Source organism: Rhodovulum sp. P5, from assembly GCF_002079305.1.
Lineage (GTDB): Bacteria > Pseudomonadota > Alphaproteobacteria > Rhodobacterales > Rhodobacteraceae > Rhodovulum.
Genome location: NZ_CP015039.1, coordinates 1106290 through 1162756 on the forward strand (window position 1 = coordinate 1106290; position 56467 = coordinate 1162756).

The window sequence follows — 56467 nt, forward strand, 5'->3', positions numbered from 1 at the left end:
TGGCTTGGCGGCAAGGCCACGCGCGAGGATCTCTTGCACGCTTTCGGCGAACTGCTGAGACGCGGAATATTCCGCAAGGTCCGACGTGGCGAATTTGAAATGACCGACGCCTGTCAGCACGAAGCACCGTCTGCCCGTCGCAAGGCCTGATCCGGGCGGGCCAAGGGCACAATCGCCCCGGCCCGCATCACTCGCCCTTCTTGTTCCCTTGAGACCCGCCTTTCGGTGCGGCATCGGGGTCGGGCTGTCCGATGCCCTGAAACACGAACTTGAACGGCAGGGCCCAGACGATCCCAAGCACCATGTAGATCAGAAGCTCCACCAGGAATGGCGGGCGCGGGAACAGGTTCACGACCGTGATCGCGACCACGATATAGAGTGGCAGTCCGATCAGAAGGATGACCAGAGACCAGCGGCGGCGGGCTTTGTAGGAAAGTGCCATCAGTCAGAGAAGGGATCGGTTACAAGGATCGTGTCGTCGCGTTCGGGTGAGGTCGAGAGTAGCGCGACAGGACAGTCGATCAACTCCTCCACCCGGCGGACATATTTGATCGCGTTGGCCGGCAGATCGGCCCAGCTGCGCGCACCTTCCGTCGATTCAGACCAGCCGGGCATATCCTCGTAGATCGGCACGCAGCGCGCCTGCTGATCAGCCGCGGTCGGCAGGTAGTCGAGCCGCTGGCCGTCAAGGTCATAGCCCACGCACACCCGAAGTGTCTCGAACCCGTCCAGAACGTCCAGCTTGGTCAGGGCAATCCCCTTTACGCCGCTGGTCGCGCAGGTCTGGCGCACCAGTACCGCATCGAACCAGCCACACCGCCGCTTGCGTCCCGTCGTGGTGCCAAACTCGTGGCCCCGTTCGCCAAGGCGCTGACCGTCGTCGTCGTGCAGTTCGGTCGGAAACGGCCCTTCGCCCACGCGGGTGGTGTAGGCCTTGACGATGCCCAGCACGAAGTCGATTGAATCCGGCCCGATACCGGTTCCCGTCGCCGCCTGCCCCGAAATCGTGTTCGACGACGTTACGTAAGGATAGGTCCCGAAGTCGATATCCAGAAGCGCGCCTTGCGCCCCTTCGAAGAGGATACGTTTGCCGGCCTTGCGCTTTTCGTTCAGCACCTTCCAGACCGGCGCGGCATATTCGAGGATCGCAGGTGCAATGGCGCGCAGTTTGGCCAGCAACGCCTCCCGGTCGATTTCCTCCAGCCCAAGCCCGGCACGCAGGGCGTTGTGATGCACAAGCGCACGGTCGACCCGCAATTCCAGCGTCGCATCGTCGGCCAGATCGGCAACGCGAATGACCCGCCGGCCCACCTTGTCTTCATAGCAGGGGCCGATACCCCGGCCGGTGGTGCCGATCTTGGCAACGGCATTCTGGTTTTCGCGGGCGCGATCCAGTTCGCCGTGGAAGGGCAGGATCAGCGGCGTGTTCTCGGCGATCATCAGCGTCTCGGGCGTGATTTCCACCCCCTGCCCGCGCAGCGTCCCGATTTCCTCCACAAGGTGCCACGGGTCCAGCACCACGCCATTGCCGATCACAGAGAGCTTGCCGCCGCGCACGACGCCCGAGGGCAGGGCGTGCAGCTTGTAGACGGTTCCGTCGATCACCAGCGTATGCCCGGCATTGTGCCCGCCCTGGAACCGGGCGACAACATCGGCCCGTTCCGACAGCCAGTCGACGATCTTGCCCTTTCCTTCGTCGCCCCACTGGGCACCCACGACGACGACATTGGCCATGGCCTAACCTCCTGCACGAAACCAGTCGTGGGTATACACAAGCCGAACGGGGGCCAAAACCCGAAAACCGACCGACGCGTTGTTTCTTTACTTGCAACAGGATGTCGGGCACTTTGACGCAGGGAAAGCGATTTTCCCACAGGGAGATACAAGATGAAGTCGTCTTTTTTCGCCGCCACGTTGGCGGCCTCTATAGTTGTGCCCAGCCTGTCGTACGCAGCGACCGTAAGCTCCGTCCTGAACTATTCCCGCGACAACGTCGGGCTGGACGGCGGCAACTCTCTCAGTTTCAACAAGTTCACATCGGTCGATCTGGGCATTGCGACCCTGCGTTTCGGTGCCGCAGCCTCTGGCGGCGACGTCGACGCGGCGGCCAATATCGGGTTTTCCACCAGCTTCAGCGATAGCGTCGATCTTGCCGATGCGGATCAGGTTGCGCTGTCGATGAGCCTCAACAACCTCAACTTCGATTATAGCACCTATATGGGCGCCGAGGCTGGTGCCTTCGTCAATTTCAAGTCCTTCCTCGGGATCAACCTGCCCGAATTCACGGTGATCGGCGACGACTACTCGCTTTCCACCTCCGACAGCCGGAGCGGGTTCGGAAGCACCGGCACCGAACGCGCGACCCGGAAGATCACAGGGGTCGGCCCCGATGCATCGCTTGGCCTTGCGGTCCGCGCCGAAGTCACCCTCGACGCCTCGCAAGAGACGTCCTTTTCCGTCAGCGCCCTTCAGGGAACGATCGTCGCCACGCATGAAGGCGGCACGATCGTCACGAACGCCTTTTCGATGGTCAACGGTGTGGACAGCCTGCTCGACCTGTCGCTTGAAGGGAACTGGACGCTTGAGTTGATCGACGTGGCGCTGCGCAATTCCTTCGACAGTGCAACAGGTCTCTCGGCCGGCTACGAACTGGGCCTTGCCCTTGAAGCGCCCTTTTTCGGTGGCTCCTGCGGTGATTTCTCTCGGGATGACGACAACGAATTCGGATGTGGTGGCGATACCGGCGTCTCGGGCGACACCAGCCAGCTTAGCCTGATAAACCCGTCGCCCTTCGAAATCGCCTGGGGCACGAAGTCGGTCAGCCTGGGCACCATTTCCGTCGTCGCCCCGATTGCGCCGGTTCCGCTTCCCGCGGGGGCACCGCTGTTGTTGGGCGGCGTTCTTGTCATGGCCGGGTTCCGGGCTGCGCGGCCACGTCCCTTGACATAAGCCCTCGTCCCAAGCTTGCATCGGGTCGGCGCCCGGCTTCCCGAAAAGGGAGCCGGGCTTCTTGTTTGCGACTGCAACCTGACACGACCCGAGGAAGGAACGCATATGCTTGGGCTTCTGCTGCGCTGTCTCATCGCCTTTGTGCTGTTGGCGGCAACCTACAACCCCACAGAGTGGAACTATGCCCGAAAGGCCCCGGCCCTGTGGGGCGAACAGACCCCGCTGGTGGTACTGGCCGGGCTGGTGCTTCTGACCGGCTATATCATTTACCTGCGGGCGACGCTGCGGTCGATCGGCGCCTTCGGCATGGCGCTGGTCACGGCATTGGTGGCAGCGCTGATCTGGGTTCTGGTCGACTACGACATCATCCAGTTGAACGACCCCGGCCGGAACACCTGGCTCGCTCTCGTCGCGCTGTCCTTCGTCCTTGGTATCGGCTTGTCGTGGAGTATCGTGCGCCGCCGTCTGACGGGTCAGGCCGACATCGACGATGTGGATGATTGACGCGGCCGGAGGACATCATCTTGGGTGCGCCATGCTGACGCAAGCCGGTAGACATAGTGTCCTGCGACGATGCGACAAGGCAAAATTCGGCGCATTCGCGCCAAGCAGCGTTACACTCACTGACGAGTCGGCAACATTATAATCACGGAGGATCAAGAATGTCCGGATTTCTGCTACGCTGGCTGGTCGCGTTCGCCGCACTGGCCGCTCTCTACAATCCGACTGACTACAACTACTACACATGGGTTCAGGCAAACTACGAAGCCCAACAACCTCTGGCCATCGGCATCGGCGTGATGCTGGGGCTGATTTTCCTCATCTACCTGATCACCATGCTGCGTACGCTGCGCGTTATCGGCATCGTCCTGCTGGCGATCATCATCGGCCTTCTGGGCTACATCCTGCTTGAAAAGGGCATGATCACGCTCGATGCGACCGACACAAACGTCTGGGGTCTGCTGGTTCTGGCTTCGCTGCTTCTTGGTGGCGCGATGAGCTGGCGCGTCCCGTCCAAGAAGAAGTCGCGCAAGACCAAAACCGCCAAAGCCTGACGGGGGTTGCGGGGGCGGCCCGATGGGCTTAGGTACACCGCCAAATTAAGCCGGGGCCGCTCCATATGCAGAACGTCATCCTCATCGTCCATCTCATCCTCGCTCTTTGCCTGATCGGCATCGTTTTGCTGCAGCGCAACGAAGGGGGCGGGCTCGGAATGGGCGGTGGCGGGACCGCAGCGGGCCGCGCGCCGGCGTCGCCGCTGGGCAAGCTGACATGGTTCTTCGCCATCTGCTTTATCTGCACATCCTTGGCCCTGACGATCCTTGCGGCACGCAACGCGGCGGGCACATCGGTCATCGACCGCATCGTCGATACGCCCACCCCGGCCCCGGTCGAAAGCATGGATGAGCCCGCAACCGGCCTGCCCGACTCCGATGGCCTGTTGCCGCCGCCGCCGGTGGCCCCGGGCGACGCGCCGTTGATGCCGCCGCGGGCCGACTGAGACCAACCAACAACATATTGATTTACCGGGGTTAACGTCCCGACTGATTGCGCCGCCTTGTTGCGGCCCCAGTGCGAATCCGTTATTCTGGAATCCCGTGATGTAGCGGCTTTTCAGGCCGGATCGAGCAGATAACAGGCAGGACACACGGGAGACGCCGGCCAGATGGCACGTTTCATTTTCATTACAGGCGGCGTGGTTTCGTCGCTGGGCAAAGGACTTGCATCAGCCGCACTCGGGGCGCTGTTGCAGGCACGCGGCTTCACCGTCAGGCTGCGCAAGCTTGACCCTTACCTCAATGTCGACCCCGGCACGATGAGCCCGTTCGAACATGGCGAGGTGTTCGTCACCGATGACGGGGCGGAAACCGATCTCGACCTTGGGCACTACGAACGCTTCACGGGCGTGGCCGCCCGCCGGACCGACTCGGTCAGTTCGGGGCGCATCTATTCCAACGTGCTCGAGAAGGAACGCCGGGGCGACTATCTCGGCAAGACCATTCAGGTCATTCCCCACGTCACCGACGAGATCAAGGACTTCATCCGGATCGGCGAGGACGAGGTCGATTTCATGCTGTGCGAAATCGGCGGCACGGTCGGCGACATCGAGGGCTTGCCCTTCTTCGAAGCGATCCGCCAGTTCAGCCAGGACAAGCCGCGGGGCCAATGCATGTTCATGCATCTCACGCTGCTGCCCTATATCCAGGCGTCGGGCGAGTTGAAGACCAAGCCCACCCAGCACTCGGTCAAGGAACTCCGCTCCATCGGGATTGCGCCTGACGTTCTGGTCTGCCGTTCCGAAGGGCCGATCCCGCAAAAGGAACGGGACAAGCTGGCGCTGTTCTGCAACGTGCGTCCCGATGCCGTGATTGCCGCGCAGGATCTGAAATCGATCTACGAGGCACCCTTGGCCTATCACCGCGAGGGGCTGGACCAGGCCGTGCTGGATGCGTTCCAGATCAGCCCCGCCCCGCGGCCCGACCTGTCGAAGTGGGAAGACGTCTCTGACCGGATCTTCAATGCCGAGGGCGAGGTCCGCGTGGCCATCGTCGGCAAGTACACGCAACTTGAAGACGCGTACAAATCGATTGCCGAGGCGCTGACCCATGGCGGCATGGCCAACCGCGTCAAGGTCAAGGCGGAATGGATCGACGCCGAGATCTTCGAACGCGAGGACCCGTCCCCCTGGCTTGAGGGGTTCCACGCGATCCTCGTCCCCGGCGGGTTCGGAGAGCGTGGCACCGAGGGCAAGATCAAGGCCGCGCAATTCGCCCGCGAACGCGACATCCCCTATCTGGGCATCTGCCTTGGCATGCAGATGGCCGTGATCGAGGCGGCGCGCAATATCGCCCACCTGACCGATGCGGGGTCGGAGGAATTCGACCACGAAGCAGGCCAAAAGCGCTTCACGCCGGTGGTCTATCATCTCAAGGAATGGGTGCAGGGGAATGCGAAGGTCCAGCGGAAGGCCGATGACGACAAGGGCGGCACGATGCGGCTGGGCAGCTACAACGCCCATCTGGCCGAAGGATCGAAGGTGGCCAAGATCTATGGCAAGACGCTGATCGAAGAACGCCACCGCCACCGCTATGAAGTGGACATCAAGTACCGCGAGAAGCTGGAGGAAAAGGGCCTGATCTTTTCCGGCATGTCGCCCGACGGCCGCCTGCCCGAGATCGTGGAATGGAAGGACCACCACTGGTTCATCGGCGTTCAGTTCCACCCCGAACTGAAGTCGAAACCCTTCGCCCCGCATCCGCTGTTCGCAGATTTTGTGCGCGCGGCGGTGGAAACCTCGCGGCTGGTGTAACACCGGCCGCGGCGCTCTGATGCTGTCCTACCAGCATATCTATCACGCGGGGAACCTTGCCGATGTGCACAAGCATGCGCTTTTGTGCTGCATGCTTGCGCATCTCACCCGCAAGGACAAACCGCTCAGCTATATCGAAACCCATGCGGGCCGTGGCCTGTACGATCTGTCCGCGCCCGAGGCCATCAAGACCGGAGAGGCCGCGCAGGGCGTCGGCGCGATGGAGGCGCGGCTGCCCCCCGACCACCCGTATCGCGGCAGGCTGGAGGACGTCCGGGCCCGGTTCGGGCCGTCGGCCTATCCGGGCTCGCCTCTGCTCGCGGCGCTGTCCCTGCGCCCCAAGGATGTCATGCATCTGGCAGAGTTGCATCCGCAGGAACACAAGGCCCTGGCCGAGGCCATGGCGTCCTTCGGCGTCCATCTGCGGCAGGAGGACGGCTTCCGGGCGGCCCGGGCGCTTGTGCCGCCGATGCCCCGGCGCGGGATGATGCTGATCGACCCGAGCTTCGAGGTGAAGGCGGATTACGATGCCATTCCCCGCCACATGGCTGACATTCACCGCAAGTGGAACGTCGGTGTGCTGGCGCTCTGGTATCCGATCATGGCGGCGGGCCTGCACGCCCCGATGATTGCCGCGCTCAAAGACCGCTTCGCCGATGCCCTGTGTCACGAGGTCGGCTTTCCCCCGGCGCGACCGGGACACGGTCTGATCGGGTCGGGCATGTTCGTCGTGAACGCGCCCTGGGGGACGGCGGAGGAAGCCGCCCGCCTGTCTGCGCTATTCGAGGGGCTCACCGCGTAGCATACGCCGCATTTCCCAACCGCCCCGGCGCCCCTTGGCCAGATCGCCCCCCACGGCTATATCCAGATCATGTTTGCGGATTTCCTGACTCGGCTGATCCAGCCCGAACCCGACCAGCTTCCCGATCGTGACGCCCGGCTTGCCTTGGCAGCGCTTCTGGTGCGCATCGCCCGGTCCGACGGCGAATATGCCCATGAGGAGGCCGAGCGGATCGATCGCATTCTCGCATCCCGCTACGCTCTGGCGCCCGCGGAGGCCGAGACCCTGCGTCACGATGCCGAAAAGCTTGAGGCCGAGGCGCCCGATACCGTCCGGTTTACCCGCGCGATAAAGGACGCCGTCCCCTATGAAGAGCGCGAAGGCGTGGTGGAAGCGTTGTGGGACGTCGTGCTGGCCGATGGAATCCGGGACGAGGAAGAAGACGGCCTGCTGCGCCTTGTCGCAAACCTGCTGGGCGTGAACGACCGTGACAGCGCCCTTGCCCGACAAAGGGCGGAACGGCGTCAGGACGGTTGAACGCCGCGTAAGTGCCGACCCCGAGATACACATTCGCGCGTTGCGCGAGGCGACCTTCGCGACCTGCCAAAACTGCCTAAATCACGGGCATCTGCATCGATTGACGCCGGTTCCCCGTTGCAATTGCGGTGAAGTTGCGCCCTACTTCCGGCCAGTCATTAACGAATGCCGAAGGCCGCGTGACCCAGCAAGACCCGCCCGTGATCGAAATCCGCGACCTCCACAAGAGCTACGGCGCGCTGGAGGTTCTCAAGGGCGTCAGCATCGCCGCGCAAAAGGGCGATGTCGTGTCGCTGATCGGCTCGTCCGGTTCTGGCAAATCGACGCTTCTGCGCTGTGCAAACCTTCTGGAGGACAGCCAGCAGGGCGAGATCCTGTTCGAAGGCGATCCGGTCAAATGGCGCGGCAAGGGACCGGCGCGCAGCCCGGCCAACCGCAAACAGGTCATCCGCATCCGCACGAACCTGTCGATGGTGTTCCAGCAGTTCAACCTGTGGACCCATATGACCATCCTCCAGAACGTGATGGAGGCCCCGGTGACCGTTCTGAAGGAAGACCGGGAGACGGTAGAGGCGCGCGCCCGCGACCTGCTGGCCAAGGTCGGCATCGGCGACAAGTGCGACGTCTTCCCGGCGCAGCTATCGGGTGGCCAGCAGCAGCGCGCCGCCATTGCGCGTGCCCTCGCGATGCAGCCGCGCGCGCTGTTGTTCGATGAACCGACCTCCGCGCTCGACCCCGAATTGCAGCAGGAGGTCGTGCGCGTGATCAAGGTGCTGGCCGAGGAAGGCCGGACCATGCTTCTTGTCACCCACGACATGCGGCTGGCCGCCGACGTATCCGACCATGTGGTGTTCCTGCATCAGGGCCGGATCGAGGAGCAGGGCCCGCCCGACGCCGTGTTCGGTGCCCCGAAATCCGAACGACTGCAAAAGTTTCTAAGCGCAACCGCGGCCTGAGACCGCGAACGACAATGACGGGAGTTTCCATCATGAAAAAGCTGATCCTTGGCACCGCCGCCCTTGCCCTTTCGGCAGGCATGGCGCTGGCGCAGGATGTGGTCCGCATGGGGACCGAGGGCGCCTATCCTCCGTACAACTTCATCAATGACAACGGCGACGTGGACGGGTTCGAACGTGAACTCGGCGATGAACTCTGCGCCCGGGCCAAGCTGACCTGCGAATGGGTCACCAACGAATGGGACTCGATCATTCCCAACCTCGTGTCGGGCAACTACGACACGATCATCGCCGGCATGAGCATCACCGACGAGCGGGACGAGGTGATCGACTTCACCCAGAACTATTTTCCGCCGGATCCGTCGGTCTATGTCGCCATGTCCGACGACGTGGATGTGAATTCTGCCGTCGTCGCCGCACAGACCGGCACGATTCAGGCCAGCCACGTGGCGGAGACCGGCGCGATGCTGGTGGAATTCCCGACACCCGATGAAACCATTGCCGCCGTGCGGAATGGCGAGGCCGACGCGGTCCTGGCCGACAAGGGCTTCCTTGAGCCCATCGTGAACGAATCCGGCGGTGAACTGATGATCCTTGGCGACGACGTCATGCTGGGCGGCGGCATCGGGATGGGCATCCGCGAATCCGACGCCGAGTTGAAGGCGACCTTCGACGCCGCGATCCAGTCGATGAAGGATGACGGGTCGCTGAACGAGCTGATCGCCAAGTGGTTCGGCGGCATGAATGGCGGCTTCTGAGCCAGAAGAATGGCGCGCGGCGGTGTCGCCGCGCGCGCACCTGAATGTTTGCATCCTGCGCCGATCCCTCCTCGCTTGAAGGCCTGCACTGGCTGGCTTGCTACCTGACCAGCGGCAAGCATATGGCGTTCTATGCCTCCTTCGGGACGGTGATGGTCCTGCTTGCGATCACCGCACCGGCGGCTCTCACCTTCGGATTCGCCGGGGCGGTCGCGGCGCGATCGCGGATCTTCCCGCTGCGCTGGATCGGGCGGCTTTACACCGCGATGGTGCGCGGTGTGCCCGACATCATCTTCTTCCTCTTTGTGCCCATCGCGTTGGACCAGTTGTTCGAATGGCTGCGGCACAAGGCGAAATGCCCCGACTGGACCGAACCGGTTCGGCAGGGCAACGATTTCGTCGTCTGCGCGCAGGCCAAGCTGCCGATGTCGACCAGCCCGCAATGGGTGCACGAAACCTACGGCTTCTTTCTGGCGGTGCTGGCCTTTGCCATCGTCTTCGGGGCCTTTGCGGCGAATGTTCTGTACGGCGCGATGCGGGCGGTGCCGCGGGCGCAAATGGAAACGGCCGAAGCCTACGGGATGACCGAACGACAAAGCTTCTGGCGGGTTCTCGTGCCGCAGATGTGGGTCTATGCCCTGCCGGGGCTTTCAAATCTGTGGATGATCCTGATCAAGGCGACGCCGCTGCTGTTCCTGCTGGGGGTGGAGGATATCGTCTATTGGGCGCGGGAACTGGGGGGATCAAAGACTTCGATCTACGCCTATCCGCATCCCGACTGGCGGCTTTACTACTTCCTTGGTCTTCTGGTCTTTTACCTGACCCTGACCCGTGTGTCCGAGGTCGTGCTGGGCCGGGTAACCACGCGTCTGTCCCACGGACAGGCCACCATGGGCGGTGAGGCCCAGCGAAAGGCCGCGGCATGAGTTGCGTGCAGACCATTCAGGATTACGCGCTGCGCTCTGTCGGGATTGGTGAGCGGCTGTTGCCCCGGTCCGATTTCACCCTGTGCGAGCAATTCACGCTGATCGGGTCCGGCCTGATCTGGAACATCTATTTCGGCGCCTTTGCGCTTCTCTTCGGTTTCTTCCTCGCCACCGGCATCGCGCTGGCCAAGAACAGCGGCACATGGGTCATCCGCAAACCGGCGGAATGGTTCATTTTCGTCTTTCGCGGATCGCCGCTCTTCATCCAGTTCTTCCTGGCCTACGAGGCCTTCGTGATGCTGCCGAAGTCGGGGATCGAACTGAACCTGATCTTCACCGAGATCACGGCAGAGACCCGCTGGCTGACCCGGGCCTGGGCCGGGGCGCTGGTCGTGCTGTTCCTGAACACCGCCGCCTATTCGGCCGAGATCTTCTATGGCGCGCTGCGCAGCGTGCCGAAGGGCGATCTGGAGGCCGCCGATGCCTATGGCCTGTCGGGCTGGTCGAAATTCCGGCGCGTCGTCTGGCCCACCATGCTGCGCCTGGCCTGGCCCGCCTATACGAATGAGGCGATCTTCCTGTTTCACGCCACGACGCTGGTCTACTTCTCGGGCTTCCCGGCATGGCAGCAAAAGGGCGATGCCCTCTATTACGCCAACTACTTCGCCGACAAGACCTTCAACCCGTTCATCCCCTATCCCATCGTGGCGGGGTATTTCATCGGGCTGACGCTGATCATCATCCTTGTCTTCGGCGCGCTGAATCGGCGACTGAACCGCCATCTGGCCCCCGACGCCCGGCCACGGCTGCGAATCCGCCCGCAGGTGATCCGATGAGCGAATGGCTGCGCGCGCACCCTCAGGTGCGGACGATCCGCGTGGCCGCCTGTGACCTGAACGGACAGGCCCGCGGCAAGCGGTTGCCGTCGCGCTTTTCCGACCGGGTGGAGGAGGAAGGCACACGCTTTCCGCTGTCGGTTCTGAACCTCGACATCTGGGGGGAGGATATCGAGGGCAGCCCGCTGGTCTTCGACTCCGGCGATGCCGACGGCGTGCTGCACCCCACGGGCCGCGGCTTCGTGCCGATGCCGTGGCTGGATGCGCCCACGGCGCTGTTGCCCCTCTGGATGTTCGACGAGGCGGGCCAACCCTTTGACGGCTGCCCGCGCCACGCGCTCAACCGCGTGCTGCAAGCCTATACTGCCCGCGGCTGGACCCCGCAGGTCGCGACGGAACTGGAATTCTACCTGATCGACGACAGCGAGGATGGCATTCATGCCCCCCGCTCCCCCCGGTCGGGCAAGCGGCGCGAGGCAGCCGAGATCCTCAGCCTCCGCACGCTTGATGCGTTCGACGCCTTCTTCACCGATCTCTATGACGCGTGCGAGGCGATGGACCTGCCCGCCGACGCCGCGATTTCCGAAGGCGGCATGGGCCAGTTCGAGGTCAACCTGCTGCACGGCCCCGCGATGAAGGCCGCCGACGATACCTGGCTGTTCAAGATGCTGGTCAAGGGGCTGGCGCGCAAGCATGGGCTGGCGGGCAGTTTCATGGCCAAGCCCTATCCCGATCAGGCCGGCAACGGGCTGCACATGCATTTCTCGGTGCTCGATGCCAACGGCAACAACATCTTCGACGACGACAGCCCGGACGGGTCGGGTTTGTTGCGGCAGGCCGTGGCGGGTTGTCTTGCCGCGCTGCCCGACATGACGCTGATCCTCGCGCCGCATGCCAACAGCTATGACCGGCTGGTGCCGGGCGCCCATGCCCCCACGGGAATCTGCTGGGCCAAGGAAAACCGTACCTCGGCCATCCGCATTCCCGGCGGTTCCCCCCGCGCCCGCCGGATCGAACATCGCGTGGCCGGAGGCGACATCAACCCCTATCTGATGATCGCCGCGGTTCTGGGCGCGGCTCTTCAGGGGATCGAGGAACAGCTTGCCCCCCCGCCGCCGATCACCGGCAACGCCTATGATCAGGACCTGCCGCAGATCCCGACCTGTTGGCATGCGGCCATCGACGCGTTCGAGCAAAGCCCCAGAATCGCGCGCATCTTTCCTCGCGGTCTGATCCGCAACCTGACCATGACCAAGCGACAAGAGGCCCGCCGCATCGCCGACCTGAACGACGAGGACAGGCTGGCACTGTATCTCGATACGGTGTGACCCGAAGTTCCCCGGCCCGATCATGGGCGGGGCATGTGCTTAACCCCTAAAATAACGACAAAAAACCGATGATTTTTCGACCCGGAATTGACCGGTGAAAAGTCATCTTTAAGCCCCTTTCCCGCGATACTGCGCTCCAGACCACTACTCAAGGATGTGGGGAACGGAGTAACGATGTTTCGAAAATTCACCCAGATGCCGATCAGCCGCCGCCTTCCGGTGATGCTGGTCCTGATCCTCGCCTTCACGACGACGGCGATGGGCGTGACGCTGTACCAACTGGCCCAAAGCATGCGGATCGAGGCCGCGCAGACGATGATCAAGGGCCTTGCCGAGGATCAGGCCGCCCGAGTCGAGGAATGGGTGCATTCCAAAGCGACCCATCTTGCCGGAAAGGCCGCAACGCCACTGGCATCCAAGGCCGTCACCACCCTTGACGCGGCCATTGCCGTCGACGGCGGGGATCTGAAAGCGGTGCAAAAGGCCTATGTCACCGACAACCCCCACCCCCTTGGTCAGCGTCAGGCACTGGAAGACGCCGGCGACGGGTCGGCCTATTCCGCCGCGCATGCGCCGGTGCAGCGGCAGTTGCGCAGCATGCTGGACAACTTCGGCTACTACGACATCTTCCTGTTCAACCTGAAAGGCGACCTGATCTACACCGTCGTGAAAGAGGCCGATTTCGGCGAGAACTTCGCCACCGGCAAATACGCCGATACCGGTCTGGGTCAGGTCTACCGAGAGGCCGCGAAGGCCGCCAAGGGCAGCGTCGCGATTTCCGATTTCGCCCCCTACGCCCCCAGCGCCGACGCACCGGCAGGGTTCATGGCCAGCCCGATTTTCGATTCCAACGGCACCCGGGTTGGCGTCATGGCGTTCCAGCTTCCCATCGACATGCTGGCCGATCACATCAATGCCACCGCCGCGCTGGGCGAAAAGGGCGACATCTACATCGCCGCCGTGGACGGCACCGCGCGGACCGCATCGCATTTCCAGGGACGATTCAAGATTTTCGACGATCTGGGCTTTGTGCCGTATGTCGCGGCGCACGATGCGGGAAAGACCGGATTCTTCAGTGGTGATGTAGGGGCCAGCGGCGACAAGACGCTCGCCTATACGCGCGAGATCGAATTCGACTGGGCCGACTGGATGATCGTCGTTGAACTCGATCAGGCAGAGACGCTGGCCGACCTCGCCGCCTTCCGCCACAGCGTAATCGGGTTGGTGGCCGGCAGTCTTGTTCTGGCACTCGTCATCAGCATCTTTGCGTCGCGCGGCATCACCCGCCCCCTGCAAAGCTTTCTGAACTCGATGCAGAAGGTCGCCTCGGGCGACTATCGTGCCGACATCTCCGTGGCCGAGCGTGGCGACGAGATCGGCAGCCTGGGGCGCATGCTTGTGGAATATCGCGACCGTCTGGCCGAGACCGAAGAGCTTCAGGCCAAGCGCACGCGCGACATGCAGGCCCAGGAATCGGTGACCGACAAGCTGGCCGCCGCAATGGCCGCACTGTCCGAGGGCGATCTAAGCCGCACGCTGGACGATCGCTTCCCCTACGGCTTCGAACCGATCCGGGAGAACTTCAACAAGTCGGTGCTGAACCTGCGTGAAATCCTGGCCTCCGTGGTGGACAACGCCAACGAGATCCATGTGCGCGCCGAGGAAATCGCGGATTCCTCCGACGACCTTTCGCGGCGCACCGAAAATCAGGCGGCGACGCTGGAAGAAACCGCCGCCGCCCTTGACGAACTCACCTCCAGCGTCCGGGCCAGTGCCGATGGCGCCTCACAGGTGGAAAGCGTGGCGCGCGAGGCCCGCCACAACGCCGAGAAGAGCGGCGAGGTCGTGGACAAGGCAGTCGAGGCGATGTCGGAAATCAAGCGTTCCTCTGACGGGATCGTGCAGATCATCGGCGTGATCGACGACATCGCCTTCCAGACCAACCTTCTGGCGCTGAACGCCGGCGTCGAGGCTGCCCGCGCGGGCGAGGCCGGCCGGGGTTTCGCGGTCGTGGCCTCGGAAGTGCGTGCACTGGCCCAGCGTTCCTCCGAAGCGGCGCGGGAAATCAAGCAGCTGATCTCTGGCAGCACCGATCATGTCGAATCCGGCGTCGAACTGGTCAATCGCACCGGCGAGGCCCTGACCGACATCGTCAAGAGCGTCAGCAATATCTCGGATCTGATCAGCGGGATCACCTCTGGCGCGCAGGAACAGTCGATCGGCCTGGGCGAGATCAATGTGGGCGTCACCGAACTGGACAAGGTGACCCAGCAGAACGCCGCGATGGTCGAAGAGGCCACCGCCGCGGCCAACACGCTGAAACAGGAAGCGACCAACATGAAGGGCCTTGTGTCGCAGTTCCGCCTGGCAGGCGGCGCGGCCCGGGCCGGAACGATCGCCACCCACAGGGCGACCAGCGGCCCCGCGTCACCCCGGGCCCTGCCCCAACCGCAGGCCCGTGCTGCAAACGGCGACGGCTGGCGTGACTTCTGAGGTCAACCCGGCCCCCGAAGGGTTGTGCAGGCGATAGCCGTTTCCCGGTCACCCGATCCCCGCCCGTTCCAGCGCCGCCTGCATCCTGGGGTCTGGAACGGTATTGGGAGGGGATGACAGACGACCGGCGCCCTTCCAGCCGGTCGTGACTGCGCGACAATGCCAAAAGCCCGCCTCTTGCGTCACGAAGACGCGGGACAAGGGCAAAGGGTCAAGCTTGTGCGCGCGCCATTGCAGCCGACCGAACGGGCCGCCGGGGACGAGGCACCATTTCGGCGGGCACGGCTCGCAAGCGGGGTCGCCGAAAACATGCGCCGCATGGCAGGCCCGCCCCTGAAAGCCCGGAGACGGGAAACGCCACACGCCGGCGAACCGGACAAAGCCAAACCGGGATCGCCGTGCGAGGTCGAACACCGTCCCGCCCTTGGAATGGACCAATTCATCGACATCGCAGTTCAACACGCCCCTGGCCGAAGACAGATAGCGCAGCCGGGCAATGTTCAGCATGTGGAACGGCATGCAAAATTGACCCCCATCTTGGGGTGATCGGCATCCAAAAGTGACCCCCCTGATAATTCTGATCAGAAGCTTCCTCAAAAGCATGAGGGAGCAGTCAGGTGATGTTGGTTGTGGAGAGCAAGCCGGTGGGCGCCACTGGTTCGAGCCCACCCGGCGCGCGCGAAGATCAGGCGGGCGCATTTCGTTGAAGGCAAGTCGATCAAGCAGATCTGCCGTGAGTTGCGGGTGTCTCGGAACACGGTGCGCAAAGTCATCAGATCGGGGGCAACCGGGTTTACCTATGATCGCACGACGCAGCCCCGACCGAAGATCGACCCCTGGCGATCGGATCTGGACGAACTTCTGGCCGAGAATGCGCGCCGACCGAAGCGCGAACGGCTGACGCTGATCCGGATCTACGAGGAACTGCGCAACCGAGGCTATGACGGCAGCTATGACGCCGTGCGCCGATATGCGTCCAGTTGGACGAAGGCGACACAGGAGGCGTCGGCAAGCGCTTATGTGCCGCTGAGCTTCGATCCGGGCGAGGCCTACCAGTTCGACTGGAGCCATGAGATCGTGATCCTTGATGGCGTGACCGTAACGGTCAAGGTGGCCCATGTCCGCCTGTGTCACAGCCGGATGCCGTTCGTGCGGGCCTATCCCAGAGAGACCCAGGAGATGGTGTTCGACGCGCATGACAGCGCGTTCGCCTTCTTCGGCGGCGCCTGCGCGCGGGGCATCTACGACAGCGAGACCTTGTTCGCCATTGGTTCAAGAACAATGGTCGAGCGAAGACAGCCGTGGACACGATCTTTGTCGGCAAGGATCGGGCCTATAATCGCCGTTTCCAGCAGATGTGCGGGCATTACCTCGTCGAGCCGCCGTCCACTGGGCTTGAACCAATGGCGCCTCAATGAACGGCCCTGCACCCCGGCGTCGGGTTGGGAGAAGGGCCAGGTCGAGAACCAGGTGGGTGTGCTCCGGCGGCGGTTCTTCGTGCCGCGGCCGAAGTTCAAATCCTTTGCCGAGTTGAACGCCTGGCTTGAGAACCGATGCATCGCCTATGCCAAGGCGAACCGACACCCCGACAATCCGGACAAGACGATCTGGGAAGTGTTCGAAGAGGAACGGTCGAGCCTGGTGCCCTATGTCGGTGCGTTCGATGGATTCCACGCCGTCCCGGCCGCGGTATCCAAGTCCGGGGCTCCGCCCGTTCAGGGCTGAATTGGTCCACCGGACCAATTCCGAGACACCCTTCACCCTGCCTCGTGCGGTTCGACAAGAACCGCTACTCGGTCGATGCCCGCGCGGTCGGGCGGCCCGTCGAGATCCGCGCCTATGCCGATCGCCTGGAATGCTGGCAGGACGGTCAGGTCGTGGGGCGGCATGAACGGACTTTCGGTCGCGGCAAGACGATCTACGATCCACTCCATTACATCCCGGTTCTGGCGCGCAAGCCAGGCGCCTTGCGCAGTGAGCCATTGTGTCGCCATGTGTTCGAGACCAATGGCGAACGCGCCCTTCAAGGACTGGGACCTGCCGCCAGCCCTGCGCCGTGTGCAGCGCAAGCTCGAACGTCAGCCCGGCGGCGACCGGCAAATGGTCGATATCCTCGGTGCCGTGCTCACCGATGGGCTGGAAGCTGTCGAAGCCGCCTGCGCCGAGGCCCTGTCTCACAATGTCCACTCCGCAGGGGTGGTGCTGAACAGCCTGGCCCGTCACCGCGAACCGCCACCGCCGCTGACAATCACGACGCCGGATGCGCTGAAGCTGGCCTGCGAGCCTGCCGCCAATTGCGATCGCTATGACAGTCTCAGGAGAACAACGAATGGAACGATCACAGGTGCTGGCCGCCATGGGCCAACTGAAGCTTTACGGCATGAGGACAGCCTACGACGAGATCATCGCCGTCGCGCCGGAGGCACGCTTCCAGCGTGACGGTCAAGCGACAGCACGAGCCGCATCAGATCATTGGCGACCTCCTGACCGCCGAGATCAGTGAGAGCGAGCCATTGAGCGCCATTGGTTCAAGAACAATGGCGAGCGCGCGCTCGATCAAATACCAGATGACCATCGCCAAGCTGCCGCTGGCCAAGGAAATCGACGAGTTCGACTTCGAGACCGCCGAGGTCAACGAGACCCTGATCCGTGATCTCGCCGCCGGAGACTTCCTCGATCATCAACGCAACCTCGTGCTGATCGGCGGCACCGGCACAGGAAAGACCCATCTCGCGGTCGGCATTGCACGCGCCTGTATCCGACGCGGCCGCCGGGGCCGGTTCTTCAACGTCGTCGATCTGGTGAACAAGCTCGACGCCGAAGCCCGGGCCGAACGACAGGGCCGGACAGCGGACCTGATCTCTCGTCTGGACTTGTTCGCCATCGGTCTCGAACGCATGGCGACGCGATGGCTCACTCCTGGACGAACTCGGCTATCTCCCCTTCGCCCAGACCGGCGGCCAGCTCCTGTTCCACCTGATCAGCAAGCTCTACGAGCGGACCTCGATCATCGTGACAACCAACCTCGCGTTCGGCGAATGGCCCACCGTCTTCGGCGACGCGAAGATGACCACCGCTCTGCTCGACCGCCTGACCCACCACTGCGAGATCGTCGAGACCGGAAACGAAAGCTGGCGCTTCAAGAACCGAGCATAGCGAAATGGCCCACCACGCTGGCCCGCCGCCGCTGCGTTACATGGGGACTACGCAGCGCCGGGCCAGCTCAGCTCCAAGGGGGTCAATTTTCGGCGCCGATAGGGGGTCACGATCCAATGCCGATTGACAAACTGGGCGCTGTCGGTCGTGCGCTTGTACTTCTTTGTTCTCACGGCGTGAATCCCGTTGGCTCTCATAAGCCTGCCAACCCGGCGCTCGCCGACGGACAGCCCCAGCTCCTTCAGCTCGGCCGTCATGCGCGGGCGACCATAGCTGCCCAGGCTCAGCCGCCGCTGCTCGCAAATATGGGCGAGAAGCACCATGTCCTCGCGCTGCCGCCGGCTGGGCGGGCGCCGCCGCCAGGCGCGCAAGCCGCGATCGGAAACATCGAACAGGGCGCACAGGCGCGGCCGGGACAGCGGGCCGCGATAGGCATCGATGAATGCGAACCTCATCGCTTTTGGCCCGCAAAGAAGGCGCTCGCCATTGTGCTTGTACCGATGGCGCACAAGGCTCGCCCTTTTTTAACGTTTCCCTCTCCTCCGTCACGAGACGCAGCTCGCGGCGTAGGCGTTCGATCTCCTTCACCAGTTCCGCTTCCTTCTGCGGCACCGTGCCCGCGTCCCCATGGGCCTTGATCCACTTGTTCAGCGTCGACAGCCCGACACCAAGATCCGCCGCCACCTGCCGACGCGGCAACCCGTCCTCGGGGATTTGATCCCCCAGATCAAATCCTGATCCTCGAACTCAGCGCGATCCGCACCGCCTCACGCTTGAATTATCCTGTCCGCTTCTCTGCCATCGTCCGTCTCCTCGATCACATGTCATGCTCTCAAGAACCCGGCACTTTTCCGATGCAAGTCCAGACCGCCTCGGCCACGGTTTCCTGCCCGTGGTCGGAGCCGAGCACGAACAGGATGTCGTCACCCTCCGCCCGAAGCTTCGCCACCGTCTCGGCCACACGCCCGACGCAGGCATCCGCCGCCGCGATCCCGGCAAGGTGAGTGTCAGAGCCCAGCATATCCGCATGCATCGACAGATCAGGCTCCGACAACCAGAGTACACCAAGGGCCGGGCGGTGCTCTGTCAGGATCTCGGTGCAGAAGCGTTCCGTCAGGGCCCGGTCCCCGGCAGCGTCATGGCTGACCGTGCGCATCGCGTCGTTGGGCAGATGTATGCCGCCCGGACCGAACGAGGCCTCACGGTGATAGACATGGCCGTGCCCGTCAGGGTCGTTGAAATAGGTCGCACCGGGGGAGACGTTCGCCATCACCACCACGCCGCCGTGATCCTTCAACCGCTCGGCGAGCGTCGGAACCTTCAGCGTGCGGCCGGTGGCGCGGCGCATATGGTCGCGAAACTCCGGCTTTCCGGCGTCATATACAACAGGCCCCTCACCTTCGTCGAACGCCATCGCATTGCCGTGCAGACCATGGGTGGCCGGCCAGCATCCGGTGGCAATCGACGCCGCCGAGGCGCGCGTGGCCGAGGGGAAGATCGCCCGGTGATTGCGAAAGCGGCGCCCCTCGGCGACCACGTCACATATCCTGGGGCAATAGTCCCGAACGACGAAATCATCGCGATGCCCGTCGCAGATCATCAGAACGGCACGCTTGCCCATTTCACCCCCTCACTCCACCAAACCACAGCGCCATAGGGCTCAAAAGGATGTGACGCAGCCGTCGCGCCCAAGAGAAACTTTCAACAAGCTTTCACGATGGTTTGGTGACGGATCACATGCAGGACCGAAAGCGCGGACATGTCCGCGGCACCTGACGGCGGCTTGGCGGGCTATACGACTCAAGCGGTCGAGGCTAGCCTGTCCGTGGTTTTCCGAAACCCCTTGGGAAAGAGAGCACCGGGATGAGAAACCGTGCACTTGCCGCCCTGCTTGTCGGCGCAATGACGGTTGGCGGTCTGATCCTGGCCGACCACGTCACCCGCCGCCTGGTCGATTTCAAGATCTCGGCGGAGACGGAGGTGTTTGCGGGCACACTCCAATCCTCGGACGCCACCGCGACCACGATATACCTGAACACGGTCTTGCTGTGCCATGGCCTGAACCTTTCGGGGCCGGACGGCCGGTCCGGCCCCTGCAGCAGCTATGCCCATGGCGGTGCCCCAATAACCGGGCGGATACAGATCTTCGACGGTGTCCGGCTGCGCCTTGTCCGGCGTGGGTCGGACGCAGCGGTATTGCAGCTGACATCCACGGAGGCGCGGCCAACCGAAGCCTGCCCGGGCGGGGAAATTGGCACCTTGGTCGAGGACGGCAGCACAAGTGGCCCCACTGGCCTGTGTGCGCCGGCGCGGGTGGTCTGGCCGCAGGACGCGGGCCAAGCGCCGCGGCTGGTTCTACGGGGGGTCAATCCCCGGATCGGGCAGAGCATCGGGACGACGTCTGGCGACGCGCGCCCCGTGTTATCCTCGGGCAAGCTGGAAATGCGCGCGCGCGGGCTGCTGAGCGAGACGGGGCAGCGGCTGCGCGGCCCCGATCTGGACCCGCTGGGCGACCCGGTATCGATGGGCAAGCATGATCTGAGCTTCGGCGACACGGTCACGGCCTGCTCATCCGACCCCGAGTGCGGCCAGTCCCCTGCCGACAAGGCACCCTTCGTCGCGCTTGTCAGCGCGACAGAGGCCCGCGGGCTGAAGGTGCAGGCCCATGTCCTGGCCCCCGCGCTGGTGGTCGAGGGGTTCGGCGCCCGGGCCGAGGTCGTCAAACCGACGCTCTTCGCCCGCATCCGAAAAGACCCGAACGTGGCCGTGCTCTACATGCTCTTCGGGATTCTGATGGGCTTCGTGCTAAAGGTCGACAAATGGATTTTCGGCAAGGAGAAGAAGGCGTGACCCAAGGCAGCGTGGTCCGGGATAGACGCAGCGTCGGTACTACCCCGCGGAATGCCGGGGGCATGCGTCGGCCCGCCGGCGTGCTGTCACGGCTCGCCGGACCATGGGCGCGGCTGGGCATGGCGACCTTGGCGGTCGCCCTTTGGGGTGGAAGTCCGGCTTTGGCACAGACGGTCCGGGCGGTCACGGAACTGAACGAACGCCTTGATCCGCAGGCCTATGTTTCCGGCAGCTTCCGCATCCATGGCGTGGTGGAAACACGCGGCTTCGACACCGGCCTTGGCAGCCAAACCGGCGGGTTTGCCCTGCGCGCAGAGCCCGGCCAGATTTGCCTTCGATATCGCAGCCGGAATGGCCTTTACGCCGCGACACAGGTGTTCGAGACGGAGGTGAGCGGCTGGGTCACGGTCCCGTTCTCCACAGCCCATGCCGACCGTCTGGAAAGCCTCCCCGGTACAGGTTTCTCGGTGCAGGCGGAACTGGCCGAGGATTGCAGCGACGCGACGGCCGACAGACGTCTGGCCCCGGTCGCGCTCCCCGCATTTGTCCCGGCGGGCACCGAAGATCCGGCCGGTGAATACTATCTTGTCGTTCAGAGTGACCGGAACCCGGCCTGGATCGTAGTCGAAGATGGGTCCGGCGCAGCACCGCAATCGGTGCAATGTCTGCCCATCGACGGGGCGGGGCTGATCGCCTTCGACACGAAATGCCCCTTGCCCGGCGCGGCCTTTTCCCCCGGCGCCAAGGTCACACTGATCCTGCTGACACCCGATGACAGACAGCTTCGCGAACCGATTGCCCTGTCGCCGCGCTGAGACATCCGGTGGGCCGGGACAGGCCATAGGCCTGCGGCGCGCCCTGATATCCGCGCTTGGGTTCGCGATGGGGCTGGCGGTCCACGCCGTCATGGCAGACACGACGCTAGCCGACGCGCCGATCACCGAGGTTCGGGTCTTCGCGGCGGGGGAGCCCGGAGGCCGGGGCTGGGCCCTGACCACACGGCTGGCCGACCATGAGATCTGCCATATCGTGACAGCCTTCCACGTGGTCGGCGACCGGGCAACGCGGCTGCAAAAGCCCGACATACGGGTTGCCGGTGCGGGTGTTGACACCCCCCTGCCGGCCGAGCTTCTCGAAAGCGAACGGGACCTTGCGCTGCTGCGACTGCGGGACCGGGGCCCCTGCCCCTTCCGGCCGGGGAAAAGCGCACGGCGGCACCTGCAGGGCCTCTGGCTCGTCCGCCTCAGCGACGGACATGTGATCGAGGAATTGCGCGCGGACCGCGCGGCACCGATCCAGCCCCTGGGCAGCGATGGCGACATCGCCCGCCTGCGCCTGACACGAGAAAGCCGCCAGACCGTGGCGGAGGGTTGGAGCGGTGCATCCGTGTTTCAGGACGGGCAGCGCATCGGGCTTGTCTCAAGCGTTTCGGACGACGGTGCGGCGGTTCGGTTCTACACGACGGGCGCGATCGCGAAAGCCTTTGGCCAACGGCTGAGGCGCGGCTGCGACCGATCTGATGAACCGTGCCTTTCAACCACCGACACCGCCCCACCGGTCTGCCCGCCCCTGTTCGGGGTCAGGGTGCGGCTGGTCCATGCCCGCGATAACGCAAGCGAAGCGGCGGCATTCGCGGCCGCCCTGCAAAAGGCTGGCGCGTTCGTGATGGAAGACCCCCGACTGCGCGCACAACTGCCGCCCGAAACGACCGCCGGACTCACCGACGACCTGTCGGACATTACCGGAGACATCCGGTTCTGCGTGGGCGGCTGGGTGACGATCTTGCCTCAAGATGTTATCGTTCAACCGATCAGCGATCCAATGCCCACCAGCGACAACTTCCGAAGCCTCGTCATATCGGTGGGCGCAGACGCAAGCATTCGGGGGGACCAACAATGAAACGCCTTCTTGTTGTACTGGCCCTGTTGCCACTGTTGGCAGCGGTCCTACCCACCCCCGCCCGGACCGAGCCGCAAATCCGTTTGCACGTTCCCAGCGACCAGATGGGCGAGCGTCGGGTCGGGGATGTCGTCACCCTGCCCGTGTCGATTGCATATCAGGACCTGCCGCGGAACAGCAGGATATATGCGCATCTGATCGCCGTCGCAGGCGACGCCTGGGTGACGGAGGGTGGGGGTACGATGCGGGCCGATGCACCGGCGGTGACCTTCGGCGGGAACCTCGCCAGCGGGACGCGCGGATTGTGGCAATTCCCCGATATCAACTTCCCGGCGTCTGTTCTGATCAAGCGCGAGACATTGGCCCAAGCATTTGCCAAGGCCCTCGGCTCGGCGGAGGCGGGCGACTCCTTTGCCGATACGCTCAGCAACGAGGAAGACGGGTTGAGACTGGTATTTGCCTATCTTGCCAACGGGTCTGTCCAGCCCGGCCAAAGCGATGCGCGGCTGGAATTCACCATTCCCGACTATCCGCATTACTTCGATGCCGTCGTGATCTCCCCCTTCCTGATGATCTTCAAGGAAGACGGCTCGCAAACCGTGTCGTTCAATGGCAAGACAATGACGTCGCTGCGCATCCCCGTCCGGCCTCACCGCCCTGCCCCGGCACAGAAACCGGATCAGGGGACCAGACATCCCGTCATTCCGGGCACGATTGCCATTCTGGACGATGCCTCGCTGAACACGCAAGTCCGGGTCGGCCAGTCGAAAACGCTGGAATTGAGCGTTCGCTACCGGGACGTGATGCCGGGAACGGCGATCTATGTGGTTCCCGTGGCGATGTCGGGCGGCAAGATGGTCGGGACCAAGGACGGCTGGACGACGAGCTTCGACGCCGGGGGGCTCAGCCTGACCTCAAAGGTCGCCTTTATCGAGGGCCCCTCGCCGATCTATGCCATTCCCGACGATGACAAACCGATTGCGCTGTCGGCGGTCGGCGGCGTTCAGATGGAAGGCGCCCTTGTCAGCGTGGTTCAGGACAGCACCGGCGTTGCCACCGGCGTGGTCAGCTTTCGCCCCCCACCGTTTCTGGTGGACTACGACTGGGTCCGCCTGATCCCCGTGCTTGTGGCACCGACAGACAAGGGCACACGCGTCGCGCTCGACACCAAGCGGTTCACGGGCATCGATGTGGCGGTCTCACGCTGACCTGCAGTTTCGCCATTGCACACCGTCCTGAAAAAGCCACGCCGGTGCGGCCCACGAAATTGCCGTCAACAAATTGGTCAGAATCGTGTACTCTGAAACCTCATTGGCATTCAAAATGGGGGATATGCAAAATGACAGCCAAGACGAGTATTCTTGCAATCGCGATGGCATTTACGGCTGCGGGCGCGGGCGCAGCGACCCTTGTAAACGGGTCCCTGACCGGCCCGATCGCAAACAACGGCGTGCCGACCGGGTGGACCACTTTGCTCGGCTCGCCGGACACGATGGATGAGACTAACAACGTGGGGGCCAACACACCGTTTACGGTGACGCCGATCGGCCCGTCGCCGGACGGGGGAACCTGGGTCGGTTTCGCTGGCGGCTTTGTGGAGTCGTTCGGCCAGACGATTTCCGATTTCACCGTGGGCACCACCTACGAACTGTCGTGGTATGCGGGCAACTTCGGTGCGGAAACCGGGCCGGGCTATAACGGTCCGAATGCAATCGAGGTGCTGCTGGATGGCGTCAGCATCGGCTCCGGATCGGTCTATTCCACCGGTCGGCTCTGGTTCGAGGAATCCATCGAATTCACCGCGACGGCGACCAGTTCTGAACTGGCCTTCCGCCTTCTGAACAGCATCGACTCCTACATGTCGATCGATGGCATCGAATTGACGGAGGTCGATGCGGACGTTCCGCTTCCGGCATCGGTCCTGCTCCTGCTAGGCGCGATGGGTGGACTTGGGATGGCCCGCCGCTTCGGCTGACCCGTTCAAAAGACTGAACAAGAAGGGCCGCCTGAAATCCGGGCGGCCCTTTTCTTTTCCGGTTCAGACAGACGCACATCGCCCCGGTCTGGCGGTCAAAGCGCCCCCAGCAACGTTTGCGTCGGCCAAGAATCCGCCGGCAGGCCCAGCCGTATCTGTTCTTTCTGCACCGCCGCCCGGGTCATCTGGCCCAGGATGCCGTCTATCCCGCCCACGTCATGCCCGCGCCGGACAAGCTTTTGTTGCAGCGCCTTCATCTCCGCCCCCGAAAGACCGGGATCGGGCCTGCCCGGATCATAGGGCGGCGCCCCTTCCAGACGCGTGGCCAGATAGGCGGCGGTGGTGACGTAGACGAGGCTCTTGTTCCATTCGAAATAGACGCGGAAATTCGGGTAGACGAGGAAAGCCGGCCCCTTGCGCCCCATCGGCAACAGGACCGAGGCTTTCAGGTTGCCCGGCCCCAGCGCCCCGTTCCGCGCCCGCACGCCCAGCCGCGCCCAGTCCGACACGCGCTTGGTGTGGTCCAGCCCGGTATCGGCCCAGTCCAGCGTCTGGGGCACGACGATCTCTGTCATCCACGGCTCATTCGCGCGCCATCCAAGGCTGCGCAGCATCTTCGCCCCTGACATCAGCGCATCGGCCGACGAGGTCTTCAGCCGCACATGCCCGTCACCGTCGCCGTCTACCCCGTTTTCAAGGATGTCGTCGGGCAGCATCTGCACCTGCCCGATCTCGCCCGCCCAGGCGCCGGTGGTACGGGCCGGGTCGAAATCGCCCTTCTCGTACAACTCCAGCGCGGCAAAGACCTGCGGGCGGAAAAGCCCCGGCCTGCGGCAATCATGGGACAGCGTCACCAACGCGTTGAGCGTGTTGAAATCCCCCTGCACCGCGCCGTAGTCGGTTTCCAACGCCCAGAACGCCAGAAGCACCCCGCGCGACACCCCGAACGACCGCTCGATCGACTTGAACACCGCGTCGTATTTCGCGGAATTGCGGCGACCATTATCCAGCCGGTTCTGACTGATCAGCCGCCGCGAAAAATCGATGAAATCGCGCTGGAACACCCCTTGCGCCCGGTCGGCCCGCAACACCGCCGGGTCCTGCCGGACAGTTCCGAAGAACCGGTCGACTGCCGCACGGTCATGCCCCCGGCGCTGCGCCTCCTGCTTCAGCCCGGCAACGAAGCCGGAGAATGTGCCGCCGCAGGGGGGCGCGGCGTAAACAGGCATGGCACAGCAGGCGAAGACTGCGACAAGGGCGGGCGTGACACGCATGAAGAGAACTCCGCGCAAGGGTTTCGCGAAAAACCTATCAGCCCGCCCGGTTCGCGCAAGTCTTCATGCAGCTTTCAGAGACCCGCGGCCATGTGGTTCGCCCCAGTCGGGACGGGGGTTCACCGGAATGATCCGGTTGGGATTGATGTGGTCGTGGCTGAAATGGTAGTGGCGCACGATATGGTCAAAGTTGACCGTCCCGGCCACGCCCGGCCATTGGTAAAGCTCCCGCGCATAGGCCCAAAGGTTGGGAAAATCGACCAGCCGGTTGCGGTTGCACTTGAAATGCAGGTGATAGACCGCGTCGAACCGCACAAGCGTGGTGAACAGGCGCCAGTCGGCCTCGGTGACCCGGTCGCCCATCAGGTAGCGGTTGCCGCCAAGCCGGTCTTCCAGCCAGTCGAGACTGTCGAACAACGCGCCGACCGCTTCGTCATAAGCCTGTTGCGAGGAGGCGAAACCGGCCCTGTAGCCCCCGTTGTTCACGGTATCATAGATGCGGGCGTTCACGATTTCGATCTGCTCTCGCAAGGCTTCGGGCCAATAGTCGTCGCGATTGCCCGTGATCCAATCGAAGGCCGAATTGAACATGCGGATGATTTCGGCCGACTCGTTGGACACGATGGTGTTGCGGGTCTTGTCCCACAATACGGGCACGGTCACACGGCCCGACACATCCGGCTTTGCCTTGGTATAGACGTCCCGCAGATAGGGCAGCCCGAACAGGTCATCCCCCGTCGCGCCGTCGAAATCGGTACTGAAGGTCCAGCCATCCTCCAGCATGTCGGGATGCACGACCGAGACGGAGATATGCGCCTCCAACCCCTTCAGCTTGCGGAAGATCAGGGTCCGATGCGCCCAAGGACAGGCCAGCGAAACATAAAGGTGATAACGCCCGGACTCCGCCGGAAAGCCCCCCTGCCCGCTTGGCCCCGCGGTGCCATCCGCGGTGATCCAGTTGCGAAAGCGGGAGGTGTCCCGCACAAACCGCCCGCCGTGGTTCTCTGTGTCGTACCAGCCGGCATGCCAGACGCCGTCGATCAGTTGTCCCATGGTATCCTCCTTCTTGGCACAGGGAGGTAGGGCAAAGTCTGGAATGGTTCTACGGAGAGGGCGCGCAGCCCCCCTGCATCAGCGCACTATGGATGTGACGGGCGACCATGCGCTTCGCTGCCCGCAAAGCGCGGGACCATCGCCCAAACAGGGGCCTAACAGGCTGCTGAAAAACCAGAAATACCGCCATCGCAAGAGAAAACCGTTCCTTGTAAGCAACGATGCAGCAAGGCGAGTAGGGCCGCGCCCGACCCTGGGTGGGCGCATTGAAGCGCTCGTACTGATCGGTTAATCTCAAAAGTCCGAACGACTTACGGGATCTGGAGGACATCGCCAATGCGCCCTCCCGCGGGGAGGGTCGGGCGCGGCCCGGGCTGGTCGCCCGGACCAGCTTCGGGACGATGTTCCGAAAGCTCTCGACCGTAGACGCATGTCGTTTGCTTTTTCAGTAGCCTGCGAAGCCGACCAGCCGGGCCAGCACCCTTCCCACGTCGGCCATCCCCCGATCCGATACGCCGAGCGTGAAGGATAAGGGGAACACCTGCCTTTCGATGATGTCCCCAAGGCACCGCCATCAGGCGCGTTATTGCAGGTCCGAAAATGCCCCCTGCAACCGCTCCACCGCCTCGGCCACCCGCGCTCGTGGCGTGGCGAAGTTGAACCGCAGCCAGCTTTCGCCCCCCTTGCCAAAGGTCGGCCCGTGATTGACCGCGATCTTCGCCACGCGCTCCACCCGGTGCAGGACTTCCTCCCGCTCCATCCCCGTACCGGAGACATCGACCCAGGCCAGATAGGTCGCCTCCAGCGGCATCGAGGACAGGCCCGGGATCGCGTTCACGCCTTCGTCGAACAGGCGCCGATTGCCGTCGAGATAGGTCACCAGCGCATCGATCCACTCGGCCCCTTCCTGCGAATAGGCGGCGGCGGACATCTCCATCCCGAAGGAATTGGGCGACAGTCCCATTGCGCCCATCCGGGCCGCGAACCGCGCCCGCAACCCATCGTCGGGGATAATGACATTGCCCACATGGGCGCCCGCGATGTTGAAGCTTTTCGTGGTGGCGGTCATCATCACCAACCGGTCGCGGATGGTTTCATCCACCAGGTCCATCACGATGTGCTTCTGCCCCGGATAGACAAGGTCATGGTGAATCTCGTCCGACACCAGGACCAGGTCGTGGCGCTTGGCGAAATCGGCGACGCCCTGCAATTCCTCCCGCGTCCAGACCCGGCCACCGGGGTTATGGGGCGAGCACAGGATCACCATCTTCTCGGTTCCGGTCATCTGCGCGTCATAGGCGTCGAAATCCATCTCGTACCGGCCGTCCTTCTGGACCAGCGGGCATTCGATCACCTCCCGGTCGGCGGCGCGGATCACGCGGGCGAAGGCGTGATAGACGGGCGTGAACAGAACCACCCCGTCGCCCGGCCCGGTAAAGGCATCGACACAGACGGCGGTGCCGTTCACCAGACCATGGGTGGTGAAGATCCACTCCGGCGCGACATCCCAGTCATGGCGCGTCTGCATCCACCACCCGATTGCGGCCTTGTTGTCGCGGTCGTCCCCGAAATAGCCGAAGACCCCCTGATCGACCATCCGCCGAAGCGTATCGGTCACCACCTGCGGCGGGCGGAAATCCATGTCGGCCACCCACATCGGGATTCCGTCATCGGCCGATACGCCATAGGCCTTTTCCATCATGTCCCATTTCAGCGAATGGGTGCCGCGCCGTTCAATGATCTCGTCGAAATTCATCGGGGTCTCCTGCGTCATTCCGGCCAAGCTACCCTTTGGTACACCAAGTGCAAGAGAACGCCGCATTGCGCGCCACGCAGGATTCGCCTAAATGCTCCGCCCATGAGCATCAAACCGATCCTGATCCACCCCGATCCGCGCCTGAAAACGGCGGCCGACCCCGTCGCAGATATCTCTGACGAGTTGCAGAAACTTGCCGAGGATATGCTGGACACCATGTACCACGCGCCGGGCATCGGCCTTGCTGCGCCACAGATCGGTATATTGCAAAGGCTGATCGTACTGGATTGCGCCAAGGACGAGGGCACGCCGCCCAAACCATACGCGATGTTCAACCCCGAGGTCGTCTGGGAATCGGATGACAAGAACATCCACGAGGAAGGGTGCCTGTCGATCCCCGAAACCTATGCCGAGGTGACCCGCCCGGCCGAGGTCGTGGTGCGCTGGACCGATCCGTCGGGGGAGCCGCAGGAGGACCGGTTCGCAGGCCTCTGGGCCACCTGCGTGCAGCATGAAATCGACCACCTGAACGGCAAGCTTTTCATCGACTATCTGTCGCCGCTGAAGCGTCAGCTCATCACCCGCAAGATGAAGAAGCTGAAGCGCGACCGGGCACGGGACAGCTGGTGAGCGAAAGACCGATCCTGCAATGGCCGGACCCACGGCTGCAGACGCCGGCAGAGCCGGTGGACGCCGTCACCGATGAGATCCGCGCGATCTGGGACGACATGATCGCCACGATGGAGGCGATGCCGGGCTATGGCGTGGGGCTGGCGGCCAACCAGATCGGCGTGCTGAAACGTCTGGCGGTGCTCGACTGCAACGACCGCCGGGGCAACGCGATCCGGCTTGCCAACCCCGAGATCATCGACGCCTCGCCCGAGATGAATGCCCATGACGAGGCCAGCCCCTGCCTGCCCGGCGTGGACGCCACAATCACCCGGCCCGCGCGTGTCACGGTGCGGTTTCTCAACGCCGAGGGTGCCGTGGAGGAACGCGCCTTCGACGGGCTTTGGGCGACCTCGGTCCAGCACCAGATCGACCATCTGAACGGGCGGATGTATTTCGACAACCTCTCGAAACTGAAGCGCGGTTTCCTGCTGCGGAAGGCCGCGAAGAAACGGGGCCGCTGATGCGTATCGTCTTCATGGGAACGCCGGATTTCTCGGTTCCGGTTCTGGATGCGCTGGTCGCGGCGGGGCACGAGGTCGCCGCCGTCTATTGCCAGCCCCCGCGCCCCGCAGGCCGCGGCAAGAAAGACCGGCCAAGCCCCGTGCAGGCCCGGGCCGAGGCGCTGGGGTTGACCGTGCGCCATCCGAAATCGCTTAAAGGGGCCGAGGAACAGGCGGCGTTTGCCGATCTTGGGGCCGAGATCGCGGTTGTGGTCGCCTACGGCCTGATCCTTCCGCAACCCGTGCTCGACGCGCCGGCGCATGGCTGCCTGAACATCCATGCCTCGCTGTTGCCGCGCTGGCGGGGGGCGGCGCCGATCCACCGGGCGATCATGGCGGGGGACGCGGAAACCGGCGTCTGCATCATGCAGATGGAGGCGGGACTGGACACCGGCCCGGTTCTCTTGCGCGAGGCCACCCCGATCGGCGCAGAAGAAACGACCGGCGAGTTGCACGACCGGCTGTCGGCAATGGGCGCGCGCCTGATCGTGGAGGCCTTGGCGCGCCTGTCCGATCTGACACCGAAGTCCCAACCCGAAGAGGGCGTTACCTATGCCGCCAAGATCGACAAGGCCGAGGCACGGGTCGACTGGACCCGTCCCGCAGTCGAGGTCGCCCACCATATCAATGGCCTGTCGCCCTTTCCCGGCGCATGGGCCGAGGCGAATGGGGAACGGGTAAAGCTCTTGCGCGCAGGGGTGGCGGAGGGCAGCGGTGCGCCCGGTACGGTTCTGGGCGGTCTGCGCATCGCTTGTGGCAGCGGCGCGGTTGAGGTGCTTCAGGCCCAGCGGCAGGGCAAACGCCCGATGGACGGCGACGAATTCCTGCGCGGGTTCGAGATGCCCGCGCAACTGGACTGACCCGCGCCGGAACACCGCTACACCCTGCCCCTAGGCGAATCCGCCGCCGCAAGGCATAGTCCGCGCTATGTCGATCCTGACGCTTATCATCGTCGGTGCCGCTGCCGGTTTCCTTGCCACCCGCCTGATGAAGATCGAGGCGGATATCCCGACGACCATCGTGATCGGGATCGTAGGCGCCCTTGTCGGCGGCGTGGTCTTGCGCATCCTGACAGTGATCACCGGTTTCGCCGCAGGCTTCGTCGGCGCGGTCCTGGGCGCGATGGTCCTGATCTGGCTCTACCGGATGTACATCGCGCGGCGCTAGAGGTTCGCCTCCACCCCGAACCCCTCCGGTATCCCGCGACCGTCGCGCTCCAGCACCAGATCGGCCATCACCTGCCCCACCTTCGGGGCCAGGCCGATGCCGATCTTGAAGCCGCCATTGGCGATGAAATGCCCCGGCTGGCCGGGCCACGGCCCCAGCATCGGCGCGATGGTCTTCGCCCGCGGCCGCACCCCGGCCCAGCGTTCGATCACAGGCGCATCCGCCAGCGCCGGGCAGGCGGCGCGGGCGCGGGCGATCACGTCGTCAAGCTGGGTGTCGGTCGACCACGGATTGTCGAACTCGCGTTCCGAGGTGGAGCCGACCGCGACCGTACCGTCATCATGGGGCACGATCAGGATGTTGCCTGCAAAGATCTGCGGTGCCCCGCCAGCGTCGTATTCCAGTATCGCCGCCTGTCCCTTGACCCCGCTGCCGACCTGTCGGCCCAGATCGGCCGACAACGCCGCCAACCCCGGGTAGCCGGTGGCCCAGATGACCTGCCCCTCGATCGGCCCTTCGGCCTCACAGGCGACTTCGCCCCCCATTGCACGGGTCGCCGCGGCCAGTGCGGCGCAGGCCCGGCGCGGGGCGATGCGGGCGCTGAGCGTGTCGTGGATCAGAAAGCCCGTTTCGGATCGCGGGGCAAAGCGGCCCGCCTGATCGACCCGGATCACCTGCCACACCGCCCGCCCCTGCCAGAGCGTCTGCGCCTCCTCCGCCCGTTCATGGGCACGCGCCAAAGCGGCGGCATCGGGGATCGGCTGATAGCGCCCCACGCGGGCATAGCCCGTCGACAGGTCAGAGACCTCCTCCACACCCCGCCAGAAGGCCTCCCCCATCACAAGGCTTTCGAACTGGAACGCCTTCTTGTCGTTCCAGCGTTCGGGCACATGCGGCGACAGCGCCCCCACCGGCGTGCCGCTGGCCCCGGCGCCCGGATGGGACCATTCGACCACGCGCACCCTTGCACCGCGACGGGCGCAGACATAGGCACAGGACAGCCCGAACACCCCCGCCCCCATCACCGTGACATCGACCGTTGCCATTGCCGCCGCCCTCTCTCATCCTCGGGCGTCATCGCCCCAGCGCCGTCTAGGATACCCAATGGAAAAGCACCAGCAGGCAGAGATCGTCTGGAAAGACGACCGCTTGCCCGTCTCCTCCCGGTTCGACGACCCGTATTTCTCGCTGGCCGACGGGTTGGCCGAGACGCGGCATGTGTTTCTGGCGGGCAATGACCTGCCCGGGCGGTTCCGCCCCGGCTTTCACATCGCGGAACTGGGCTTCGGCACCGGGCTGAACATGCTGGCCGCGCTGATCGCATGGCGCAGCGCAGGGTGCGAAGGGCCGCTGCATTTCACCAGTTTCGAGGCCTTTCCGATGGCCCCAGGCGACATGGAACGGGCGCTCGCCGCCTTCCCCGAGGCCGGAGCCGTCGCCGCCCCCCTGCTGGCGGCCTGGCGTGCGGGCCAGCGCCGGATCGAGACCACCAATCTGTGCGCAGAGGTCATCACGGGCGATGCCCGCGCAACCCTGCCCGGCTGGACCGACCGGGCGGATGCATGGTTCCTTGACGGATTTTCCCCCGCCAAGAACCCCGAACTGTGGTCAGACACGCTGATGGCCGAGGTCGCGGCACATACCGCACCCGGCGGGACGGCGGCGACCTATACCGCCGCGGGGTTCGTGCGGCGGGGGCTTGCCGCGGCAGGCTTTGCCGTGGAACGTCGCGCGGGGTTTGGCCACAAGCGGCACATGACGGCAGCAAGGCTGCCGGGATGAGCGAGGGCGACACCCGGTTGGGCATCCTGCTGATGGTCGCCACGACCTTCGTCTTCGCGTTGCAGGACGGGTTGTCGCGCTATCTGGGCGGCGAATACAGCATCCTGATGGTGGTGATGATCCGCTACTGGTTCTTCGCCGCTTTCGTGATCGCCATCGCCGCCCGCAAGGCCGGCGGGCTCCGCGCCGCGGCCCGCACACGGATGCCCGTGATACAGGCCTTTCGGGGGCTTTTGCTGGCGGCCGAGATCTGCGTCATGGTCTCGGGCTTCGTGATCCTGGGGCTGGTGGAAAGCCACGCGGTCTTTACCTGCTATCCGCTGCTGATCGCGGCCCTGTCCGGCCCGGTGCTGGGGGAGCGGGTCGGTTGGCGGCGCTGGGCGGCCATCGGCGTGGGGTTTCTGGGCGTACTGATCATCCTTCAGCCGGGGGTAAAGGTGTTTGCCCCCGCCGCACTGATCCCGCTGGCGGCGGCCTTCATGTTCGCGCTTTACGGTTTGCTCACGCGCTACGTAGCGCGGGCCGACAGCGCGGCCACCAGTTTCTTCTGGACGGGCACCACGGGCGCGGTGGCCATGACCGCCGTCGGCCTTTGGGCGTGGGAGCCGATGCGCCTGACCGACTGGGGCTGGATGGGCTGCCTGTGCGTGACCGGGGCACTGGGGCATTTCCTGCTGATCAAGACCTACGAGGCGGCCGAGGCCAGCGCGGTGCAGCCCTTCGCCTATCTGCAACTGGTCTTCGCCTCGGCCCTTGGGTTGACGGTGTTCGGCGAAAGTCTCAGCCCGAATGTCGTCGCCGGGGCCGGGCTGGTGGTGGTCGCGGGGCTCTTCACCCTTTGGCGGGAGCGGAAGGCCGGCTAGAAACTGATCCGGAACTGGGCGAAGCCGTTCGCCGCCTGACCAAGGGTCCGGATGTCGAACTGGACCAGATCGCCCAGAAAGGCACTGGCCCTTGGTGCCGTCTCGAACAAGACGGAGGTTCCGGGCAAGGGCGCGAGTCGCCAGTTATAGTCCGCCGCGGGGTCGACGGTTCCCTGTTCAGCGATATAGCGCACGATGACATCGCGGTTCGTGTCCGGCCCTTCGAAGACGATGGTGTTGCCGGAGGCCCCGGGGAAACCGCCACCGCCGCCCGCGCGAAAGTTGTTGGTGGCCACGATGAACTCCATCTCATCATGCACCGGTTCGCCCATGTAGCAGAGGTTCCGGATCCGGCTCGCACCGGGATTGACCAGCCGCCCCTTGGGACAGAAGCGGGAGGGCTGGCTTGCGTCGATCTGGTAGTCGACCCCGTCGATCACGTCGAAATTGTAGCTTGGGAAGGCCAGATCGATCAGCGGCTGATCCTTCGCACCCGGCTCGATCCGGTTGAAGATGCCCGCGGCCCGTTCCAGCCAGCCCTTCAACTCCGCCCCCGTCACCCGGACAGCGCGGATGGTGTTGGGATAAAGGTAGAGATCCGCCACATGCTTGATCGCCAGATCGCCCGGCGGAATGTCTGTGAAATAGTCCGGCCCCGGCAGCCCCCCGGCCTTGAAGGGCGCCGCGGCCGACAGCACGGGCAGCGTCTCATACGCGCTGCCCTTCAGCATGTCGCGCATGTACCAAAGCTGTGCATTCGCCACCAGTTGCAGGGCCGGATTGTCCGCCACCAGCGCGAAATAGCTGTGCAGCGGCCCCTTGGTCCGTCCCACGGCGCGGCGGATATAGGACAGTGTTCCCGCATGGTCCTCTGCCACGGCGTCCAGCACCCGCTGATCGCTTTTCACCACGGCCGTGACCGTATGATCGGGGTTGCGGCGCGCGATCGGGCAGAGGGAACTTTCGTGATCGGAAATCGTCCATCCCTGATCGGTCCGCTCCAGCAGCAGATCGATGACCCCCAGATGCGACCCCCAGAACCCGCCCATGACCGCGGGCTTGCCGTTCAGGGTGCCCCTTGCGCTGTCCACCCCCGGGATCCCGTCGAACACCGGGCCGGGGAACAGCATATGCTGATGTCCGGCCAGCACGATATCGACACCCTCTATCGCGGCCAGCGGCAGGCTTGCGTTTTCCTGCCCGTCAACGTGGTCGGTCTCACCAATACCTGAATGGTTCAGGGCGATGACCAGATCGGCGCCTTCTGCCCTCATCCGCGGCACATAGGCGGCCGCGGCCTCCACGATATCGCGGGTGCAGACCCGACCTTCGAGATTCTTGCGGTCCCATGTCATCACCTGCGGCGGCAGGAACCCGATCAGCCCCACGCGGAAGGGGTGGCCCTTGCCGTCACCGTCGATCAGTTCACGGTCGAGGATGACATAAGGCGGCAGAACGGTTTCGTCCTGCAACGGCGTGTCGCCCAAGGTGCGGACCAGGTTGGCCGACAGGATCGGAAACGCCGCCCCCGCGACGGAACGCAAAACGAAATCCAGCCCGTAGTTGAACTCGTGATTGCCCAGCGTCGACGCGTCAAAGCCGATCTGGTTCATCGCGCGGATGATCGGGTGGGGGTTGTCCTTGTCGACCCCGCGCTCGAACGCGACGTAGTCGCCCATCGGGTTGCCCTGCAGGAAATCGCCGTCATCCACCAGCATCGTGTTGACCGCCCCCGCCCGGATCGACGCGATATGGGTGGCCAGCCGGGCAAGGCCCACGGTGTCGGCCGGTTTGTCGGCGAAATAGTCGTAAGGGTAGACATGGGTGTGCAGGTCGGTGGTCGCCATCAACCGAAGATGCGCCTGACCGGCGCCGGCCTTGGATGAAAACGGATGTTGCGCGTGCAACGAGACCACCGTGCAGTTGAAGACCGGAAATGCCCGCTGGACCGGTTCGGAATGCCAGCGCAATACCTAGGGCACTCGCCAAAGGCCATGGACCACAAACGGCTCTACCATAACGTGTATACCATCCACATACAATCGCCCGCGGTCGCTGTGGGGCCAGGCGTGATCAACGGCCGCATTCTACAGGACTGCAGGCGAGATTTCGATTGCCGAAACCATCCCGCCATGGCACCCACGACCGCGATGAACGGGGGCTGAATGCGTCTGGCAGAACAGGTGACTTTCGGTGGCGGCGGGCTGGATCGCGCCGCTGCGCAGCGGGTGGATGATGCGGCCCTTGCCCGCCTGTGGCAGGCGCCCGGCACGGGTGTCCTGCTGTGCTGGCGCGGCAAGCCGCTGGTCGACGCTGAGGGGTTGGGCTGGCTTCCGGGCTCCCAGCCGGTCGTTGCGCCCTTGCAGAACCGGGCGATATTTCTGGGGCGAACCGCCGCAGGGGACGCCCGCTTTGCCGCCGATCTGTCGCACTGGCAGCCCGAGGACGCGCCCGAAAATCCCGACAGTTTCCTCGACATCTCCGAACAGCACCATCCCGGCCTGCCGGCGTCCCATGTCTTTGCGGAGTTGCGGCGCGAGATGACGCGCCTGACCCCGGTCGAGGCCGAATGCGCCGCCACCGCAAAGGCCCTGCTGGGATGGCATCGCAGCCACCGGTTCTGTGCCCGGTGCGGCGCCGAAAGCGTGATGGAACAGGCCGGCTGGCAACGGCGTTGCCCGGCCTGCGGCGCCCATCATTTCCCGCGCACCGACCCGGTGGTCATCATGCTGATCACACGGGGAAATTCGGTACTTCTGGGGCGTTCGCCCGGCTGGCCCGATGGGATGTATTCGCTGCTGGCCGGATTCGTCGAACCCGGCGAGACGGTGGAGGCCGCCGTGCGCCGCGAGGTGGCGGAGGAAACCGGCGTGGCCGTCGGTGCGGTGTCGTATCTCTCCAGCCAGCCCTGGCCGTTTCCGGCATCGCTGATGATCGGCTGTCACGGAACCGCGCTGAGCCATGAGATCACCCCCGACCCGGCCGAGATCGAGGATGCCCTGTGGCTGACGAGGGAAGACGTCCTGGCCGTCTTCGCCGGGGAAAGCAGCATCATGAAACCGCCGCGCCAAGGGGCAATCGCGGGGTTCCTGTTGCGCATGTGGCTTGCGGACAAACTCGATTAACCCGAAGATAGGGCCTTCTTCGTGGAGGCGCGCCACATGAATATTCTGACGCAGGCCGAGATCGCGGCCCCGATTGACGAGGTCTTTGCCGCCCTTACCGATGTCGGCCGGTTCGAGGCCGCGGCGACCCGCCGGGGGGCGGAGGTCACGCGGCTGTGCACCCGGCCCGAACCCGGCAAGGGCAGCACATGGCAAATCCGGTTCGATTTTGCGGGCAAGCCATATCTGCTGGAGGCCCGGATCGCCGATTTCGCCCGACCGCAAGCGATCACCCTTCACGCCCATGCCAGCGGACTGGACGGTGTCGGAGCGATCACGCTTGAGGAGCGGGAGCCGTCCCGCACCGGTCTGGCGGTTTCGGTGAACCTGCGCCCCCGGACACTGCCCGCCCGTCTGTTGCTGCAAACGATCAAGCTGGCCCGGGCACGTCTGACGGACCGTATGGAAGCCGCCATCGGCCGCATCGCGCAAGAGTTGGAAGAGGGCCGCCTGCCCGATACCGGCTGTTCCGAAGGGCCCGCATAGGGCCCCACAGCGCCACGTCTCCCGCCACCGCGGTGCCGGTCTTGCATCCAGATGCGCGAACGCCGCGTGATGCAGGGCCGTTGCATCGCGCATAGGACGGGTCTCGCAGCAGAACCCCCGGGCGTCGGCAATATCCCGGTTTGGGTCGGACAAGCGCTGGAGGGACCGAGGTCGCTCGCAGCACAGATCAGGAGCCCCTCCTGTCGGCGGCCGCGAACGGCGATGCCGGGCGGAGGGGCCTGATTTGCCGAGCACTGGAAAAAGTTGCACACACAACCGGTCGAACACGTGCTCGGGATGTCCTGCCGGGAACCTGATACAGTCAGGGTGTTTGGGGTAGGACGCGCCCGAAGGCGCGCCCCTTTCTCACGGGTGGGAAAGAAAGAGTTTCGAACCGCGGGGCGCGGTTCAGCCCTTGCGGGCGCGAACGACACCGAACGCGCCGAGGCCAGCCAGCAGAAGCGGCAGACCGGCAGGCAGCGGAACGGCCGGGGCGTTCGGGGTGTAGTCGTAGCGGACGTAGATGTCGGCACCCGCCGAGGTGGCGAACTGCGTGATGATGTTGCCCGCACCCGAAGCCGTGGACATGCCGATAGCTTCGAGGATCAGGTCGATGGAGCCCATGCCGATGAACTCGTCCATATCGGAGCCGGTCAGCGTCGCATCGTCCATGTCGTCGGCCATCTGGTCAAGCCACTCGGTGCCCGAGCCACCGGCGAAATCGATGGTACCATCGAACGCTTCGGCGTCGAACATTTCGCTCACGACCGGCAGGGTCACGAGGATGTCGGACAGAGCGGCGGTCGACATGGAGAGTTCGGCGCTCAGTTCGGCCGTGATGGTGGACGGTGCGGCGTCAAGGCTTTCGACGCGCGACGAACCTTCGACATAACCCCGGAGTTCAAGATAAACGCTGTTCAGCGTACCAAGCGAGGAATCGAACTGAGCGATGGAGATCGTGCCGTCCCAGTTGGTCGTCGAAAGCGGGTAGATGTCCGCGTATTCGAGAATATCCGCGGAAGCGGCGGTGCCGAACGCTGCGGCAGCAGCGGTGGCAAGAAGTACCTTTTTCATGGGTTCACCCTGATAGAAGAAACGTTTCACTCACGGGGCCGTGATTGTCCCCGCGATGATTTTTTAGAATTGATTAACGTTACCGCGAAGTAGGGAATACCTGACCCCCCGGAAAGCCTCTCCAACCTTTACAAGAGCGACCAAACGTTGCAGCCACACGCCATCGGCGAAAATTCGCGCAATCATGCCACCCACGGCATTGGCGATCAGAGCCTATCCACAGACCAAGGCCTTTCCGGCAGGCTCTTCGGCAGCGGCGGCCTCGGGGTCAGTGCCGTTTCCGGTCCGCCGGGTAGACGCCCAGAATCTCCAGATGCGAGGTGAAGTAGTCCAGCTCTTCCAGCGCGCGGGCGACCGGCGGGTCCTCGGGGTGGCCCTCGATATCGGCATAGAACCGCGTCGCGGTAAAACGCCCGTCGATCATGTAGCTTTCCAGCTTGGTCATGTTCACGCCGTTGGTGGCAAAGCCGCCCATCGCCTTGTAAAGCGCGGCGGGAATGTTGCGCACCTGAAACACGAAGGTCGTCATCATCCCCAACGCACCGCGGCGGGAATGGTCCGGCTCCCGCGCCATCAAAAGGAACCGGGTGGTGTTCTTGTCGTGATCCTCGATATGCCGGGCGAGGACATCCAGCCCGTAGATCTCTGCCGCCAGATCGCCCGCAAGCGCCGCAAGCGTCTTGTCCTGAACCTCTGCCACATGCTGGGCCGACCCGGCGGTATCGGCCGCCGTGATCCGGTGGATGCCATGCTGGCGCAGGAAGTCGCGACACTGGCCCAGAAGCACCGTATGGCTCATCGCGTGGGTGATGTCCGACAGCTTCGTGCCCGGCACGGCCAACAGGTTGATGTGCACCCGCACGAATGCCTCGTCCACGATATGCAGGCCCGAATCGGGCAAAAGCTGGTGAATGTCGGCCACGCGCCCGTAGGTCGAGTTTTCCACCGGCAGCATCGCCAGATCGGCGGCCCCCGAACGCGCGGCCTCGATCACGTCCTCGAAGGTGCGGCAGGGGACGGCCTCCATCCCCGGGCGGGCATCGCGGCAGGCCTGATGGGAATAGGCGCCGGGCTCTCCCTGAAAGGCGATACGGTTTGTCATGGAACCTCTCCTGGGCGAACTTCGGTCTGAACCGCGGTAATAAAACTTGAATCGTTCGAGGGGAAGCGCATAGGTACTTCCGGGAATATAAGGGAACCGGACATGTCAACGATCAAAGCCCTCGTCAAGGCGATCGGCGCCTTTGCCGCAGCACTCGCCGTCTTTCTCGTCCTGAGCATGGCCAGCGACGGCCTGTTCAGCAATCGCGGGCTGGAAGAACCGGCCTATGTGATCGCGGGCAAAGACGACGCACCGGCCGAACCGGAACAGAACCTGACCTTCGAGGAACGCCTGGCGATGGCCGATCCGGCCGCGGGCGAACGCGTGTTCAAGGAATGCAAGACCTGCCACCGGATCGAAGAAGGCGTGAACATGGTCGGCCCGTCGCTTTACAACGTCGTCGGGCGCCCTGTGGCCTCGATCAGCGGGTTCAAGTATTCCGGCGCGCTTGATGGCACGGCAGAGGTCTGGACGCCGGAGGCCATAGACGCGTTCATCACCGACCCGCGCGGCTATGCCCCCGGAACGGCGATGAGCTTTCAGGGCCTGCGCAAGGCGCAGGACCGGGCCAATGTCATCGCGTATCTGAAGCAGGCGGGCTCCTGACGCCGCGCGATTACCGGAACCTCCGGCCCTTCGCCCGGTGCGCCACGGCACCGGGCCAAACCGGTCCGGCGCGCCCTATCCACCCATAAGGCGTGGCAGCCACAGGGTCAGCGCCGGGAAGGCAAGGATCAGCGCCACGCGCAGCAGTTCCGCGCCGAAGAACGGGGCGACGCCCTTGAAGGTGTCGATCATGGGCGTGTCCTTCGCCATCGCCGAGATGACGAAGACATTCATCCCCACCGGCGGCGTGATCAGGCCCAGTTCGACCACGATCAGCGCGAGGATCCCGAACCATATCTTCAGATCCTCGGTGCTCATCCCGAAGCCCGCGCCCTCGGCCATCTGGTAGAGCCCCCCGTTCAGGTCGACCAGCACGGGCCAGAAGAACGTAATGACCAGCAGGATCATCGACAGGCTGTCCATCAGGCAGCCCAGCAGGATCAGGGCCAGCAGCAGCAGAACCAGCACCGTCATCGGGTCGAGGCCCGAGGCCACGGCCCATCCGGCGGCCGCCTGCGGCAGGCCAACGCGCGCCAGAAAGATGCTCATCAGTTCCGCGCCCAGCAGGATGAGATAGATCATGCCGGTGGTGGTGGCCGTCTCCAAAGCCGCGTCGCGCATGCCGCGCAGACCAAGCCCGCGCCGCAGGATACCGTAAAGCCAGACCAGCGCCACGCCGACCGCCGCACCGGGCGTGGGATTGTATAGCCCCGCATAGATGCCCCCCAGGACAACCGCGAAGATCCCCAGGACCGGCAGCGCGCCCAACGTGGCGGCCCGGAACTCCGCCCGGTCCACGCCTCCCGCGGCGGGCCCGGCCCCGGGGCGCAGCGCGACGTAAAGCGCAACGGTCAGCAGGAACAGCAGCACCGCAAGCACACCGGGCACCAGAGCGGCCATGAACATGGTCACCACATTGGCCTCGACCAGGATCGCATAGACGATCAGCACAACCGATGGCGGGATCAGGATGCCCAGCACCCCGCCCGCGGCCAGCGTCCCGGTGGCAAGGGCGCCTGAATAGCGCTGGCGTCGCAGTTCCGGCAGCGCGACCTTTCCCATGGTCGAGGCCGTGGCCAGCGACGACCCGCAGACCGCGCCGAAGCCCGCGCAGGCGGCAATTGCGGCCATCGCCGTGCCACCGCGCATCCAGCCCAGCCACGCATTGCCCGCCCGGAACAGGGCGGCCGACATCCCCGCCCGCGCGGCAAGCGCCCCCATCAGAACGAACATCGGCACGACGCTGAGATCGTAGATCGAGAACTGGCCATAAGGCAGCGTCTTGAGCTGGTTCAGCAACAGCGCCGGCCCGTTGATAACGGCAATCCCACCGCCGCCCACAAGGATCATGGCATAGGCAATCGGCATCCGCAGCGCGATCAGCGCCACCAGCACGGCAAGCCCCGCCAGACCCAGCGCCATCGGATCACTCATCGCCTGCCGCCGCCGTCGCGTCCTCTGCCAGCGTCACAAGACTGGCCAGCGCCAGCAAGGCCAGCGAGACGAGGATGGGTACAAAGGCCAGCCAGACCGGGAATTGCAGGATCGCGGTGGTGTAGCCGTAGTCTCGCTGGTCGGCCATGCCCTCCGACATCCGCCAGAGCACCAGCCCCGCAAAGGCCAGCGCCACGACCGAAGCCGCGAAGCGGAGCCGCGCCACCCAGCGGGCCGAGGCGCCCATCGTAAAGATGTCGGCGCTGACATTGGCACGGGTGATCTGGCAATAGGGCAAGAAGGCAAAGGCCGCGACGGCCACACCGACCTGCGTCATCTCGAAATCGCCGGGCACGGGCTGCGCGATCATGCCGCCAAGCACCGAGAGCACGTTCAACAGAACCACGCCCGCCAGAACCACGCCGCCCAGCAGCGCCCATCCGGTCACCAGCGCGGCCACCGCGCCCGGAAGGCCGCGGCGCCCCGGCCGGGCGGTGTCGGTCATCACATGGACCCGTTTTCGGAAATCAGCCTGCGCGCCTTGTCTACCAGCGCAGCCCCGTCAATGCCCTTGGCCCCGACCTCTTCGACCCAACGGTCGACCACCGGTTCCAGCACGGTGCGAAACGCCTCGGTCTCGTCCTCGGTCAGCATGACATGGGTGCTGCCGGCCGACGTGGCGATGTCGACGCCAAGGTCCTCGGTCGCGCGCCAGACATGACCAAGTTCGCTCAGCCATTCAGGGCCGGACGCGTCGCGGAAGGCCTGTTGAATATCCGCGGGCAGGCTGTCCCACCGGGCCTTGTTCATCGACAACTGGAACACGATGGTCCCAAGGCGCGTCCGGTCGGCCAGTTCGATCAAATCCTCGGTCTGGTTTTGCAGTTTCAGCGACGGAATGATCTCGAACGGGATCAGCGCGCCGTCGACCACACCCTTGGACAGCGCCTGCGGCAGGTCGGGTACGGGCATCGCCACGGGCACCGCGCCCAGCGCCTCCAGCGTCCAGGCACCGGTGCGGGTGGGGATGCGCATCTTCTTGCCCTTCAGGTCGTCGGGGCTGTGCACGGCCGTATCGCGCATGACGATACCGTTGCCCGAATGGACATGCAGGAACATCACCTCAACGCCCTTGTAGTCGTCCTTCAGGTCGCTTTCGAACATCTGGTGCAGGGCCAGATTGGCCGCACCGGGATCGTTGCGATAGACGAAGGGCAGTTCCATCACCTCCGAGCGGGGGAACAGCCCCGGGGTATAACCGTTCACCGTCCAAACCATGTCGACCACGCCGTCGCGCACCTGGTTGATCAGTTCCGGCGGGCGGCCGCCCAAGGTCATGGCGGGAAAGATCTCGATCTCCACCCGGCCGCCGGAGGCTTCTTCGACCGCCGCGGCCCAGGGCACCAGCATCTCGGTATGGGAGGGGGTCTGGGCGCCCAGGAAATGGTGCAGCTTGAAGCTGTAATCCTGCGCCCAAGCCGCCCCGGCCCCCAGCGCAATCGCTGCGGACGCCAGCAGTGCCCGAGTAAATTTCCGTGCCGTCACAACGACCTCCCCCTGCGATGATGACCCGTTTTGACTACACCCCCCGCGAAAACGGGTCAACGTCAGGCCCCGCCTAGCCCGGCACCGGGCAAGTGATGTAGGAGTTGTCGACGAACCGCATCGAAAAGCGTTCCTCCCGCGTGGGCGTCGCGACGTTTTCAAGGATCGGGCGGACGAATACGTCGTATCTTTTGTCGGCGGCGGCCAGGTCATCCATCAGGCGCTTCAGCCGGGAACAGTCGAATTCCAGCGCCATCACCCCGAACGAGAACTGATAGCCGACCTCGGGCGCCAGCAGCACACCATCGCTGCCCAGCGTATTGAACTGCGCGTTCGTCCGCTCCAGCACCGCATGCGCGCGCATCTCCGGGGTGTCCGCGGTCCGGCTGAGCACTTCGGCCAAGGGGCGGGAATAACGATACTGGAAACCGATCAGCCGCCCGGAGGACGCGCCGTGAATGACCGCGTGGGCCGAGATCTGGATCTCTAGCCGATAGGCCCCCCCGGCCTGCCCAAGGGTCATCACGCCGGTCAGCGTATTGTCGGCCGACGCATAAGTGGGTCGCACCGAGGCGGAGTCCGGCGTGCTGCCGGAGATGATCCTCTCGATCCGCTCCTCGGTGTCGCGGACAAGGTCCTCCGTCCGCTCCTCGACATTGTGCAGGATCGAACTGGTCGAAACGGAGTTGTAGATCTGGATGCCGAAGAACAACGCCACGATCAGCGAGGTCGACCAGCCGGTGGCCTTGATATAGGAGGCCTCTTTCCGGTTCGCCTCCTCCCGCGCTTTCCGGTCGGCATCGAAGTCGGCCTGAAGGCGGTGAAGCTCTAGTTCGAAGTCGCGGTCGTCCATGCGCGCCAGACCCGGTCAGATGACGCCCTTACCCTACGGAGAACCGGCCTTTCCCGCCTATGCGACCATGTGCCCGCGCGACGGTTGACCCATCCCGGCAGGGCGATCACACTCCGCCCATGGTCCGCGGCGTCCTGATCGATCTGTCCGGCGTGCTTTATGTCGGAGAGGCTGTTCTTCCCGGCGCCGTCGCGGCGCTGGACCAGCTGTCATCGGCGGGCGTGCCGGTGCGGTTCCTGACCAACACCACCCGCAAGACGCGGGCCATGATCCTGACTCAGTTGAGGGATTTCGGCATCGCCGTCGCCGAAGACCAGATCTTCACCCCGGCCCAGGCGGCCTGCGCCCGGCTGGCGGCAGAGGGGCATGCCGCCCATCTCTTGATCCATCCCGACCTTGCACCGGATTTCGCGGCCTGTGCCAAGGACGGGCCCGTGGCCGTGGTCATCGGCGATGCGGGCCCGTATTTCGACTATGCCGGTCTGAACGCCGCCTTTCGCGAGTTGATGAGGGGCGCGCCCTTTCTGGCGCTGGCCGCGAACCGCGTCTTCCGCGATGCCGATGGAGATCTCAGCATGGATGCGGGCGCCTTCGTTCATGCGCTGGAATATGCCAGCGGCCGTACCGCCACCGTTCTGGGCAAACCCTCCGCCGAATTCTTTGCCGCAGCGGCAGGCAGCATGGGCCTGCCGCTCTCCGATGTCGCGATGATCGGCGACGATGCAGAGGCAGACGTCGCCGGGGCACTTGCGGCGGGTGCCGGTGCGGCCATCCTGGTTCGCACGGGCAAATACCGCCCCGGGGACGAGACGCGTGTTTCACCCTCGCCCACGGTGGTGGCCGATGATATCGGGGGCGCCGTCGAATTCCTTCTGGCTCAGGCGGAGCCCGATCCTAGCACTGCGACGGAACGACCGTTCCCATTTCGCTGATCTCGCCCACACCGGGTTCGCATTCTTCCGGCAACTGGATCGGGGCGCCGTCGGGTTCAAGCGAGTCCCCGCAACCGCTCACCAAAGCCGCAAGAACCATCGCGGCTGCAAGTTTCACAAGATCTTCCGCACTGCGCATGTCTGCCTCCCGTTTCACGGCGGGCCTGCCAGCCCGACGACATCTTCAGGCTTCTGCGTTCGATTCGATCTGTCCTTGATGCCGATCAATGTTTCGGGCGCAGCTCCCGGTTCCCGGGCCGAAACCGTCCCCGCCCGCGGAAACTGTTCGCGATTCGGCGCAAGGCGGATACACTCCTCCCTACCCGGAGGGAGCCGGGTGTCGGGCCACCGCCAAATCGGTGCCCCGATCAAGGGAACGGAACTGGGAGGAACCCCATGGAAGGAATGAACAAGCTGCTGGTCGGCCTTGCCGTGCTGGCGGCCGCCGGAATCGCATTCGAGGCCGGCAATGGCGGATCGGACGACAAGGCAGAAACGTCCACGGCACCGGTCGCGGTGGCCACAACGGCGCCGGCAGGCGGCGTCGGGGCCGGGGAAACCGCACTGCTTGGTGACGGCGCGGCGCGTGTCTTCGTCTCTCGCGTGGCGGCCGATGCGGCGCGGGTTGCGGTGAACGGCTTTGACACGACGACGCTGACCGTGGGCGAAACGGCGGCGGTGGGCGACGGCGGGTGCAGCGTCACGCTCGACGCCGTCGGTGCCGGCAAGGCCAGCTTCAGCTACGCCTGCAGCAGTTAAGCCAAAGGCGCCCGCCCGGCCGGCGGGCGCCCTACCCTCAGTCGAGGCACTTCAGAACATCCGTCAGTTTCCCGAACAACTCGTCGATCTGCGTCTTGTCGATCATCAAGGGCGGGCTTAGCGCGATGATGTCGCCCGTGGTACGGATCAGAAGGTTGTTGTCATAGGCGTTCAGGAACGCGGTGAAGGCACGTTTCGTCGGCTCATCCGCGATGGGTTCCAGCTCAACGGCACCGATCAGCCCCATGTTTCGGATGTCGATGACGTGGGGCAGGTCCTTCAACGAATGCAGCGCGTCCTCCCAATAGGGGGCAAGCGTCGCGGCGTTTTCGAACAGCCCCTCCTCCCGATAGGTTTCCAGCGTCGCCAGCCCGGCGGCAGAGGCAATCGGGTTGCCGGAATAGGTATAGCCGTGGAACAGCTCGATCATGTGTTCGGGACCGTTCATGAAGGCGTCGTGGATCGCCTCCGTGGTCAGCACCGCGCCCATCGGGATCACGCCGTTCGTCAGCCCCTTGGCCGTGGTCATCAGGTCGGGCAGCACGCCGAAATGTTCCGCCGCAAACGACGACCCCAGCCGCCCGAAACCGGTGATGACCTCGTCGAAGATCAGCAGGATGCCGTGCTTGCGGGTGATCTCGCGCAACCGCTCCAGATACCCCTTGGGCGGCATCAGCACGCCGGTCGAGCCTGCCATCGGTTCCACGATCACCGCGGCAATCGTCTCTGCCCCGTGCAGGGCGACGATCCGTTCCAACTCGTCCGCCAGATAGGCCCCGTGTTCCGGCTGGCCGCGGGTAAAGGCGTTCTGGTCCGGCAAATGGGTATGCGGCAGGTGATCCACCCCGGTCAGGAGCGAGCCGAACATCTTGCGGTTGGCAACGATTCCACCGACCGAGATACCGCCGAAGTTCACCCCGTGATAGCCGCGCTCACGCCCGATCAGACGCGTCCGCGCACCGTCGCCCCGGGCACGATGATAGGCCAGCGCGATCTTCAGCGCGGTCTCGACCGATTCCGAGCCTGAATTGGTGAAGAAGACATGCTCCATCCCCTCCGGCGCAAGGTCGCGGACCGCGCTGGCCAGTTCGAACGCCTTGGGATGGCCCATCTGGAAGGCCGGCGCATAGTCCAGCTCCGCCACCTGCGTCTGGATCGCCTCGGTGATCTTCGGCCGGCAATGGCCCGCATTGCAGCACCACAGACCCGCCGTGCCGTCCAGCACATCGCGCCCGTCCGAGGTCTTGTAATACATGCCGCTGGCGCCCACGAACATCCGCGGCGCCTTCTTGAACTGGCGGTTGGCCGTGAACGGCATCCAGAAGGCCGAAAGATCGTTGGGTCCGGAATTGCGGTCGAGCGCCATGTCACCCTCCTGAAGCTGGGCCGAACATCCGGAAAGAGAATCGGCCGGGTCGCGTGCGGGGATCGGCCCACACCGCGCCTGCCGGGATCGGGGCGCAAATGTCGACCGTTGTCTTGCGGATCATCGTCTTTAATACCTCGAAAGCAACTCAAATCTGACCCTTCGGCATCGGCGGCCCGACCCGCCGGTGGTCGATCGGGCCCGCAACCCGAGTGCGGGGTTCGACCTCCAGCCCACCGAAAGGCCTTGCCATTTCAAATCGATGGCGCGTCCGGCACCCCCGCAGGATGCGGCGCGTATCGCCGCCCGACCGCGTCGCCTGAGACACCGGCAACGGTGCCGCTTCGCCCCTGCGTTAACCTTTAGGCTGGAAAATGATCCCCGGTGGCTTCTCTGGGACGCGAAAAAAGGGCATATTAAGGGTCTGGTGGGGGCGTCAGATGGAGCTTGGGGAACATGCAGATCCTTAGCCCGATTCCCGTGTCCGGCGTTCAGGACCACGTGACCGTAAGTGTTGCGGCCATTTCGCCTTCCGCCCCGGTTGCCGCGGCCTCGGCCGGCTCCGGCGCCGGTCAGACCCGTAGCGAAACCGGCCAGCGTGGCAACGCGCCGCCGCGGCCGGAATTCCCGCGTCCCGATCCAGAGCGTCCGACCGGCCCGCCGCCGGCCTTCGACACGACGCCGCTGGAGCTTGAAGCCGAACGGCGTATCAGCAACGCCACGCAGCTTTGGGGCAGCACCACCGCCGAGGCGGAACCCGAACCGGTACAGCGCCAGGTCGACCTGGAGGTCTGAGGCAACGGCGCGGTCTTGACGCGCCCGCCTTCCGATCTGCAATCGACCTATGCCCTGCCATGGTCCGCGTGGAAAGCCATGGGCCACCACGCGGCCGGGTCAGGTTCGCCTGCGCCGGATCACGGGCGCCGCCGCGGTCGCAGTGTCGGCCCCGTCACGCTGACTGCGTGGCCGGGGCAGCTTGGGTGTGGCTCACTCTCCCGGAACCCGGGCCGCGAAGGGCGGATGGGTCGTCAGGGACGGGTCTGCCTTTGCGCCCTTGCTTGTCGCGGCAGAACCGTGGGCTCCTCTGCCCCCTCCCGTCGCGCCCGCGACCGGAGCGGTTGGCCGCATCCGCGCACGGATCTGCGCAATGGCATCGTCGCGCCCGTCTGGCGCGAAGAAGGACCCCTTGACCTGAATGGTCGAAATCGCCCTCTCGAATGTCTCGAAGAACGCCCGGTCGACCGGCTCGGGCTGCGTCCAGAACCTGTCCAGCCCCCCCTGATGGGACAGGCCCGGCACGTCATAGATGGCCGTGCCAAGCACGCAAAGCGGCGTGCCCGCCCGCAGCGCATGGATCCCCACGGTCGAATTGACAAGAACGACACCACAGGATCGTGTCACCATCCGGCCCAGATTGCCCCCCCGCAACACATGCACCCGGTCTGCCACGCCGTACCGCTCTGCGATGGCGGGAATGCGCGAAAACCAGCGCCCCAACCCGTTGTCGAGCGGATGCACCTTGAACACCACGTGCCGGTCAGCCGGCGCCGTGCGCGCCAGGGATGCGATGACCTCCTCGATGAAATCGGTCAGTCGGCTGTAGGGGGAGGAGCCGCGGATCTGGTAGTCGACCTCCAACTGCAAAGGCACGAGATTATAGGCAATCCGCTCCCGGATCAGGCGGCGGGTCAGGGCCATGGCATCGCGCGCCCGTCGCCCCGTCAACACCAGTTCGGGCAGCCAGCTGAGGTAATCGATCACCGGCGGCACCGGCCGGTCGGAAACATGGAGCGGATAAAGCACACGGCCAAAGCTTTGCAGCAAGCCGAAGCTGACCTCGTTGAACGCCTCTACCGCGAAGTCGTGCCGGTACAGCACCGTCATGTCCGGCGGGGAGACGCCTTCGGCCAAGGCTTCGATCTCGGCCCGGGTACGCGGAAACCGCGACAGGGCGCCCATGCCATCGGCCTCGATGGTCAGCCAGTCCGGGCGCAGATAGCCATGTTCGATCGCCCAGGCGCGCCGGTTCAGCACCCCCGCAACCTCTAACGCGACGGCATGATAGGGCAGCCGGTCGGCATAGTAGAAGATATCGGTCACGCCCTCGCGCTGCACCAACTCGGTCAGGAAGGCGCGCCAGCGGGAGAACCGCCCGCGATAGTGGATCGCCGAACGCCGCCCCCAGAAGACCGCGTCGGCCAGCCCGAAATGCACCTTCAGAACCCGGTGGCCATCCTCGGCCAAGCCATCGGCCAACTGGCGCCAGAACCGGGAGGGATGCCCCTGCAGCATCAGGATCACCCGGCCCTTGCCCTCGGCCGGGGGGCGTGTCACAAAATCATCGTCGTCCTCGGGAATGGCGTTTTTCCTGTCGAGCTTCTGGACCTTCTGGCGTGTCACTGCCTTGCTCCTCTGCCCGCCTCGACGGGCGCAAGATCATATTTCTTCAGGGGCCATCGTCCCGCTTTTTCGGACATCTGGCGAGGGCCTGCCTGCGGCGCGGCGCGCGAGTGATGCGCATTGGCCTCAACCCCGGCGACCGGCTTTTCTGGCCGGGACGGGCGGGACGGTATCTTGCCTATCGCGGCACACCCGCGGATTTCGGCGCCTATCTCGAACAGGTGCTGGCGGACAGCGGGGCCACCGATCTTGTCATGCTGGGCGATGGGCGCACGCATCACCGCGCCGCCATCGCCGCGATCCGCGCCTCGGGGCGCGCGATCACACCGTGGATCGTTGAACAGGGCTATCTGCGGCCGGGACTGATCCTTGTGGAAACATGGGGCACCGGGGGCCGGTCGCGCATTCCCGCCGCGTTCAAGGGGCAGGACACCGACGCCCTTCCCGACCCGGCACCGGCGCCGGGGTCGTTCCTGCGCTATGCCGCGTTCGATGTGGCGTATCACCTGGCCAATGTCACAATGGGACCGCTTTTCTACCCGCGCTACCGGCACTATGCGCTGGACAGCCCGGTGGCGGAGTGGCGGGGCTGGATCGGCAAGGCGCTGGCCGCCCGCGGGCGGCGGCGCGACACCGAAACGGGCCTTGCCCGGATCGCGGCCCATCGCGGCCCCGTGTTCCTGATGCCCCTGCAACTCGATACCGATTTCCAGTTGCGCGACCACGGCACCGGCCGGTCGCAGGCGGAGGAGTTGGAGGCCATCATCGCCTCCTTCAGGAACCATGCCCCCGAAAACGCCCTCTTGGTGGTCAAGGAACATCCGCTCGACAATGGGCTGCGCCGCTGGGGGCACCGGACGCGGACGCTGGCCCGGGGATACGGAACCGGCGGGCGGGTGGTCTTTCTGGCCGGTGGCCGGGTCGAGGATCTGTTCCCGCGCCTGTCGGGCGTTGTTACCATCAACAGCACCGTGGGGCTGTCCGCAATTCTGGCCGGGATCCCCGTCAAGGTTCTGGGCCGTGCCATCTATGACCGGCCGGGGTTGACCCATCGCGGCACGCTCGACACCTTGTGGCACCGGCCAGAGGCCCCGGACGCCGATCTTGCCGGGCGTTTTCGCCGCTATCTGAGATACCATTACCATGTGCCCGGCGCCTTCGACGGGCCCGACGCCCTGACCGGGGCGGAAAACGTGGCGCAATTCATTGCCGGAGAATGGCCAGAATGAAAAACCCCAAGAACATCGTTCTGACCGGCGCGAGCGGCGGGCTGGGGCAGGCATTGGCGGCGGAACTGGCCGCCCCGGGGCGGCACGTTCTGCTGCTGGGGCGGGACGGCAAACGACTGACAAAGGCCGCCGATGCCGTGCGCGAAAAGGGCGGAGAGCCCCATATCGCCCAAGCCTGCCACACCCGGCCCGACCAATTGGCCGAGGTGCTGCGGGACTTCGACGCCCACGCGCCCGTCGACCTGATGATCGCGAATGCGGGCGTCAAGACCGGCAACCGCGGGGGCGTGGAACCGGCGGGGCAGACCGCGCGGGTGGTTCAGGTGAATCTTCTGGGCACCATCCACGGGATCGAGGCGCTGATGCCGCGGATGCAGGCGCGCGGGCGCGGCACACTTGCCATCGTCGGCTCGCTCGCGGCCATCGCACCCCATGCCGATCTGCTGAGCTACAGCGCGACCAAGGCGGGGCTGCACGCCTATGCCAAGGCGCTGCGCCGGTCGATTCACGGCACCGGTTTGCGCGTGGTCACCGTGATCCCCGGCTTCATGGACACGCCCATGACCGACCGCCAGCTTGGGCCGGCGCCTCTGTGCCTGCCCGCAGACCGGGCCGCGCAGATCATCGCACGCGGGCTGGCGCGTGGCCGCACGACCATCGCCTTTCCGAAATCGCTCATCGCGGCATCGTGGTTGGCCGAACGGCTGCCCGCCCCCCTCAGCGATGCGATCATGCGCCAGGTCCGGGCAGAGATCCTGCCCGACCCCGATGAGGAAAGCGCCCTCAGAAACTGACATGGCCGCACTCTGCCAGATGCCGCGCGGTCTTTTCGATGGCCTCGGCGATGGCGGCATCGCTGTGACCCGCATTCAGGAAAAAGCGCAGCCGCGCCTGCTTGTCCGGCACGGCGGGCGCGATGATCGGCATGGCCAGCACACCGTCGGCGAACAGCCGGTTCGACACCAGCGTCGCCCGGATGGAATCCGCCACGATCACCGGGGCAACCGAATACCCCTGCCCCAGCCCCCGGTCGAGCCCCGCCTCACCCGCCAGCCGGTGAAACAGCGCGCCCCGGCTGCGCAATTGCGCCACCCGTTCGGGTTCGGCCTGAAGGATGCGCAGGGCGGTAAGTGCGGCGGCGGTGTTGGGCACCGACAGGCCCACCGAATAGACGAAACCGGGCGCCGCATGGCGGATGATATCGACCATGGTGGAAGAGCCCGCAACGAACCCGCCGCAGGAACAAAACGTCTTGGACAGCGTCCCCATCACGATATCGACGCGACCGGGCGCGACCCCGCATTCCTCGGCCAGCCCGGCGCCGCGCGCGCCCAGAACGCCGATGGAATGCGCCTCGTCCAGCATCAGCCACGCACCGTGCCGGTCCTTGATCTCGACAAGGGCGGGCAGGTCGGCCACGTCGCCGTCCATCGAATAGAGCCCCTCGACCACGATCAGCACGCGTTCATAGCGGTGACGGTTCTTCGACAGCCAATCGTCCAGCCACCCGGTATCGCCGTGGGGAACCGACATATGATCGGCCCCCGAGGCACGCAGCCCTTCATAGACGGAATTATGCGCCATGGAGTCGACGAGCACGACATCGTTGCGCCCCATCAGGGTGCGGATCACCGCCAGATTGGTCGCGTGGCCCGACACGGTCGACACCGCATCCTCCGTCCCCAGAAACGCGGCCAGTTCGGTATCCAGTTGCCGGTGCAGGTCCAGTTCGCCGCCGACAAAGCGCGACGCCCGGGCGGACACGCCATAGCGGGCGACCGCTTCGGCCACCGCCTCTGCCAGCCGCGGGTCGGCATTCAGGGACAGGTAGTCATAGCCCGAGAAACTCTCGACCCAGCGCCCGTCGATGGACACCCGCGTGCCGTCCACCGCGTCGGTCCGGCGGAAGAACGGGCTTTCGATGGACAGCATCTGCCCGGCCCCCTTGGCCACGGCGATCTTCTGATATTCCGGATGGGTGCGGAAATCGGTCAGGCGGGCATCTGCCTTCGGTGCGGGCGCGGCGCTGACATTACGCGGCATCCCGGCATGCAGCGCGCGCAGCCGGGCCATCGTGTCATCGGTCTTGCCGGTCATGTCAGCCGTCCTCCACCGTGGCGCCGGCCATCTCCTTGAGGGACGCCGCCCGTTCCGCGCTGACCTCGCTGCCGGCAAGGTGACGCTCGGCCATTTCCGCCACGACACCGCCCTCTGGCGCTGTACCCGGTTCAGCCGAGGCACCGTCGACAATCCGGTTGACCAGCACGGCCAGTGTCAGGCTGTCGTCGATGGACATGACCGGTACTGTGATATCCAGCCGTTCCTCGACCGCCAGTCGCAGGTTCATCGCCATCAGGCTGTCGAAACCCATCATCTGCAACGGCTGGCGCGGGTCGATATCGCCGGGCGCGGCGCGCATCAGCTGCGCCGCTTCCTCCACCAGCATCTTGGTCAGGATCTTGCGCGCCTCTTTCGGCCCCTTGTCCCGCAAGAGCGCCGCAAGGTCAAACCCGCCTGCATCCGTCCGCTCCGGATCGATCTGCAGCAGATCGAAAAGCGGCCCTGCCATCACCGGCAGCGCCCCGGCCAGACGGCCCCAGTTGACGGGCGCGATTGTCACCGTGGGGGCAGCATAGCCCGCCTGCAAGACGTAACCCAGATACGCCAATGCGGCGTGGGCGGTCATCGGTGTCATCCGTTTGGCCAGCGCCTCGCGCAGCGCCTCGGACCGGGAAAGATAGCCGGCATCGCCCACCGGCCCCCAGGCGACGGCCAGCGCCGGAAGCCCACGCGCCGCGCGATCTTTCGCAATCCCCTCCAGCCCGCGGTTGGCGGCCACATAGGGCGCCTGCGCGGGGTTGCCGAAGCGCGCCGCAACAGAGCTGAACATCCAGAAATGATCGAGCGGTATCTCCCGCGTCAGCCGGTCAAGAACCTGCGCCCCGCCCAGTTTCGGGGCCAGCACGGCGGCCATGCGGTCGCGGTCAAGATCGGCGAACATCGCGTCGTCGAATACGGCCGCGCCATGCACGACCCCGCGCAGGGGCACATCGCCCGCCTGCACCTGCGCCAGCACATCGGCCATCGCCGCGGCATCGGTCACATCGGCGGCCAGCGGCGTCACCGGCACGCCGATACCGTCAAGCGCCCCGTCCTCGACCCGGCCGCTGCGGCTGGTGAGCCACAGATGCTCCGCCCCCTGGTCGGCCAGCCAGCGCGCGGTTTCCAGCCCGAAGCCGGAGGTCCCCCCGGTGATCAGCCACGCCCCGCGGATCGGCGGCACGGGCGCCACCGGCGCGGGGGCCGCGTGATCGGGCGCCCGCAGGACGATCTTGCCGATATGGGCGGCACGCTGCATGGCCCGCATCGCCTCTGCCGCGTCCTGCGGGGCGAAGACCTCGGTCGGCAGGGGCACGTAGTCGCCGCTTTCCAAGGCTTCCGCCAAACGCGCCAGGCAGCGCGCGGCGGCCTCGGGCCGGTGGGTCATCAACTGGTCGACATCGACCACATGCAGGCTGATATTGCGGCGCATGGCGCGCAGGGCGACGGCGCTGTTCTCGTAAAGATCGCGCTTGCCCAGTTCCACGAACCGCCCGAAGGGTGCCAGACAGGCCAGGCTGCGCTCCAGCGCCTCGCCCGCCAGCGCGTTCAGCACCGCGTCAACACCCCGGCCATCGGTCGCAGCACGCACATCGTCATCGAAAGACAGCGACCTGCTGTCGAACACCGCCTCGGCCCCCAATGCACGGACGAAGAGCCGCTTGGCGGGATTGCCCGCCGTCGCGATCACCCGGGCGCCCGCGCGCCGCGCCACCTGCAACGCGGCCTGCCCCACGCCGCCCGCGGCCCCGTGGATCAGGACGGTTTCACCCGGGGCGATCCGCGCGACCTCATTCAGCGCATAATCGGCGGTCAGGAACACCACCGGCACACCGGCGGCCGTCACAGGATCGATCCCGTCGGGCAGCCGCAGCACTGCATCCGCGGGGGTCACCACGCGGTTCGACATCGCGTGCGAGGCCATCGCCAGAACGGCATCGCCCGGGGCAAAGCCCGCCTTAGGCCCCGCCCGGCGTACGGTTCCGGCGCATTCCATGCCAAGGCACGCACCGGCAAAGCCCTCTTCCAATGCCTCGGGCGGCAGCAAGCCCTGCGCCCACATCACGTCGCGGAAGTTCAGGCCCGCGGCCGCCACGTCGATTTCCACGGCATCCTCGGAGAGGTCGACATCCGGCACCGGCGTCCACCGCAACCCGGCCTGGGCGGCCCCACGCCGCGCCACGGTCAGCCGCCGCGCACCATCCGCCACCGCTGTCGGATCGACAGGGATCAGGCGCGGACAGTGCGCACCCTCCGCCGTCAGCAGGATTTCCTGTTCTTCCGACGCCAGCAGGGGCGCGATCCGCTCCGCAGGGATATCCGCGTCATGGCACAGCAACCGGAGGTCCCGACCGGTTTCGTTCGCAAGCGTTCGCCGCCAGCCTGTCAGCGCCGCCCAGTGCTCTGCCCCTTCGACCAGCAGCCAGACCGGCCCGGCGCCGTCCGGCAGCGCGGCGATCAGGTCTGCCGGGGCCACAAGGTCATCGCCCAGCCGGCCGCAGACAACCACAACCGCCGCAGCGTCACCCTGACCGGACGCCGCCCGCAACCCATCGGCGATCGCGCCATCGCCCGTCACTTGAAGAACCGGAGTCGCCACCACGCCGGGCGCGCGACGGGCGGAAATCACCCGCAGGCTTTCCGATGCCACGGCCGTTCCGGCCTCGGCCGTCAGCCCTGCGCGGTCAAGCGCCGCCATCAGACGATCCACGGCACCGGGCCGCGTATGGCGGCCCGTCATCAGGGCGAAGATGTCGGGGGCCTCTTCCACGGCCAAGACACCCCCACCCGGCGCGATGCAGGCGCAAAGCCGGTCCAGCGTCTCTTCGGCGGCGGGATCCTGCATCACCCCGGACAGCACCAGCAGATCGGCATCGCCTTGCGCCGCAGCGGCATCGACCGTGGCAAAGCGCAGGGCATCATGCCCCCCCAAGCGCGCACGCTGACGGGCCAGTGCATCGCCGTCCCCGGCCAGCACCGTGACATGGTCGGCGCGCCGAAGCGCGGCATCGACCAGTTCGCGGTCCACCGCACCGCAAAGGGCGATACGCCCGACCCGCCCGGCGGCGGGCCCGTTCAGAAGCGCGACCGGCAAGCCGGACAGGTCTGCCAAGGGCTGCGGCTGCGCCGCCGCCCGGCCCGCCGCGGCCTCCAGCACCGATTTCAGGACCGCCGACGCCTGCGGCGCCACCTGCGGCAGGAGCGAAACAAGCGTGTCGATTTCGGGCCACGGGCAATCGCCCGAAGGGGTTACATTGCCGTCGGCATCCTCGGACGCATGCCCGGCCTCGACCAGCCAGCGCGCCGCGATTGCGTCACGCGGATCGTCGCCGCCACCCGCGGCCAGCCGATCCCAGGCCAGCCGTCCACCCAGCGCCGCGCGCAGCACATCGGCATCGTTCGCCGCGTCACCGTCTGCCCGCAAGAGCGGCTGAACAGCCGCCGGCAGCCACGCCGCACCGCCGCCCGGCAGGGGCACAAGGCGTTCGTCCCAGAAGGGATGGGCCGGTTCCTGCCCCGCCGGGAAGGGACGCAAGCGCAAGCCCTCCAACACCAGAACCGGCGCACCGTCGGCATCACACAGCAGACCATCCAGC

Annotated in this window: 52 protein-coding genes and 3 pseudogenes (2 of these 55 running past the window's edge); 35 read left to right on the top strand and 20 right to left on the bottom strand. The window is 65.2% G+C overall.

From position 1 onward, the window contains the following. A protein-coding gene (locus tag RGUI_RS22065; protein ID WP_253798863.1) for a hypothetical protein crosses the window boundary here: on the top strand, positions 1-150 show its 3' end. It extends 1713 nt beyond the left edge of the window; the window shows 150 of its 1863 coding nt (coding positions 1714-1863); the start codon falls outside the window, past its left edge; it ends in the stop codon at positions 148-150. 37 nt (positions 151-187) lie between these two features. On the opposite strand, the gene RGUI_RS05425 is transcribed toward RGUI_RS22065, so the two are convergent. Together RGUI_RS05425 and RGUI_RS05430 are read right to left on the bottom strand one after the other, a co-directional pair. After that, on the bottom strand, positions 188-442 hold the full coding sequence (locus RGUI_RS05425) for a DUF2842 domain-containing protein (RefSeq protein ID WP_081532113.1): 255 nt from the start codon (positions 440-442) through the stop codon (positions 188-190). Then, on the bottom strand, positions 442-1734 hold the full coding sequence (locus RGUI_RS05430; RefSeq protein ID WP_081532114.1) for an adenylosuccinate synthase: 1293 nt from the start codon (positions 1732-1734) through the stop codon (positions 442-444). Before RGUI_RS05430 ends, RGUI_RS05425 begins: the two co-directional genes overlap by 1 nt. Positions 1735-1887: 153 nt before the next feature. Here RGUI_RS05430 and RGUI_RS05435 point away from each other — a divergent pair, with 153 nt between their 5' ends. The 13 genes from RGUI_RS05435 (at position 1888) to RGUI_RS05495 (ending at position 14874) form a co-directional block, all read left to right on the top strand. Continuing rightward, positions 1888-2949: a VPLPA-CTERM sorting domain-containing protein gene (locus RGUI_RS05435; RefSeq protein WP_081532115.1), complete on the top strand. Its 1062-nt coding sequence runs from the start codon at positions 1888-1890 to the stop codon at positions 2947-2949. A gap of 105 nt (positions 2950-3054) precedes the next feature. Beyond that, a complete protein-coding gene (locus tag RGUI_RS05440) occupies positions 3055-3453 on the top strand; it encodes a DUF6524 family protein (protein ID WP_081532116.1) in 399 nt (132 codons plus the stop codon). Positions 3454-3611: 158 nt separating this feature from the next. Further along, complete coding sequence (locus RGUI_RS05445; RefSeq protein ID WP_081532117.1) at positions 3612-4004, top strand: DUF6524 family protein; 393 nt, start codon at positions 3612-3614, stop codon at positions 4002-4004. A gap of 65 nt (positions 4005-4069) precedes the next feature. Continuing rightward, entirely contained in the window at positions 4070-4450 is a 381-nt protein-coding gene (secG, locus tag RGUI_RS05450) for a preprotein translocase subunit SecG (RefSeq protein WP_081532118.1), read from the top strand. Positions 4451-4615: 165 nt separating this feature from the next. Further along, positions 4616-6259: a CTP synthase gene (locus RGUI_RS05455; RefSeq protein WP_081532119.1), complete on the top strand. Its 1644-nt coding sequence runs from the start codon at positions 4616-4618 to the stop codon at positions 6257-6259. A gap of 19 nt (positions 6260-6278) precedes the next feature. Continuing rightward, entirely contained in the window at positions 6279-7061 is a 783-nt protein-coding gene (rlmJ, locus tag RGUI_RS05460) for a 23S rRNA (adenine(2030)-N(6))-methyltransferase RlmJ (protein WP_081532120.1), read from the top strand. Positions 7062-7130: 69 nt separating this feature from the next. Beyond that, positions 7131-7577 carry a TerB family tellurite resistance protein gene (locus RGUI_RS05465; RefSeq protein ID WP_081532121.1) on the top strand — a complete coding sequence of 149 codons (447 nt, stop codon included), beginning with the start codon at positions 7131-7133 and terminating at the stop codon, positions 7575-7577. Positions 7578-7756: 179 nt separating this feature from the next. After that, positions 7757-8533 carry an ABC transporter ATP-binding protein gene (locus tag RGUI_RS05470; RefSeq protein ID WP_081532122.1) on the top strand — a complete coding sequence of 259 codons (777 nt, stop codon included), beginning with the start codon at positions 7757-7759 and terminating at the stop codon, positions 8531-8533. 32 nt (positions 8534-8565) lie between these two features. Then, positions 8566-9291, top strand: coding sequence for a transporter substrate-binding domain-containing protein (locus RGUI_RS05475; RefSeq protein WP_081532123.1), 726 nt, complete (start codon positions 8566-8568; stop codon positions 9289-9291). A 44-nt stretch (positions 9292-9335) separates the two neighbouring features. Further along, the gene (locus RGUI_RS05480) at positions 9336-10217 is read left to right on the top strand and encodes an ABC transporter permease (protein ID WP_081532124.1); all 882 of its coding nucleotides are present in this window, start codon (positions 9336-9338) and stop codon (positions 10215-10217) included. Further along, positions 10214-11053, top strand: coding sequence for an ABC transporter permease (locus RGUI_RS05485; protein ID WP_081532125.1), 840 nt, complete (start codon positions 10214-10216; stop codon positions 11051-11053). The genes RGUI_RS05480 and RGUI_RS05485 overlap by 4 nt, the downstream gene beginning before the upstream one ends. Then, positions 11050-12381 (top strand): glutamine synthetase family protein, encoded by a 1332-nt coding sequence (locus RGUI_RS05490; protein WP_081532126.1) that lies wholly within the window; start codon positions 11050-11052, stop codon positions 12379-12381. Before RGUI_RS05485 ends, RGUI_RS05490 begins: the two co-directional genes overlap by 4 nt. A 174-nt stretch (positions 12382-12555) precedes the next feature. Then, positions 12556-14874, top strand: a complete 2319-nt coding sequence (locus RGUI_RS05495; protein WP_081532127.1) for a methyl-accepting chemotaxis protein — start codon at positions 12556-12558, stop codon at positions 14872-14874. A gap of 48 nt (positions 14875-14922) precedes the next feature. Here the strand turns inward: RGUI_RS05495 and RGUI_RS05500 are convergent, their stop codons facing one another. Continuing rightward, positions 14923-15381, bottom strand: a complete 459-nt coding sequence (locus RGUI_RS05500) for a hypothetical protein (protein WP_156882879.1) — start codon at positions 15379-15381, stop codon at positions 14923-14925. 147 nt (positions 15382-15528) lie between these two features. On the opposite strand from RGUI_RS05500, the pseudogene istA reads away from it, so the two are divergent. Both istA and istB read left to right on the top strand, forming a co-directional pair. Further along, positions 15529-17271 (top strand): annotated as a pseudogene (istA, locus tag RGUI_RS21120) (IS21 family transposase); the annotation flags it as partial. After that, positions 17204-18030, top strand: a pseudogene (gene istB, locus RGUI_RS22070) (IS21-like element helper ATPase IstB). The pseudogenes istA and istB, both read left to right, overlap by 68 nt. A gap of 137 nt (positions 18031-18167) precedes the next feature. On the opposite strand, the pseudogene RGUI_RS22075 reads toward istB, so the two are convergent. After that, a pseudogene (locus RGUI_RS22075) lies at positions 18168-18756 on the bottom strand (IS3 family transposase); the annotation flags it as partial. Between the two features lie 106 nt (positions 18757-18862). Next, positions 18863-19651: an alkaline phosphatase family protein gene (locus RGUI_RS05530; protein ID WP_081532131.1), complete on the bottom strand. Its 789-nt coding sequence runs from the start codon at positions 19649-19651 to the stop codon at positions 18863-18865. Positions 19652-19893: 242 nt separating this feature from the next. On the opposite strand from RGUI_RS05530, the gene RGUI_RS05535 reads away from it, so the two are divergent. The 5 genes from RGUI_RS05535 (at position 19894) to RGUI_RS05555 (ending at position 24754) form a co-directional block, all read left to right on the top strand. Continuing rightward, positions 19894-20880 (top strand): hypothetical protein, encoded by a 987-nt coding sequence (locus tag RGUI_RS05535; RefSeq protein ID WP_081532132.1) that lies wholly within the window; start codon positions 19894-19896, stop codon positions 20878-20880. A 62-nt stretch (positions 20881-20942) separates the two neighbouring features. Then, entirely contained in the window at positions 20943-21695 is a 753-nt protein-coding gene (locus RGUI_RS05540) for a hypothetical protein (RefSeq protein WP_081532133.1), read from the top strand. A gap of 91 nt (positions 21696-21786) precedes the next feature. Next, positions 21787-22779, top strand: coding sequence for a hypothetical protein (locus tag RGUI_RS05545; protein WP_156882880.1), 993 nt, complete (start codon positions 21787-21789; stop codon positions 22777-22779). Next, positions 22776-23987: a hypothetical protein gene (locus RGUI_RS05550; protein ID WP_081532135.1), complete on the top strand. Its 1212-nt coding sequence runs from the start codon at positions 22776-22778 to the stop codon at positions 23985-23987. The genes RGUI_RS05545 and RGUI_RS05550 overlap by 4 nt, the downstream gene beginning before the upstream one ends. Before the next feature lie 164 nt (positions 23988-24151). Continuing rightward, positions 24152-24754 carry a VPLPA-CTERM sorting domain-containing protein gene (locus tag RGUI_RS05555; protein WP_172841086.1) on the top strand — a complete coding sequence of 201 codons (603 nt, stop codon included), beginning with the start codon at positions 24152-24154 and terminating at the stop codon, positions 24752-24754. A gap of 95 nt (positions 24755-24849) precedes the next feature. On the opposite strand, the gene RGUI_RS05560 is transcribed toward RGUI_RS05555, so the two are convergent. The 3 genes from RGUI_RS05560 to RGUI_RS05570 form a co-directional block, all read right to left on the bottom strand. Beyond that, positions 24850-26028 (bottom strand): lytic murein transglycosylase, encoded by a 1179-nt coding sequence (locus RGUI_RS05560; RefSeq protein WP_081532137.1) that lies wholly within the window; start codon positions 26026-26028, stop codon positions 24850-24852. Between the two features lie 63 nt (positions 26029-26091). Then, positions 26092-27081 (bottom strand): glutathione S-transferase family protein, encoded by a 990-nt coding sequence (locus RGUI_RS05565; protein WP_081532138.1) that lies wholly within the window; start codon positions 27079-27081, stop codon positions 26092-26094. Positions 27082-27664: 583 nt separating this feature from the next. Further along, the gene (locus RGUI_RS05570) at positions 27665-28837 is read right to left on the bottom strand and encodes a MalY/PatB family protein (protein WP_081535979.1); all 1173 of its coding nucleotides are present in this window, start codon (positions 28835-28837) and stop codon (positions 27665-27667) included. 102 nt (positions 28838-28939) lie between these two features. Here RGUI_RS05570 and def (RGUI_RS05575) point away from each other — a divergent pair, with 102 nt between their 5' ends. The 4 genes from def (RGUI_RS05575) to RGUI_RS05590 all read left to right on the top strand — a co-directional run bounded on the left by def (RGUI_RS05575) (position 28940) and on the right by RGUI_RS05590 (position 31176). Next, positions 28940-29467, top strand: coding sequence for a peptide deformylase (gene def / locus RGUI_RS05575; RefSeq protein ID WP_081532139.1), 528 nt, complete (start codon positions 28940-28942; stop codon positions 29465-29467). Continuing rightward, positions 29464-29970, top strand: coding sequence for a peptide deformylase (def, locus tag RGUI_RS05580; protein WP_081532140.1), 507 nt, complete (start codon positions 29464-29466; stop codon positions 29968-29970). Before def (RGUI_RS05575) ends, def (RGUI_RS05580) begins: the two co-directional genes overlap by 4 nt. Further along, the gene (gene fmt / locus RGUI_RS05585) at positions 29970-30869 is read left to right on the top strand and encodes a methionyl-tRNA formyltransferase (protein ID WP_081532141.1); all 900 of its coding nucleotides are present in this window, start codon (positions 29970-29972) and stop codon (positions 30867-30869) included. The genes def (RGUI_RS05580) and fmt overlap by 1 nt, the downstream gene beginning before the upstream one ends. Positions 30870-30936: 67 nt before the next feature. Next, positions 30937-31176: a GlsB/YeaQ/YmgE family stress response membrane protein gene (locus tag RGUI_RS05590; protein ID WP_081532142.1), complete on the top strand. Its 240-nt coding sequence runs from the start codon at positions 30937-30939 to the stop codon at positions 31174-31176. On the opposite strand, the gene RGUI_RS05595 is transcribed toward RGUI_RS05590, so the two are convergent. Then, positions 31173-32222, bottom strand: a complete 1050-nt coding sequence (locus RGUI_RS05595) for an FAD-binding oxidoreductase (RefSeq protein WP_081532143.1) — start codon at positions 32220-32222, stop codon at positions 31173-31175. The two genes, RGUI_RS05590 and RGUI_RS05595, sit on opposite strands and share 4 nt — an antisense overlap. 58 nt (positions 32223-32280) lie before the next feature. Between RGUI_RS05595 and mnmD the strand changes: the two genes are divergently transcribed. Together mnmD and RGUI_RS05605 are read left to right on the top strand one after the other, a co-directional pair. Further along, positions 32281-32958, top strand: a complete 678-nt coding sequence (gene mnmD, locus RGUI_RS05600; RefSeq protein ID WP_081532144.1) for a tRNA (5-methylaminomethyl-2-thiouridine)(34)-methyltransferase MnmD — start codon at positions 32281-32283, stop codon at positions 32956-32958. Then, positions 32955-33821: a DMT family transporter gene (locus tag RGUI_RS05605; protein ID WP_081532145.1), complete on the top strand. Its 867-nt coding sequence runs from the start codon at positions 32955-32957 to the stop codon at positions 33819-33821. The genes mnmD and RGUI_RS05605 overlap by 4 nt, the downstream gene beginning before the upstream one ends. Here the strand turns inward: RGUI_RS05605 and RGUI_RS05610 are convergent. Then, the gene (locus RGUI_RS05610) at positions 33818-35737 is read right to left on the bottom strand and encodes a bifunctional 2',3'-cyclic-nucleotide 2'-phosphodiesterase/3'-nucleotidase (RefSeq protein WP_256387886.1); all 1920 of its coding nucleotides are present in this window, start codon (positions 35735-35737) and stop codon (positions 33818-33820) included. The two genes, RGUI_RS05605 and RGUI_RS05610, sit on opposite strands and share 4 nt — an antisense overlap. 249 nt (positions 35738-35986) lie before the next feature. On the opposite strand from RGUI_RS05610, the gene nudC reads away from it, so the two are divergent. Beyond that, complete coding sequence (gene nudC, locus RGUI_RS05615; RefSeq protein WP_081532147.1) at positions 35987-36946, top strand: NAD(+) diphosphatase; 960 nt, start codon at positions 35987-35989, stop codon at positions 36944-36946. Positions 36947-36982: 36 nt separating this feature from the next. Beyond that, positions 36983-37471: an SRPBCC family protein gene (locus tag RGUI_RS05620; RefSeq protein ID WP_081532148.1), complete on the top strand. Its 489-nt coding sequence runs from the start codon at positions 36983-36985 to the stop codon at positions 37469-37471. 408 nt (positions 37472-37879) lie between these two features. On the opposite strand, the gene RGUI_RS05625 is transcribed toward RGUI_RS05620, so the two are convergent. Beyond that, positions 37880-38575, bottom strand: a complete 696-nt coding sequence (locus RGUI_RS05625) for a choice-of-anchor E domain-containing protein (RefSeq protein WP_081532149.1) — start codon at positions 38573-38575, stop codon at positions 37880-37882. A gap of 238 nt (positions 38576-38813) precedes the next feature. Further along, a complete protein-coding gene (locus RGUI_RS05630; RefSeq protein ID WP_081532150.1) occupies positions 38814-39647 on the bottom strand; it encodes a prephenate dehydratase in 834 nt (277 codons plus the stop codon). A 102-nt stretch (positions 39648-39749) separates the two neighbouring features. On the opposite strand from RGUI_RS05630, the gene RGUI_RS05635 reads away from it, so the two are divergent. Continuing rightward, the gene (locus tag RGUI_RS05635; protein ID WP_081532151.1) at positions 39750-40253 is read left to right on the top strand and encodes a cytochrome c family protein; all 504 of its coding nucleotides are present in this window, start codon (positions 39750-39752) and stop codon (positions 40251-40253) included. Between the two features lie 75 nt (positions 40254-40328). On the opposite strand, the gene RGUI_RS05640 is transcribed toward RGUI_RS05635, so the two are convergent. The 4 genes from RGUI_RS05640 to RGUI_RS22080 form a co-directional block, all read right to left on the bottom strand. Further along, positions 40329-41687, bottom strand: a complete 1359-nt coding sequence (locus tag RGUI_RS05640; protein ID WP_081532152.1) for a TRAP transporter large permease — start codon at positions 41685-41687, stop codon at positions 40329-40331. After that, on the bottom strand, positions 41680-42192 hold the full coding sequence (locus tag RGUI_RS05645) for a TRAP transporter small permease (protein WP_081532153.1): 513 nt from the start codon (positions 42190-42192) through the stop codon (positions 41680-41682). The genes RGUI_RS05640 and RGUI_RS05645 overlap by 8 nt, the downstream gene beginning before the upstream one ends. After that, positions 42192-43232 (bottom strand): TRAP transporter substrate-binding protein, encoded by a 1041-nt coding sequence (locus RGUI_RS05650; RefSeq protein WP_253798871.1) that lies wholly within the window; start codon positions 43230-43232, stop codon positions 42192-42194. Before RGUI_RS05650 ends, RGUI_RS05645 begins: the two co-directional genes overlap by 1 nt. Positions 43233-43305: 73 nt before the next feature. Then, a complete protein-coding gene (locus RGUI_RS22080) occupies positions 43306-44085 on the bottom strand; it encodes a hypothetical protein (RefSeq protein ID WP_253798874.1) in 780 nt (259 codons plus the stop codon). Between the two features lie 119 nt (positions 44086-44204). Between RGUI_RS22080 and RGUI_RS05655 the strand changes: the two genes are divergently transcribed. Beyond that, positions 44205-45017 (top strand): TIGR01458 family HAD-type hydrolase, encoded by an 813-nt coding sequence (locus tag RGUI_RS05655; protein ID WP_081532155.1) that lies wholly within the window; start codon positions 44205-44207, stop codon positions 45015-45017. A 396-nt stretch (positions 45018-45413) separates the two neighbouring features. Beyond that, on the top strand, positions 45414-45776 hold the full coding sequence (locus RGUI_RS05660; RefSeq protein WP_156882881.1) for a hypothetical protein: 363 nt from the start codon (positions 45414-45416) through the stop codon (positions 45774-45776). Positions 45777-45813: 37 nt separating this feature from the next. Here RGUI_RS05660 and RGUI_RS05665 read toward each other — a convergent pair whose 3' ends face one another. Then, positions 45814-47142, bottom strand: a complete 1329-nt coding sequence (locus tag RGUI_RS05665; protein ID WP_081532157.1) for an aspartate aminotransferase family protein — start codon at positions 47140-47142, stop codon at positions 45814-45816. Positions 47143-47598: 456 nt separating this feature from the next. Between RGUI_RS05665 and RGUI_RS05670 the strand changes: the two genes are divergently transcribed. Continuing rightward, the gene (locus tag RGUI_RS05670; protein ID WP_081532158.1) at positions 47599-47937 is read left to right on the top strand and encodes a hypothetical protein; all 339 of its coding nucleotides are present in this window, start codon (positions 47599-47601) and stop codon (positions 47935-47937) included. A gap of 192 nt (positions 47938-48129) precedes the next feature. Here RGUI_RS05670 and RGUI_RS05675 read toward each other — a convergent pair whose 3' ends face one another. Beyond that, positions 48130-49542: a capsule biosynthesis protein gene (locus tag RGUI_RS05675; protein WP_081532159.1), complete on the bottom strand. Its 1413-nt coding sequence runs from the start codon at positions 49540-49542 to the stop codon at positions 48130-48132. Positions 49543-49655: 113 nt separating this feature from the next. On the opposite strand from RGUI_RS05675, the gene RGUI_RS05680 reads away from it, so the two are divergent. Continuing rightward, positions 49656-50771, top strand: coding sequence for a hypothetical protein (locus tag RGUI_RS05680; protein WP_081532160.1), 1116 nt, complete (start codon positions 49656-49658; stop codon positions 50769-50771). After that, positions 50768-51565: an SDR family oxidoreductase gene (locus RGUI_RS05685; protein WP_172841087.1), complete on the top strand. Its 798-nt coding sequence runs from the start codon at positions 50768-50770 to the stop codon at positions 51563-51565. Before RGUI_RS05680 ends, RGUI_RS05685 begins: the two co-directional genes overlap by 4 nt. Here the strand turns inward: RGUI_RS05685 and RGUI_RS05690 are convergent. After that, positions 51555-52868, bottom strand: a complete 1314-nt coding sequence (locus RGUI_RS05690; RefSeq protein WP_081532162.1) for an aminotransferase class I/II-fold pyridoxal phosphate-dependent enzyme — start codon at positions 52866-52868, stop codon at positions 51555-51557. The genes RGUI_RS05685 and RGUI_RS05690 overlap by 11 nt on opposite strands. 1 nt (position 52869) lies before the next feature. Continuing rightward, on the bottom strand, positions 52870-56467 hold the 3' portion of the coding sequence (locus tag RGUI_RS05695) for a type I polyketide synthase (RefSeq protein ID WP_172841088.1). Its footprint extends 3350 nt past the window's final position; the window shows 3598 of its 6948 coding nt (coding positions 3351-6948); the start codon falls outside the window, past its right edge; the stop codon is at positions 52870-52872.

Excerpts from the sequence above, each read along its gene's own strand:
- RGUI_RS05425 (WP_081532113.1), bottom strand. The coding sequence starts at position 442 with ATGGCACTTTCCTACAAAGCCCGCCGCCGCTGGTCTCTGGTCATCCTT.
- RGUI_RS05430 (WP_081532114.1), bottom strand. The coding sequence starts at position 1,734 with ATGGCCAATGTCGTCGTCGTGGGTGCCCAGTGGGGCGACGAAGGAAAG.
- RGUI_RS05435 (WP_081532115.1), top strand. The coding sequence starts at position 1,888 with ATGAAGTCGTCTTTTTTCGCCGCCACGTTGGCGGCCTCTATAGTTGTG.
- RGUI_RS05440 (WP_081532116.1), top strand. The coding sequence starts at position 3,055 with ATGCTTGGGCTTCTGCTGCGCTGTCTCATCGCCTTTGTGCTGTTGGCG.
- RGUI_RS05445 (WP_081532117.1), top strand. The coding sequence starts at position 3,612 with ATGTCCGGATTTCTGCTACGCTGGCTGGTCGCGTTCGCCGCACTGGCC.
- secG (WP_081532118.1), top strand. The coding sequence starts at position 4,070 with ATGCAGAACGTCATCCTCATCGTCCATCTCATCCTCGCTCTTTGCCTG.
- RGUI_RS05455 (WP_081532119.1), top strand. The coding sequence starts at position 4,616 with ATGGCACGTTTCATTTTCATTACAGGCGGCGTGGTTTCGTCGCTGGGC.
- rlmJ (WP_081532120.1), top strand. The coding sequence starts at position 6,279 with ATGCTGTCCTACCAGCATATCTATCACGCGGGGAACCTTGCCGATGTG.
- RGUI_RS05465 (WP_081532121.1), top strand. The coding sequence starts at position 7,131 with ATGTTTGCGGATTTCCTGACTCGGCTGATCCAGCCCGAACCCGACCAG.
- RGUI_RS05475 (WP_081532123.1), top strand. The coding sequence starts at position 8,566 with ATGAAAAAGCTGATCCTTGGCACCGCCGCCCTTGCCCTTTCGGCAGGC.
- RGUI_RS05480 (WP_081532124.1), top strand. The coding sequence starts at position 9,336 with ATGTTTGCATCCTGCGCCGATCCCTCCTCGCTTGAAGGCCTGCACTGG.
- RGUI_RS05485 (WP_081532125.1), top strand. The coding sequence starts at position 10,214 with ATGAGTTGCGTGCAGACCATTCAGGATTACGCGCTGCGCTCTGTCGGG.
- RGUI_RS05490 (WP_081532126.1), top strand. The coding sequence starts at position 11,050 with ATGAGCGAATGGCTGCGCGCGCACCCTCAGGTGCGGACGATCCGCGTG.
- RGUI_RS05495 (WP_081532127.1), top strand. The coding sequence starts at position 12,556 with ATGTTTCGAAAATTCACCCAGATGCCGATCAGCCGCCGCCTTCCGGTG.
- RGUI_RS05500 (WP_156882879.1), bottom strand. The coding sequence starts at position 15,381 with ATGCTGAACATTGCCCGGCTGCGCTATCTGTCTTCGGCCAGGGGCGTG.
- RGUI_RS05530 (WP_081532131.1), bottom strand. The coding sequence starts at position 19,651 with ATGGGCAAGCGTGCCGTTCTGATGATCTGCGACGGGCATCGCGATGAT.
- RGUI_RS05535 (WP_081532132.1), top strand. The coding sequence starts at position 19,894 with ATGAGAAACCGTGCACTTGCCGCCCTGCTTGTCGGCGCAATGACGGTT.
- RGUI_RS05540 (WP_081532133.1), top strand. The coding sequence starts at position 20,943 with ATGCGTCGGCCCGCCGGCGTGCTGTCACGGCTCGCCGGACCATGGGCG.
- RGUI_RS05545 (WP_156882880.1), top strand. The coding sequence starts at position 21,787 with ATGGCAGACACGACGCTAGCCGACGCGCCGATCACCGAGGTTCGGGTC.
- RGUI_RS05550 (WP_081532135.1), top strand. The coding sequence starts at position 22,776 with ATGAAACGCCTTCTTGTTGTACTGGCCCTGTTGCCACTGTTGGCAGCG.
- RGUI_RS05555 (WP_172841086.1), top strand. The coding sequence starts at position 24,152 with ATGGCATTTACGGCTGCGGGCGCGGGCGCAGCGACCCTTGTAAACGGG.
- RGUI_RS05560 (WP_081532137.1), bottom strand. The coding sequence starts at position 26,028 with ATGCGTGTCACGCCCGCCCTTGTCGCAGTCTTCGCCTGCTGTGCCATG.
- RGUI_RS05565 (WP_081532138.1), bottom strand. The coding sequence starts at position 27,081 with ATGGGACAACTGATCGACGGCGTCTGGCATGCCGGCTGGTACGACACA.
- RGUI_RS05570 (WP_081535979.1), bottom strand. The coding sequence starts at position 28,837 with ATGAATTTCGACGAGATCATTGAACGGCGCGGCACCCATTCGCTGAAA.
- def (WP_081532139.1), top strand. The coding sequence starts at position 28,940 with ATGAGCATCAAACCGATCCTGATCCACCCCGATCCGCGCCTGAAAACG.
- fmt (WP_081532141.1), top strand. The coding sequence starts at position 29,970 with ATGCGTATCGTCTTCATGGGAACGCCGGATTTCTCGGTTCCGGTTCTG.
- RGUI_RS05590 (WP_081532142.1), top strand. The coding sequence starts at position 30,937 with ATGTCGATCCTGACGCTTATCATCGTCGGTGCCGCTGCCGGTTTCCTT.
- RGUI_RS05595 (WP_081532143.1), bottom strand. The coding sequence starts at position 32,222 with ATGGCAACGGTCGATGTCACGGTGATGGGGGCGGGGGTGTTCGGGCTG.
- mnmD (WP_081532144.1), top strand. The coding sequence starts at position 32,281 with ATGGAAAAGCACCAGCAGGCAGAGATCGTCTGGAAAGACGACCGCTTG.
- RGUI_RS05605 (WP_081532145.1), top strand. The coding sequence starts at position 32,955 with ATGAGCGAGGGCGACACCCGGTTGGGCATCCTGCTGATGGTCGCCACG.
- nudC (WP_081532147.1), top strand. The coding sequence starts at position 35,987 with ATGCGTCTGGCAGAACAGGTGACTTTCGGTGGCGGCGGGCTGGATCGC.
- RGUI_RS05620 (WP_081532148.1), top strand. The coding sequence starts at position 36,983 with ATGAATATTCTGACGCAGGCCGAGATCGCGGCCCCGATTGACGAGGTC.
- RGUI_RS05630 (WP_081532150.1), bottom strand. The coding sequence starts at position 39,647 with ATGACAAACCGTATCGCCTTTCAGGGAGAGCCCGGCGCCTATTCCCAT.
- RGUI_RS05635 (WP_081532151.1), top strand. The coding sequence starts at position 39,750 with ATGTCAACGATCAAAGCCCTCGTCAAGGCGATCGGCGCCTTTGCCGCA.
- RGUI_RS05640 (WP_081532152.1), bottom strand. The coding sequence starts at position 41,687 with ATGAGTGATCCGATGGCGCTGGGTCTGGCGGGGCTTGCCGTGCTGGTG.
- RGUI_RS05645 (WP_081532153.1), bottom strand. The coding sequence starts at position 42,192 with ATGACCGACACCGCCCGGCCGGGGCGCCGCGGCCTTCCGGGCGCGGTG.
- RGUI_RS22080 (WP_253798874.1), bottom strand. The coding sequence starts at position 44,085 with ATGGACGACCGCGACTTCGAACTAGAGCTTCACCGCCTTCAGGCCGAC.
- RGUI_RS05655 (WP_081532155.1), top strand. The coding sequence starts at position 44,205 with ATGGTCCGCGGCGTCCTGATCGATCTGTCCGGCGTGCTTTATGTCGGA.
- RGUI_RS05660 (WP_156882881.1), top strand. The coding sequence starts at position 45,414 with ATGGAAGGAATGAACAAGCTGCTGGTCGGCCTTGCCGTGCTGGCGGCC.
- RGUI_RS05665 (WP_081532157.1), bottom strand. The coding sequence starts at position 47,142 with ATGGCGCTCGACCGCAATTCCGGACCCAACGATCTTTCGGCCTTCTGG.
- RGUI_RS05670 (WP_081532158.1), top strand. The coding sequence starts at position 47,599 with ATGCAGATCCTTAGCCCGATTCCCGTGTCCGGCGTTCAGGACCACGTG.
- RGUI_RS05680 (WP_081532160.1), top strand. The coding sequence starts at position 49,656 with ATGCGCATTGGCCTCAACCCCGGCGACCGGCTTTTCTGGCCGGGACGG.
- RGUI_RS05685 (WP_172841087.1), top strand. The coding sequence starts at position 50,768 with ATGAAAAACCCCAAGAACATCGTTCTGACCGGCGCGAGCGGCGGGCTG.
- RGUI_RS05690 (WP_081532162.1), bottom strand. The coding sequence starts at position 52,868 with ATGACCGGCAAGACCGATGACACGATGGCCCGGCTGCGCGCGCTGCAT.